Annotated in this window: 53 protein-coding genes and 1 tRNA gene (1 of these 54 cut by a window edge); 23 read left to right on the top strand and 31 right to left on the bottom strand. The window is 53.4% G+C overall.

What is annotated here, in order from left to right; translation table 11 throughout:
* Window positions 1-172, top strand: the 3' end of a protein-coding gene (locus J4G78_RS09340) for a hypothetical protein (protein WP_207986332.1). It extends 1046 nt beyond the left edge of the window; only the last 172 of its 1218 coding nucleotides appear in the window; its start codon lies beyond the left edge, outside the window; the stop codon is at window positions 170-172.
* A 64-nt stretch (window positions 173-236) separates the two neighbouring features.
* Here J4G78_RS09340 and J4G78_RS09335 read toward each other — a convergent pair whose 3' ends face one another.
* Together J4G78_RS09335 and J4G78_RS09330 are read right to left on the bottom strand one after the other, a co-directional pair.
* On the bottom strand, window positions 237-716 hold the full coding sequence (locus J4G78_RS09335) for a GNAT family N-acetyltransferase (RefSeq protein WP_207986331.1): 480 nt from the start codon (window positions 714-716) through the stop codon (window positions 237-239).
* Window positions 717-726: 10 nt separating this feature from the next.
* Window positions 727-984 (bottom strand): YjhX family toxin, encoded by a 258-nt coding sequence (locus J4G78_RS09330; protein ID WP_207986330.1) that lies wholly within the window; start codon window positions 982-984, stop codon window positions 727-729.
* Window positions 985-1317: 333 nt separating this feature from the next.
* Between J4G78_RS09330 and J4G78_RS09325 the strand changes: the two genes are divergently transcribed.
* The 5 genes from J4G78_RS09325 (at window position 1318) to J4G78_RS09305 (ending at window position 7065) form a co-directional block, all read left to right on the top strand.
* Window positions 1318-2880 (top strand): NAD(P)/FAD-dependent oxidoreductase, encoded by a 1563-nt coding sequence (locus J4G78_RS09325; RefSeq protein WP_207986329.1) that lies wholly within the window; start codon window positions 1318-1320, stop codon window positions 2878-2880.
* 131 nt (window positions 2881-3011) lie between these two features.
* Window positions 3012-3470 carry a GtrA family protein gene (locus tag J4G78_RS09320; protein WP_207986328.1) on the top strand — a complete coding sequence of 153 codons (459 nt, stop codon included), beginning with the start codon at window positions 3012-3014 and terminating at the stop codon, window positions 3468-3470.
* Complete coding sequence (locus J4G78_RS09315; RefSeq protein ID WP_207986327.1) at window positions 3467-4837, top strand: sulfatase-like hydrolase/transferase; 1371 nt, start codon at window positions 3467-3469, stop codon at window positions 4835-4837. Before J4G78_RS09320 ends, J4G78_RS09315 begins: the two co-directional genes overlap by 4 nt.
* Window positions 4834-6615, top strand: coding sequence for a hypothetical protein (locus J4G78_RS09310; protein ID WP_207986326.1), 1782 nt, complete (start codon window positions 4834-4836; stop codon window positions 6613-6615). Before J4G78_RS09315 ends, J4G78_RS09310 begins: the two co-directional genes overlap by 4 nt.
* A 66-nt stretch (window positions 6616-6681) precedes the next feature.
* Entirely contained in the window at window positions 6682-7065 is a 384-nt protein-coding gene (locus J4G78_RS09305) for a VOC family protein (RefSeq protein WP_207986325.1), read from the top strand.
* A gap of 23 nt (window positions 7066-7088) precedes the next feature.
* Here J4G78_RS09305 and msrB read toward each other — a convergent pair whose 3' ends face one another.
* The 4 genes from msrB to J4G78_RS09285 all read right to left on the bottom strand — a co-directional run bounded on the left by msrB (window position 7089) and on the right by J4G78_RS09285 (window position 11317).
* Window positions 7089-7595 carry a peptide-methionine (R)-S-oxide reductase MsrB gene (gene msrB / locus J4G78_RS09300; RefSeq protein ID WP_207986324.1) on the bottom strand — a complete coding sequence of 169 codons (507 nt, stop codon included), beginning with the start codon at window positions 7593-7595 and terminating at the stop codon, window positions 7089-7091.
* A gap of 110 nt (window positions 7596-7705) precedes the next feature.
* Window positions 7706-9019: a cytochrome P450 gene (locus J4G78_RS09295; protein ID WP_207986323.1), complete on the bottom strand. Its 1314-nt coding sequence runs from the start codon at window positions 9017-9019 to the stop codon at window positions 7706-7708.
* Window positions 9020-9152: 133 nt separating this feature from the next.
* The gene (locus J4G78_RS09290) at window positions 9153-10352 is read right to left on the bottom strand and encodes an ABC transporter permease (RefSeq protein WP_207986322.1); all 1200 of its coding nucleotides are present in this window, start codon (window positions 10350-10352) and stop codon (window positions 9153-9155) included.
* Window positions 10349-11317 (bottom strand): ABC transporter ATP-binding protein, encoded by a 969-nt coding sequence (locus J4G78_RS09285; protein ID WP_207986321.1) that lies wholly within the window; start codon window positions 11315-11317, stop codon window positions 10349-10351. The genes J4G78_RS09290 and J4G78_RS09285 overlap by 4 nt, the downstream gene beginning before the upstream one ends.
* Before the next feature lie 44 nt (window positions 11318-11361).
* Here J4G78_RS09285 and queG point away from each other — a divergent pair, with 44 nt between their 5' ends.
* Window positions 11362-12489: a tRNA epoxyqueuosine(34) reductase QueG gene (gene queG, locus J4G78_RS09280; RefSeq protein ID WP_207986320.1), complete on the top strand. Its 1128-nt coding sequence runs from the start codon at window positions 11362-11364 to the stop codon at window positions 12487-12489.
* Window positions 12490-12496: 7 nt separating this feature from the next.
* On the opposite strand, the gene J4G78_RS09275 is transcribed toward queG, so the two are convergent.
* Window positions 12497-12865, bottom strand: coding sequence for a hypothetical protein (locus J4G78_RS09275; protein WP_207986319.1), 369 nt, complete (start codon window positions 12863-12865; stop codon window positions 12497-12499).
* 1 nt (window position 12866) lies between these two features.
* Window positions 12867-13565: an EI24 domain-containing protein gene (locus J4G78_RS09270; protein ID WP_207986318.1), complete on the bottom strand. Its 699-nt coding sequence runs from the start codon at window positions 13563-13565 to the stop codon at window positions 12867-12869.
* A gap of 106 nt (window positions 13566-13671) precedes the next feature.
* Between J4G78_RS09270 and J4G78_RS09265 the strand changes: the two genes are divergently transcribed.
* On the top strand, window positions 13672-14670 hold the full coding sequence (locus J4G78_RS09265; RefSeq protein WP_207986317.1) for an adenosine kinase: 999 nt from the start codon (window positions 13672-13674) through the stop codon (window positions 14668-14670).
* A 27-nt stretch (window positions 14671-14697) separates the two neighbouring features.
* Here J4G78_RS09265 and J4G78_RS09260 read toward each other — a convergent pair whose 3' ends face one another.
* The 3 genes from J4G78_RS09260 to tsaD all read right to left on the bottom strand — a co-directional run bounded on the left by J4G78_RS09260 (window position 14698) and on the right by tsaD (window position 18381).
* Window positions 14698-16185: a lipopolysaccharide biosynthesis protein gene (locus J4G78_RS09260; protein WP_207990573.1), complete on the bottom strand. Its 1488-nt coding sequence runs from the start codon at window positions 16183-16185 to the stop codon at window positions 14698-14700.
* A 169-nt stretch (window positions 16186-16354) separates the two neighbouring features.
* A complete protein-coding gene (locus tag J4G78_RS09255; RefSeq protein WP_207986316.1) occupies window positions 16355-17350 on the bottom strand; it encodes an NAD(P)H-dependent glycerol-3-phosphate dehydrogenase in 996 nt (331 codons plus the stop codon).
* Entirely contained in the window at window positions 17347-18381 is a 1035-nt protein-coding gene (gene tsaD / locus J4G78_RS09250; RefSeq protein WP_207986315.1) for a tRNA (adenosine(37)-N6)-threonylcarbamoyltransferase complex transferase subunit TsaD, read from the bottom strand. Before tsaD ends, J4G78_RS09255 begins: the two co-directional genes overlap by 4 nt.
* Before the next feature lie 41 nt (window positions 18382-18422).
* Between tsaD and hemC the strand changes: the two genes are divergently transcribed.
* The 3 genes from hemC (at window position 18423) to J4G78_RS09235 (ending at window position 21095) form a co-directional block, all read left to right on the top strand.
* Window positions 18423-19382 carry a hydroxymethylbilane synthase gene (gene hemC / locus J4G78_RS09245; RefSeq protein WP_207986314.1) on the top strand — a complete coding sequence of 320 codons (960 nt, stop codon included), beginning with the start codon at window positions 18423-18425 and terminating at the stop codon, window positions 19380-19382.
* Window positions 19379-20062 (top strand): uroporphyrinogen-III synthase, encoded by a 684-nt coding sequence (locus J4G78_RS09240; protein WP_207986313.1) that lies wholly within the window; start codon window positions 19379-19381, stop codon window positions 20060-20062. Before hemC ends, J4G78_RS09240 begins: the two co-directional genes overlap by 4 nt.
* 61 nt (window positions 20063-20123) lie before the next feature.
* Complete coding sequence (locus J4G78_RS09235; protein ID WP_207986312.1) at window positions 20124-21095, top strand: mitofilin family membrane protein; 972 nt, start codon at window positions 20124-20126, stop codon at window positions 21093-21095.
* A 3-nt stretch (window positions 21096-21098) separates the two neighbouring features.
* Here the strand turns inward: J4G78_RS09235 and J4G78_RS09230 are convergent, their stop codons facing one another.
* Both J4G78_RS09230 and J4G78_RS09225 read right to left on the bottom strand, forming a co-directional pair.
* Entirely contained in the window at window positions 21099-21497 is a 399-nt protein-coding gene (locus J4G78_RS09230) for an acyl-CoA thioesterase (protein ID WP_207986311.1), read from the bottom strand.
* On the bottom strand, window positions 21494-23599 hold the full coding sequence (locus J4G78_RS09225; protein ID WP_207990571.1) for a S9 family peptidase: 2106 nt from the start codon (window positions 23597-23599) through the stop codon (window positions 21494-21496). The genes J4G78_RS09230 and J4G78_RS09225 overlap by 4 nt, the downstream gene beginning before the upstream one ends.
* Window positions 23600-23778: 179 nt before the next feature.
* Here J4G78_RS09225 and J4G78_RS09220 point away from each other — a divergent pair, with 179 nt between their 5' ends.
* Window positions 23779-25560 carry an aminopeptidase P family protein gene (locus tag J4G78_RS09220; protein ID WP_207990569.1) on the top strand — a complete coding sequence of 594 codons (1782 nt, stop codon included), beginning with the start codon at window positions 23779-23781 and terminating at the stop codon, window positions 25558-25560.
* A gap of 117 nt (window positions 25561-25677) precedes the next feature.
* Window positions 25678-26163, top strand: a complete 486-nt coding sequence (locus J4G78_RS09215) for an acyl-CoA thioesterase (RefSeq protein ID WP_207986310.1) — start codon at window positions 25678-25680, stop codon at window positions 26161-26163.
* Between the two features lie 18 nt (window positions 26164-26181).
* Here the strand turns inward: J4G78_RS09215 and J4G78_RS09210 are convergent, their stop codons facing one another.
* Entirely contained in the window at window positions 26182-26367 is a 186-nt protein-coding gene (locus tag J4G78_RS09210; RefSeq protein ID WP_207990867.1) for a hypothetical protein, read from the bottom strand.
* 64 nt (window positions 26368-26431) lie between these two features.
* On the opposite strand from J4G78_RS09210, the gene J4G78_RS09205 reads away from it, so the two are divergent.
* Window positions 26432-26506 (top strand) — tRNA-Thr (locus J4G78_RS09205).
* Between the two features lie 208 nt (window positions 26507-26714).
* Here the strand turns inward: J4G78_RS09205 and J4G78_RS09200 are convergent.
* The 7 genes from J4G78_RS09200 to J4G78_RS09175 form a co-directional block, all read right to left on the bottom strand.
* The gene (locus J4G78_RS09200) at window positions 26715-28037 is read right to left on the bottom strand and encodes a recombinase family protein (RefSeq protein WP_259371335.1); all 1323 of its coding nucleotides are present in this window, start codon (window positions 28035-28037) and stop codon (window positions 26715-26717) included.
* Window positions 28021-28338, bottom strand: a complete 318-nt coding sequence (locus J4G78_RS18140; RefSeq protein WP_259371334.1) for a recombinase family protein — start codon at window positions 28336-28338, stop codon at window positions 28021-28023. The genes J4G78_RS09200 and J4G78_RS18140 overlap by 17 nt, the downstream gene beginning before the upstream one ends.
* Complete coding sequence (locus J4G78_RS09195) at window positions 28331-28789, bottom strand: DUF2924 domain-containing protein (protein WP_207986309.1); 459 nt, start codon at window positions 28787-28789, stop codon at window positions 28331-28333. The genes J4G78_RS18140 and J4G78_RS09195 overlap by 8 nt, the downstream gene beginning before the upstream one ends.
* On the bottom strand, window positions 28786-29262 hold the full coding sequence (locus J4G78_RS09190; protein WP_207986308.1) for a DUF3489 domain-containing protein: 477 nt from the start codon (window positions 29260-29262) through the stop codon (window positions 28786-28788). Before J4G78_RS09190 ends, J4G78_RS09195 begins: the two co-directional genes overlap by 4 nt.
* Before the next feature lie 498 nt (window positions 29263-29760).
* Window positions 29761-31089: a PepSY-associated TM helix domain-containing protein gene (locus J4G78_RS09185; protein ID WP_207986307.1), complete on the bottom strand. Its 1329-nt coding sequence runs from the start codon at window positions 31087-31089 to the stop codon at window positions 29761-29763.
* Complete coding sequence (locus J4G78_RS09180; protein ID WP_207986306.1) at window positions 31086-31628, bottom strand: hypothetical protein; 543 nt, start codon at window positions 31626-31628, stop codon at window positions 31086-31088. Before J4G78_RS09180 ends, J4G78_RS09185 begins: the two co-directional genes overlap by 4 nt.
* A gap of 12 nt (window positions 31629-31640) precedes the next feature.
* Window positions 31641-33791: a TonB-dependent receptor gene (locus tag J4G78_RS09175; protein ID WP_207986305.1), complete on the bottom strand. Its 2151-nt coding sequence runs from the start codon at window positions 33789-33791 to the stop codon at window positions 31641-31643.
* Window positions 33792-34222: 431 nt separating this feature from the next.
* Between J4G78_RS09175 and J4G78_RS09170 the strand changes: the two genes are divergently transcribed.
* From J4G78_RS09170 to J4G78_RS09140, 7 genes are all read left to right on the top strand, one after another.
* Entirely contained in the window at window positions 34223-35905 is a 1683-nt protein-coding gene (locus tag J4G78_RS09170; protein ID WP_207986304.1) for a bifunctional helix-turn-helix transcriptional regulator/alpha/beta hydrolase, read from the top strand.
* A gap of 251 nt (window positions 35906-36156) precedes the next feature.
* Window positions 36157-37284 carry a hypothetical protein gene (locus tag J4G78_RS09165; protein ID WP_207986303.1) on the top strand — a complete coding sequence of 376 codons (1128 nt, stop codon included), beginning with the start codon at window positions 36157-36159 and terminating at the stop codon, window positions 37282-37284.
* 13 nt (window positions 37285-37297) lie between these two features.
* Window positions 37298-37831, top strand: coding sequence for a DUF1036 domain-containing protein (locus tag J4G78_RS09160; protein WP_207986302.1), 534 nt, complete (start codon window positions 37298-37300; stop codon window positions 37829-37831).
* Window positions 37832-37835: 4 nt separating this feature from the next.
* A complete protein-coding gene (locus tag J4G78_RS09155; protein ID WP_207986301.1) occupies window positions 37836-38666 on the top strand; it encodes a hypothetical protein in 831 nt (276 codons plus the stop codon).
* A gap of 54 nt (window positions 38667-38720) precedes the next feature.
* Window positions 38721-40211, top strand: coding sequence for a ricin-type beta-trefoil lectin domain protein (locus J4G78_RS09150; protein WP_207986300.1), 1491 nt, complete (start codon window positions 38721-38723; stop codon window positions 40209-40211).
* 494 nt (window positions 40212-40705) lie between these two features.
* Window positions 40706-42655 carry a putative bifunctional diguanylate cyclase/phosphodiesterase gene (locus tag J4G78_RS09145; protein WP_207986299.1) on the top strand — a complete coding sequence of 650 codons (1950 nt, stop codon included), beginning with the start codon at window positions 40706-40708 and terminating at the stop codon, window positions 42653-42655.
* Window positions 42652-43110: a BLUF domain-containing protein gene (locus J4G78_RS09140; RefSeq protein ID WP_207986298.1), complete on the top strand. Its 459-nt coding sequence runs from the start codon at window positions 42652-42654 to the stop codon at window positions 43108-43110. The genes J4G78_RS09145 and J4G78_RS09140 overlap by 4 nt, the downstream gene beginning before the upstream one ends.
* Before the next feature lie 231 nt (window positions 43111-43341).
* Here the strand turns inward: J4G78_RS09140 and J4G78_RS09135 are convergent, their stop codons facing one another.
* The 8 genes from J4G78_RS09135 to J4G78_RS09100 all read right to left on the bottom strand — a co-directional run bounded on the left by J4G78_RS09135 (window position 43342) and on the right by J4G78_RS09100 (window position 50707).
* A complete protein-coding gene (locus J4G78_RS09135; protein WP_207986297.1) occupies window positions 43342-44847 on the bottom strand; it encodes a PepSY-associated TM helix domain-containing protein in 1506 nt (501 codons plus the stop codon).
* Complete coding sequence (locus tag J4G78_RS09130; protein ID WP_207986296.1) at window positions 44844-45377, bottom strand: hypothetical protein; 534 nt, start codon at window positions 45375-45377, stop codon at window positions 44844-44846. Before J4G78_RS09130 ends, J4G78_RS09135 begins: the two co-directional genes overlap by 4 nt.
* Before the next feature lie 47 nt (window positions 45378-45424).
* On the bottom strand, window positions 45425-47671 hold the full coding sequence (locus J4G78_RS09125; protein WP_207986295.1) for a TonB-dependent receptor: 2247 nt from the start codon (window positions 47669-47671) through the stop codon (window positions 45425-45427).
* Window positions 47672-48013: 342 nt separating this feature from the next.
* Window positions 48014-48436, bottom strand: a complete 423-nt coding sequence (locus J4G78_RS09120; protein ID WP_207986294.1) for a Fur family transcriptional regulator — start codon at window positions 48434-48436, stop codon at window positions 48014-48016.
* Window positions 48437-48510: 74 nt separating this feature from the next.
* Window positions 48511-48933, bottom strand: coding sequence for a hypothetical protein (locus J4G78_RS09115; protein ID WP_207986293.1), 423 nt, complete (start codon window positions 48931-48933; stop codon window positions 48511-48513).
* A 26-nt stretch (window positions 48934-48959) separates the two neighbouring features.
* Window positions 48960-49769: a ferredoxin--NADP reductase gene (locus tag J4G78_RS09110; protein WP_243457310.1), complete on the bottom strand. Its 810-nt coding sequence runs from the start codon at window positions 49767-49769 to the stop codon at window positions 48960-48962.
* 2 nt (window positions 49770-49771) lie between these two features.
* Window positions 49772-50233, bottom strand: a complete 462-nt coding sequence (locus J4G78_RS09105; protein ID WP_207986291.1) for a hypothetical protein — start codon at window positions 50231-50233, stop codon at window positions 49772-49774.
* Window positions 50234-50281: 48 nt separating this feature from the next.
* A complete protein-coding gene (locus tag J4G78_RS09100) occupies window positions 50282-50707 on the bottom strand; it encodes a hypothetical protein (protein WP_207986290.1) in 426 nt (141 codons plus the stop codon).
* A gap of 383 nt (window positions 50708-51090) precedes the next feature.
* Here J4G78_RS09100 and J4G78_RS09095 point away from each other — a divergent pair, with 383 nt between their 5' ends.
* On the top strand, window positions 51091-53172 hold the full coding sequence (locus J4G78_RS09095; protein WP_207986289.1) for a TonB-dependent receptor domain-containing protein: 2082 nt from the start codon (window positions 51091-51093) through the stop codon (window positions 53170-53172).
* A complete protein-coding gene (locus tag J4G78_RS09090; protein ID WP_259371333.1) occupies window positions 53172-54302 on the top strand; it encodes a PepSY-associated TM helix domain-containing protein in 1131 nt (376 codons plus the stop codon). Before J4G78_RS09095 ends, J4G78_RS09090 begins: the two co-directional genes overlap by 1 nt.
* Before the next feature lie 92 nt (window positions 54303-54394).
* Here the strand turns inward: J4G78_RS09090 and J4G78_RS09085 are convergent, their stop codons facing one another.
* Both J4G78_RS09085 and J4G78_RS09080 read right to left on the bottom strand, forming a co-directional pair.
* Window positions 54395-56584 carry a TonB-dependent receptor gene (locus J4G78_RS09085; RefSeq protein WP_207986287.1) on the bottom strand — a complete coding sequence of 730 codons (2190 nt, stop codon included), beginning with the start codon at window positions 56582-56584 and terminating at the stop codon, window positions 54395-54397.
* 106 nt (window positions 56585-56690) lie between these two features.
* A complete protein-coding gene (locus J4G78_RS09080; protein ID WP_207986286.1) occupies window positions 56691-57542 on the bottom strand; it encodes a helix-turn-helix transcriptional regulator in 852 nt (283 codons plus the stop codon).
* Window positions 57543-57671 lie beyond the last annotated feature (129 nt).

Raw genomic sequence — 57671 nt, 5'->3', positions numbered from 1 at the left:
GAAAGATTTAATCGAAGAGCGAAAGGAGAAAATTATTGCGGTGATCGACCAGCTAGCGACATCGACAGTTAACGGGAAACTTAACAAATCTATGTTGGAATCGCTACTTCAGCGGTACGATTCAGCAACCAAAGAACTGACAGAAACTCTTTCTGAAACCAATCACCATTAAGAGCGCATGACAAGCAAACGCCCAACCTATCAAAAAACAGGCTGGGCGTTTGGATCAAGAAAACCTAGCGCTGCAGGGATTTCCGGAATGTGATCTTGTCGTCACCATCCGCGTAGAAATCGCGGATGCGTGATTCCTGATCATATTGACATAGTCGATAAAATTCACGGGTGCGGGCCAAAGCGTCCGTTCCCGATGTTTCCACGATCAGTACCCGCTGACCCTCAGCGGCCAGATGCTCTTCAATATGACTCATCAGGGCAGCGCCAATGCCTTCGCCCTGATGGTCCGGATGGACCGCGATGAGAAGCAGATTCCATGTCCTGTCGGTCATTTCCTCCGACCGGCAATAGGCAATGGCTTTAGCACCGTCCCTATCATGGGTCAGCCATATCTCGTCGCTGCCCTCTTCATTGAAAAAACCGGCAATCATGTCATCCAGCATTTCAGAGGGAAACATATCGGTCGCGTCAATCACCCGCTTCAAAGCGGGGATGTCATCAGGGACAACCGGTCTGATCGGGCTTGGTTTATGTTGGTTCATTGGTATTCCTTTATCTGTTGTCGAGTTGCGGGCGTACGGACACCCGGCCGAGATGAGAGATTTGATAGGGACTGCCCTTTCGGGACATGATCAGGCGCCTGCGTTTCAGGCGCGCAAAAATGTCGAGCGTGCAGTCGGACAGCACATAACCATCCCGGGTTACGCACATCACTTCGTCTATCTTGCTGTTCTTGTTGCGTTTGTGGCGGATATGTCCGCCTTGAGCGAGCACGTGAAGCACGCGCTGTTCAGCTTTCGAAATATTCATTATTTTTACTCGGAGATTAAACCATAGGGAACGACAGAACGCCCGTGCGGCACGCGCACCGGTTTCGTCGTTGCTGTGATTTGAAACGCTAAATGGTTTTCAAATCAGTTGGTTGTTACATTCTCTAACAAAAAGGCTCCGAGTGTTGGCAACGACATTTTGCCATTGCGAGTCGCGAAATATGCCAGTTTCCGCCAAAATTCAACATTTTTCCGGGCATCATAGCCGATTTTACGCTCCTATTAACTTATCGCTAACCAATTTCGTTCACTCCGGTTTTTGAAACATGAACTGGCACTATCGCGTGCCGTGTTTTGAACAGGGATCGGATTTATGACTGACGCGACTAACCCCGTAGATGTAGCCATTATCGGCGCAGGACCAGCGGGCCTCACCGCCGCTTATCTCCTCAGCAAAAAAGGCTATTCGGTCAAAGTGATCGAAAAAGACCCGACCTATGTTGGCGGGATCAGTCGGACAGTCGAATATGAAGGCTTTCGTTTCGACATTGGCGGGCATCGGTTTTTCTCGAAATCCAAGGAAGTGGTCGATCTGTGGAACGAAATTCTGCCGGATGATTTTATCCAGCGCCCGCGGATGAGCCGGATCTATTATGAAGGCAAATTCTACAGCTATCCCCTGCGTGCTTTTGAAGCCTTGTGGAATCTGGGCATCTGGCGCTCAACCTTGTGCATGGTGAGCTATGCCAAAGCAAAGGTCTTCCCGAACAAAAATGTCAAAAGCTTTGAAGACTGGACGGTCAACCAGTTTGGCTGGAAGCTTTATTCGATCTTCTTCAAAACCTATACCGAGAAAGTCTGGGGCATGCCCTGCGACGAAATGTCGGCCGATTGGGCAGCCCAGCGGATCAAGGGTCTCAGTCTTTGGAGCGCGGTTGTCGATGGTCTGAAACGCTCTTTGGGTCTCAACAAGAAACCCAATGACGGCATGGAAACCAAGACTTTGCTTGAGACGTTCCGTTATCCTCGCCTCGGCCCTGGCATGATGTGGGATGCCGCGCGTGATTTCGTGCGGTCCAAAGGCAATGAAGTGCTGATGGGTCACAGCCTGAAACAGCTCGCGCAGGATGCCGATGGCAACTGGCGTGTGTCGGCTTCGACCGAAGATGGCGAAACCGTTATCAATGCTAAACATGTGATCAGCTCTGCGCCGATGCGCGAACTGGCCACCCGGATCCACCCGTTGCCGGAATCTCTACCTGAAGCGCAGGAACTCAACTATCGTGACTTCCTGACCGTGGCGATCATGGTGAAATCCGAAGACCTGTTCCCCGACAACTGGATCTATATCCATGATGATCGTGTGCAGGTTGGACGCGTTCAGAATTTCCGTAGCTGGTCGCCGGAAATGGTGCCGGATGAATCCATCGCCTGTGTTGGTCTGGAATATTTCTGTTTCGAAAATGATGGCCTTTGGTCGTCCACCGATGAAGACCTGGTCGAATTGGCCAAGAAGGAAATGGCGATCCTCGGCCTCTGCAAGCCCGAAGATGTCGTCGGCGGTGCGGTCGTGCGTCAGGAAAAAGCCTATCCGGTTTACGATGACAGCTATGAAGACAATGTCGAAACCATGCGCGACGATCTCGAAGCACGCTTCCCGACGCTCCACATGGTCGGTCGCAACGGTATGCACCGCTACAACAACCAGGATCACGCGATGATGACCGCGATGCTGACGGTGGAGAATATCGAAGCCGGTTCGCGCAAATGGAATGTGTGGAACGTCAACGAAGATGCCGAATATCACGAGGCCGGTGACGAGGGCGCAGAAACCGTGATCTCCGAAGATCGGGCAGCCGCGCTGGAAAGCATGCGCGATGTCCCAACGCGGATCGAAGACGATAAGCCCGAAAGCAAGCCCAGCAAGGCGGCGTAACGGTGTACTTTGAACCTTTTCCATATCTGTGCTCCTGCGAAGGCAGGAGCCTATCTCCTGAGGCCGCGTTTTTTTGCAACGGCTGGAGATGGATCCCCGCCTCCGCGGGGATACTGGCGGCGCGAGGTTGAATGGTTATGGAGCGCAGCGGTCAGGATAGACGGTCTACCGTCGGAATCTGGGTAGGAAATCTGCCCGGGCCGCTGGCTTTGTTCAATCGCTTTTCGATCACCCGCTATTTGCTGGCCAGCATTGTCAGCCTCGCCTTTGATGTTGCTTTGTTCATGGTGCTGGTTGCCTTTGCAACCGACCCCGGTTGGTCGTCAGCAGCAGGCTATAGCGCCGGCATAATCGTGCATTGGCTGATTTCATCGAGCTTCGTTTTTCCCGGTAAAACACGGCAAGGCGCTGCTCTGCAGCTGCAACGGATCGGGTTCATTGGAACGGCTGTGTTGGGCTTGGGCATTACCGTCAGCATCGTGAGCTGGCTGACCGAAATGGGCGTTGTCCCGGTCCTCGCCAAAGGAGCGGCGGTTTTTGTCAGCTTCTTTGTGGTATATCTGACACGCAAATTTGGAGTATTCCGGTGACAGCAATCACGATGGAAGCACCGCGATCAGGTCTGTCGACGGATCTCAAAAAGCTCCTCAACTGGTCCTTCATCTGGATTGGTCTGATCAATATTCCCTTTATGGCGATGTGGTTCGTAGGCGCTCCGCCGCGCCATTTTGAAATTGCGGTGGCCGGTTTTATCGGCCTGATTGTCAAGCGCATGCCGCGGGTCGTCCAATGGATCGCTTTTGCCGGTGTCACCGCTTATTCGATCTTGTCGTTCGTGGCAGGTCTGTTCAATCTCGGGATGTCTTCGCTTCTATATTCCATGCAATTTTTTGCCGAGATCAAACCCTCCAATTCCATCGAATATCTCGCTGCTGCCGCCGTTATCTTCGGCATGCTGATCACCAGTTGGTTTATGCTCAAGCGGGATACGAATTTCGTAAAGCCGCTGCATATTCTAATGAGCGGCGTGTTGATCTTCGGACTGGCTGGCGCTGATTTCGCCATGGGACAGGGGATGCGCGGCCATTATTTCCGTGAAGCTCCAGCAGGCGCGACGTTCGAATCCGCCGTGGAAAAAACCGGACTGGCGGCGCGCGCAGACGGAAAACGTCATTTGATCCTGATCATGGTGGAATCGCTGGGCGTGCCCAATGATAATAAGGTCATGTCTGACAAGCTGTTCGCTTATTATGAGAATAGTGCCATTCAAGCGCGCTATGATGTCAGCCAGGGGACCAGCCTCTATTATAACAGCACAACATCGGGCGAATTTCGGGAAATGTGCGGACAGTGGGGCGATTATTATGAATTGCTCGATCCGGCAGACGCCGCGAAGCTTAACTGCCTGCCTGCCATGCTGGCTAAACAGGGCTATGCGACCCATGCTATGCACAGCTTCAAAGGCGAATTTTTCAAACGGGCCGAATGGTATCCGAATATTGGCTTCCAAAGCCAAGAATTCTGGCCCGATCTCCAGGAAAAGGGCGCGGAGTGGTGCGGCGGTGTTTTTGCTGGTGCTTGCGATCGGCAGATACCCCGGTTGATGGCGGAAAGCCTGAAACAGGCCGAACAGCCGACCTTTCTCTACTGGCTGACGCTCAACGCGCATTTGCCTGTTCCGACGGGGCTGAATTTGAACGCCGATGATTGCCAACGAGTATCACCGGAACTGGCCAAGGATTTCCCGATGATTTGCCGGCAGTTTGCAATATTTGATGATATTGACAAGGCGCTGGTCAAGGAAATCACCGCGAGCGATTTTCCCGATGCCGACATATTGATAGTCGGTGATCACATGCCGCCCTATTTTGACCGGCACAACCGCTCCCAATTTGACCCTGAGCGGGTTCCCTGGCTTTACCTGAAAGCCAAAGGACAGCCCGAAGTCGCGCAATGACCTTGACTGACCGCTTGCGCGGCAAGCTTCCCCTCATCCTGATTTGGCTCGCCGTTAGCGCCGTGCTGATCGTCGTGTCGCTCGATCAGATCGTCTCGGGCATCGGCTGGGGACCGGATGATCAGTTGCGTCAGGTGCAGCTGCGTGATTGGTTGGCCGGACAAAGCTGGTTCGATACCACCCAATATAGGATTGCCTCGCCAGATAGCCAGCCCATGCACTGGCCGCGTCTGGTTGAGTTGCCTTTGGCTTTGGTTATATTAATTTTGAGCCCAGTTATCGGTCCAGCATCCGCCGAACTCGCGGCCATGGTCATCGTGCCATTGGTTGCGTTGGGCCTTGCCATGTGGTTGGTCGCAAAAATTGCGGAGCAGCTGTTCGATCGCAAAATTGCTCTGTTATCCGCTGCCCTCACAGCAACTGCTGTTGCGGTGGTCGCACAATTGAGACCGATGCGGATTGATCATCACGGGTGGCAGATCGTGCTCGCACTGGCGGTATTATGGACCATGTTCTGGCCAGATAAGCGCAAGGCGGGGCAAGTCATGGGCCTGTCGCTGGCGCTATGGCTGTCGATATCGCTCGAAGGTTTGCCTTTAGCTGTGGCGTTTATTGCTTTGCTGTCATTTCGCTGGGTCGTTTCGCTGGACGAAGGGGTAAGGCTATTTTGGACGCTGGCCGGATTTCTGGTCGGTACGCTTGTCCTCTATCTGGTCAATCATGGACAGATTGAAATTCTCGTCAACTATTGTGATGCGATTGCCCCGGCCCATCTTATGGCTTGCGCTGCCGGTGCGCTTGTCATTTTGCCGGCGATCAAATTTGCTCCCGCTTCGTGGCCGGTACGCCTGATGGCCCTCGGTGTCGCCGGAGGTTCAGCCTTGGGCACATTTTATGCGAGTGCACCGCAATGTGTCGGCAGCGCCTTCGGACAATTGGATCCGATGGTTCGGGACTATTGGCTGGTGAATGTCCGTGAAGGCATGCCGATCTGGACCCAGCCATGGAAAGAGATTGTCACGCTATTTGGTGGTTCGATTGTCGTTGGTCTTGGGAGCCTGGCTTATATCCAATGGCGAGGGTCGGATGGGGTTGATCGCGAAAAGCTGTTTCTTTTGACCTACGCCCTGTTGTGGGCCTTTATCGTATCCCTATTGGTCCAACGCGCCGCAGCTGTGGCGGCAGTATATGCGCTGCCGCTGGTCGGCTGGGCGGTCCAAAATGCATTTGTCCGCGCGCGCGCGATCACGCGGCCGCTCACCCGAATTTTGGCGACTGTGGCGGTGGTTTTCCTGATCCTGCCGGGACCGCTCATGCTGGGCATGATGAACGCGGTCGATGGAAAGAAGGCGGGGGCAGATGTGAAGAAGACGAAATCATCAGATGCCAGTTTGGCTTGTGATTCATCAGAATCACTGGCGGCACTTAACGCCTTGCCGCGCAGTCATATGATCGCTCCGTTTGATTTTGGCCCTGAGATATTAGTGCAAACGCCTCACAGCGTGCTGGCGACTAGCCATCACCGCAATGATGGTGCCATGGCGGACCAGATCCGGATTTTTACCGCACCGCCAGAAACAGCGCGCCACATAGTTGAGGCGCGCGGTATCGGGTATATCTTGGCCTGTCCGGATGAAGCGGAGCTTAACCTATATGCCAAAAAACATCCTGAGGGTCTTTGGGCTATGCTTGGCGAAAATGAACAGCCGGACTGGTTGGAACCTGTCAAGCTCTCGGGCAGCGCCCCATCGCTATGGAGAGTCGTGCCAAAACAATAGCTTGATGCAAGATAAAATGTGATACATTGTGTTACGTGCTGATTTACGCAGACCAGGGAGGGCGAGATGGCAAAGATCACCGGGCTAGGTGGGGTTTTTCATATTGTGAAGGATCCAGCGGCGACGCGGCGATGGTATAAGGAAAATTTGGAGTTGGACGGTGAATATGGTCCGATGCTCAACTGGTCTGACGAAAAGGGGGACAAACCTTATAGTTTGATCAGCCATTTCCCCCCGGACAGCGACTATCTTGAGCCGAGTGCGGCGAAATTCATGATCAATCTGCGCGTCGATGACCTTGATGCATATGTCGAACAACTCAAAGCGAAAGGCCTCGAAATTCTGGGCCATGTCGATGAAGGCTATGGTAAATTTGCCTGGATACTCGACTGTGACGGCGTCAAACTGGAATTCTGGCAGCAAATGGCTGCACCCGAACCCAATGGCTAGGCCTAATAGCTAGGCGCGCCTGATCAGGCCGGAATAAATTTTAGCGCTAATCCGTTGATACAATGGCGTTTTCCGGTGGGTTTCGGACCATCATTGAATATATGTCCAAGATGTCCGCCGCAGCGGCTGCAATGTACCTCGGTGCGTGCATAGCCAATTTTATAGTCGGTTGATGTGCCGACACGCCCTTTTATCGGTGCCCAGAAACTGGGCCAACCGGTGCGGCTGTCGAATTTCGTTTTCGATGAATACAGACCGAGATTACAGCCCGCGCAGGCAAACACTCCCTGGCGTTTTTCCTTGTCTAGCGGGCTCGAATAGGCGCGCTCGGTTCCTTCTTGGCGCAATATGCGATAGCGCGCTGGCCCAAGTCGCTTTTTCCATTCTTCCGGCGTGCGAGTGATCTTGAACTTCTTGCCGGATTTGGCATTGGCGCTATTGTCGAAAATACCCGTAAAGCTTGCGACACCATAGGCACCTGCGCCGATAACTCCGGCGGCGATGAGTTTGCGTCTGCTAAGGCCTGTCATGTTCCGTCTTTCTTTGCTGTTCGCCTGCTATTCGGTTCTTATGCAAAGATGGTTACAATATAGTGCCTGAACAAGGGCTTATCGGTATCTGACCGGTTGCTTTTGGCTTATCAATATTTGGACAGTTTGACCTGCATCTTGCGGAACCCGTGCACGAAACAGGCATGAACGCGTTTGATATCGCCGGTGACATTGACCTGCATGCGTCGTTTCGCCATTTCTTCGAGCAAGATGCGGATCTGCAGCTCAGCAAGCCGCGCACCGACACAGCGGTGGATGCCGTAACCAAAGGCCAAGTGACGCCGCGCATTCTCACGATCAACGATCAGCTTGTCCGCATCAGGAAATACATTCTCGTCACGGTTGGCCGAGATGTACCACATGATCAGCTTGTCGCCCTTTTTGATCTGATGTCCGAACAGATCAGCATCATCGGTTGCGGTCCGCCGCATATGGGCCAGCGGCGTCTGCCAGCGGATGATTTCCTGCACTGCATTGGGGATCAGGTCCGGATTTTGTTGCAATTTTTCGCGCTGATCGGGAAACTGGTCGAGTCCATAAGCAAGGCCCGACATGGTGTTCCGGGTGGTGTCGTTGCCGCCGACAATCAGCAGCACCAGATTGCCCATAAACTCCATCTGATCCATGTCTTTCATGGCTTCACTATGGATCATCATTGAAATCAGGTCGGGCGTCGGTTCCGCATTGACGCGCTCGTTCCAAAGATTTTGGAAATACGCACCCATTTCATAAAGAATCACGCGCCGCTGCTCGTCCAGTTCCGGTGCCAGTGAAAGCTCCACATCACCGGCCCAATCCGACCAGTAGGTGAGCAACCGTCGGTCTTCCCAGGGGAAGCCAAAAAGGATGGCCAGCATGCCGGTTGTCAGTTCGATTGAAACCTTGTCGACCCAATCAAATTCCTTATCCCAAGGCAGGCTATCCAACACTTCGGCCGTCCGCTGCCGGATTTCCTCTTCCATTCGTTTCATTTCGGTCGGTGTGAAGGCCGGGGCTACGGTACGGCGCTGCCCGGTATGTTTGGGGCGGTCCATGGCAATGAACATCGGTAATTGGAAATCTGAATCATCGCGCTCTTCGGCGATGGTTATGCCGCCATTATTGACATCGGACGAATAAAGCTCAGGCAGTGCTTCGACATGCTGGATCGTCTTATGATCACAGATATTCCAATAGGGACCGTAATCCGAATCCTCGACTTTGTTAATCGGCGCGTTGGCGCGCATCTCGGCAAAGGGCGCGCGCCACAAATCTTTGCTATAGAGATCGGCCTTGCTGACATCACGCGGATTGGGGTTAGCATCCGCAACCGGTGGATTTTCTTTGTACCACGCTTCCAGAGCCTCTGCGGCAGTAGGGGAAGTGGTAAGGGTTGATGCATTTAGGACGGGACTAGTGGCCATGATTCTCTCCTGCCGTTGCCCATTTTGGCAATCGGTTGCGTTTCAAAACCCGTTTAGTCTGCCTTTATTGACAGCAATGTCAACAGAATTTCGTCAAATTGCTTGAATCGCGAGAGATTCTTTGCATCGAAACTCAGCCGCGCATCCGCGCAAACAGATTTTTCTTCCGCGCGCTATTGCCTGATTTCATGACATTGCGGCGGAACAACATGACGCTGAAACGAATGATGATTAAAGTGAACATCGCTTGCCAGATGAGCGCCAGGCCATGTTGCCAGACATTTTCCATTTGCGCTGCGCGTGCAATCATCGCGAAGGGAGAGCTGAACGGAAACAGTACCGCAAACCACTCTATCGGCTCGCCTAATTTCGTGACCGTGAACGCAGCAAGGAAGAACACCAAAAGCTGACCCATGGTTACCGGCATGGATAGCGTCTGCACTTCGCGGACAGTTGTCGCCATGGCGCCAATGCCCAAGAATAATGATCCCAAGAGCAAATAAGCCATGGAAAAATAAAGCACCATTAGAATGCAGAATAAAGGCCAGCCAACTGCCGGTGCTGCGAGATCCGGGATGCCAGCGCTGATCACGGAAACGCCGATAAGGCCCAATGTCGACCAGACTGTGATGCCGACCAATGCCATACCTAACATCGCAAAGAGCTTGCCCAGAAAAATAGCATCCATCGGAATGGCGGCGGCGAGTATTTCGATTATCTTGTTGGTTTTCTCTTCGACCAGATTGGACAAGACCATGCCTGCCAAGATCATGGTGAGCAGGATCAAGATAATCTGCCCCCCCTGCGCTGTTGCAATCTGTGTCCGTTTTTTGGAACTACCGGTTGTCGCAACAAAATCGGTTTTTACCGCGACGGGATTTGATCCCGCCAAGGCGGTCTCCGAAAGCTGCGCCACGCGGCCGCTCCACCGTTTGACATCGCGCTCTGATCCAGTGAGTAACGGCGCTTCCAGCGAGCCAGATATAATGGCGGTAAGCGGTTTGGACGCGGTGTCGAGCTTTGCCTTGATATCCGAATCTGTCGGACTGACATCGGTTAGCACCAGTAATTCCGGAAAGCTGCCATTGCCGAGATTCTTGGCTAGAGCATCCCGTGCACTCATCAGCTTGATGACCTGATTTTCCTCCAACGCTACACCGATAACCGGTCGATCAATATCTTGCCGGACCTGTTGACCCAATCCGCCGGCGGCAATGCCAATAATCAGCGGAAACAAGGGGCCCAAGAGAAAGAAGAAGAATGACTTGGAAAAGATGATCGCGGAAAAATCCCGGCGGGCGATGACAAAAGCGGCGCGGATGGTCTCGATCATGCGGCCTCTCCTTCCATAGCAGTGTCTTCGTCCATTTTTTTGGCGACTGCTTCTCCCGCTATATGTACGAAGGCGTCGTGCAAGCCGGGTCGTTCAATCGACAGTGACTGGATACCCGCGTCGCCCTCGATCAAAGCGCGAAGCAACGGTTCAACACCGCTTTCGGGAAGTGTAAAGTGCCAGTTATGCCCTAACGGCTGACAATCGGTGGGAATCGCAGATCGCCAGGGACCATCCAGGTCGCGGGTTTCCAGATGCACTTGCGGGCGAAGCCGGTCGCGTGCGGTAGATACTTTGCCGGTAAAGGGAATTTTACCGTTGGCGACAATCGCTATTTCTTCGCATAGCCGTTCGGCGTGGGCGATGACATGGGTGGAGAAAATCACCGTTACGCCTTTATCTGCCTGTCCGCGGATCAAGCGTTCCAGCTTCCCTTGGTTTAAAGCGTCGAGACCGGAAAAGGGCTCATCGAGAATGATCAGATCGGGTTCGTGAACAATTGTTCCAAGCAGTTGAACCGTTTGCGCCATGCCCTTGGACAATTGCCGGATCTGCTTGTCTATCGCATCGCCAAGACCGTGATTTTCCATCATCTGGCGTCCGCGTTTTCGTCCTTCCGCCAATGGTAATCCGCGTAGCGCGCCCATGAAGGCAATCGCATCATAGGCCTTCATGGACTGATAAAGGCCGCGTTCTTCCGGAAGATAACCAACTTGATGGGCTTTGCTGATCGGGTCATCGGAGCCGAGCAGGAACCGTTCGCCCTCATCCGGGTCAATAATCCCGAGCAACATTCTTAAAGTGGTGGTTTTACCCGCACCGTTCGGACCCAATATGCCGAATATACTGCCTTTTTTGATTTTCAAATCAATACCATCAACCGCCAGCTCACCATCAAATCTTTTGACTATATTATGGGCTTCAATTGCGTTTTCGGGGATATTTACTTGTACGCTGGAAGTCATTTACGGCTTTCCTAATGGGACGCGTTGATTGATAGTAGTCCTTTATGGCTGATGACAAGTTAAGATTGACCAAATCGCTTGAAAGCAGAGCGCGTGCAGAGGGTTTTGCAGCCTTTGGCATCGCGCCTGCGGCTCTGGCACCGGTCACGGCCAAGCGTTTGCAGGACTGGCTCGCAGATGGACAGCATGGCGACATGATCTGGATGGAGAGCCGAGCGGACCAGCGTTCCAGCCCTACAATATTGTGGCCCGAGGTGAAATCAGTCGTGATGCTGGGGATGAGCTATGCACCGGCGCGCGATCCATTTGCTTTGGAAGGCATACCCGATCGCGGACGGATATCGGTTTATGCGCAGGGTAAAGATTATCATGATGTTGTAAAAGGCGCGCTAAAACGAACCGCGCGTTGGCTGGTGGAGCAAGCCGACTGCGCGGTGAAGGTTTTTGTCGACACCGCGCCAGTGATGGAAAAACCTTTGGCGGAAGCAGCGGGTCTGGGTTGGCAGGGGAAGCATACCAATCTGGTCAGCCGTGACCATGGCAGCTGGCTGTTCCTCGGTGCGATTTATACGACGTTGGAACTGGCGCCGTCGTCCGGTGGTAAAGATCGCTGCGGCAGTTGTTCTGCCTGTCAGGATATTTGTCCGACAAACGCCTTTCCGGAACCTTACCGGCTCGATGCTAAAGCCTGTATTTCCTATCTGACGATTGAGTCCAAAGGCTCGATCCCGAAAGAATATCGCAAGGCGATGGGTAATCACATTTATGGGTGCGATGATTGTCTGGCCGCGTGCCCATGGAACAAATTTGCTGAGGCGGCAGCAGCGAACAAAGCCTTTCTGCCGCGCGCCGAATTGGCGGCGCCAGCATTGGCTGATTTACTGGCAATGGATGATGCCAGCTTCCGTCAGATTTTCTCGGGATCGCCGATCAAAAGGTCGGGTCGTAACCGGATGGTTCGCAACAGCCTGATCGCGGCGGGAAATAGCGGGGATACTGCTTTGGTTCCTGCGGTTACGGCCTTGCTGGACGACGCGGACAGTGTCGTGCGCGGATCTGCGATCTGGGCCCTTTCACAGCTTGATGCCGATCGATTTGAGCGGGAAAAAGGCGAACGGCTGCCAAAGGAACGGGATTCAGATGTGTTGTACGAATGGCAATCTGTTCAATAACTGCGGGCTAACGCACCCGTAACGCGTTGACACAGGATACCCGGTCCACTTCCGCGCCATCGCTGCGGCGCGTGTCGATATGCGTCACGCGTCCTTCGCCGCCGCTTTGCTCCGGATAGAGATAAGCATCCAGCACACAAGCGCCGCTGGAAAATTGTAATTTGCGTGCTGGTGGTTCCGCAACATCTGCCTGGGGATTGCCGAACAAGCGCTTTAACTGATTGGCGGTTTTGCCCATGACCTGTTCCAATCCCTGAACATTGCTGAGCGGGGATTCCGCAGCAGTAGGCAAGTTGACCGGTGTTTGAACCGCACCGCTCGATACACAGGCGGAGAGGGCAGGGAGGGTGGATAGGATGATAAGCTTGCGGATCATGTCAGTTGCTCTTTTCGATGCCGTTTTCACGTTTTTGATGAACCAGATGCGTAGCCATAGCGGCTCCCAAAACCGGTGCAAGAAAATTGACAAACGGGATCGCAAGCAACAGTGCAGTGGTCAGCCCGAGCGCAAAACGGGTCAGCTTGGTTAGCCGCCAGTCATCATGAATTCGCGCGACATCATCGACATGGCGAGCGGCAATCATGTCTTGTAAATCACGTCCGATCAGGATCGCGTTAACTGCGAAGAAGGCAATGGGTGCACCAACGCCGGTGACGAGCAGCATGATATAAATGGGTGACGCGAGAATATTATAGCCAATCGCCCGGCCAACCGATGCCAGACCCATTTTGAGTCCAAGCGCATAGCCTGGCGGCTTGGCCTGTGCTGCACGATCGGGATAATGCTGGGCTTCGACGGCATCGACAATATCGTCGGAAAAAATGTTGAGCACGAAAATCGCGATGACCCGAAACAGGAAGATGGCGGTCAACACCGTGATGATGGCCGCGGCTGCCGCGGCCGCAAATCCTCCGCCATCAAAGGCGGCGAAAGACAATAGCCATGACAATAGGAAATAGGCGCCGACCCCAAAGACCGCCAAAAGCAGAAGAGAAATCAGGAACACTTTCAAAAGCAGGGATAATATCCGGCGGTCTGATAGCTGGCCGAGCGAGAGAAGCAGCGCATTGATCATATTGGGTCCATGTCACGAAATTGCGCCTCTGGTCAATTCTGCTTGAACCCGCCGCGCCGAACCCGTAACGGACAGCGCTTATTCGCCAGCATATAAGGACATGTTTATGACCACCGAAGCCCGTTACGATATTGTTGCCGTGGGCAATGCCATTGTTGATGTTATTGCGCAGGCCGATGACGCGTTTCTGGAAGAAGAGCAGCTCAGCAAAGGATCCATGACCCTGATCGACGCGGAGCGGGCCAGGCAGCTATACCGTGATATGGGTGTTGCGCGCGAAATTAGTGGCGGCTCGGGGTCCAACACCTTGGCTGGCGCATCGACACTCGGCCGTCAATGTGCACTGATCGCACAGGTTGCCGACGACCAGTTGGGCGAAGTATTCACTCATGATATCCGCGCAACCGGGATTGATTTTGATGTCCCGCCGCTCGGCAAAGAACCACCAACGGCGCGTTGCCTGATATTGGTGACGCCGGATGCACAGCGCACGATGAACACATTTCTCGGTGCTTCCCAATTCCTGCCGCCCGCAGCAGTTGACGCCGATCTGATCGCAAGCGGAGCGATCCTTTATCTCGAAGGCTATTTGTGGGACGCTGAAGAGCCCAAAGCGGCTATGGCTCTGGCGATCGATATTGCGCGCAAAAATGATCGAAAGGTTGCTTTCACTCTGTCTGATGGCTTTTGCATTGAGCGCCATCGCGATGATTTTACCAGACTGATCAAAGACGGCATGATCGATATTCTTTTCGCCAATGAAGCGGAAATTAAATCATTGTGCGAAACCGAAGATTTCGATGCGGCAGTGGCGCAAACCGCGGCGCAGGTTGAAACATTGGTCGTGACGCGCAGCGAAAAGGGCGCGATCGCGGTCCAGAATACCGAAACTTATGCTGTCGGTGCTGAACCGGTCGCAAAAATAGTCGATACCACCGGTGCCGGCGACCTATTCGCCGCCGGTTTCCTCAGCGGCTATATCGAAGAAAGATCCATGGAAGATTGCTTGACGATCGGTGCGATTGCAGCGGCAGAAGTGATTTCACATTATGGCGCGCGGCCCGAAACGGATTTGCGGGAGTTGGTGAAACAGCGCCTGGGCTAACAGGCTCCGCTTGGGGCGGGGAGCACCTCAATTTTTCATCTTGAACAATTTGCGGTCTTCTGGCCCAAAACCCCATTTCCAGATGACCCAGGCGTAACTGCCCAAGATCATCGGGATGCCGATAATCAACTCCGCCCATTCTGGCAGATAGGTTGCGAGATAACCGACAGCAGTTGCAACCATGACAGCAATGATCAGCGACCAGCGCCAGCCGTTGACAGGTGCCTGGAGCAGCTTTGACAGAAACACTGCCTTCACAACGGAAGCATAAGCCAGCGCGACCATGAGTGCGGCGGCTACGGCAGCGGCCTGGAACAGCGGCGGCCAGCCCAGACGCATACAAATCTGGATGAAGGCAACACTCAACGCCGCCTGCAACAAAAGCATCGATAGCGAAATCAACAGATTCCGATGCCGCGCGATATAGACGAGGGCTGATTCACTGACGACAGCGGTAGCTGCGACGGCCTCGGCCGCCAAAAGAAAAGCCAAAGCGCCGGTCCCGCCGACGAAATTTGGTCCGACCAGACCCATGACAGCCTCACCGGGTATCGCCAGTGCCAGCGCGATGCCGGCTTGTGCCGCGATGATCCAGAAACCCACCTGGCTGACCTGATTAGCAATTGCCTTCATATTGCCGGCTTCTAGATTACGGGTAATGACCGGGCCCAAAATGGGGTCAAAGCTGGTCTTGAGCTTCTGAGGCAGGCTCGCGACCTGCTGTGCGATATAATAAATGCCGACGATGGCCGGGGAAGCGAAAAGGCCGAGGATGGCGAGGTCGAGCCGCCGCGATCCCCATTCCGCTGCATCAGCCGCAGCCAATGGCATATTATGGCGGGCCAGTTTAGCGATGGCGAGTGGTCGCGGCCGCCAACCCCATGGCAGGCCATAGCTTTTGAACAATGGCCATAGCGATGCAATCAATGCCGCAATCATCGATACGACATAAGAGAGGATCAAGCCGTCTCTGAGCGAATAATAAGAAAACAGAAAGGCTGCGATACTGATCGTCCACGGTTCGATAATAGAGCGCGCGCGCACAGTGGATGCGATATCATAGCGATAAGCCAGCGCTGCGAGTGCTATATCCGCACCTGCAATGGTGAAAATCACCAGTGGTAAAAACCGGTCGAGGCCATTGATTTCGCTGTTCGGAAACATGATCTGCGGGACCAAAATGAGCAATACTGCCGCCAGCATGGAAGCAAATAGGCTAACCAAAAGGCCGTCCCATACGACATGAACGTGAGGGCGCTTAGTACGGCTCAGCTGTTCCGCAAGTCCCCGCTTCAAGCCGAGTGTGGCAAGCTGCGCGGCAAATTCCACAATCAATATTGCGTAAGCGAAACGCCCTAGTGCTTCTGCCCCGTAAATACGCCCAGCAATGAACAAAAAAGGAAGCCGTGCCGCAAGACGAAGCAGGAATCCGAAGATATTGGTACGGCCGCCTTTGGCGAGCGCCGCGATATCCTCTTTATCGTCCCGCTGATCGACCGCGCTTGCGGCCGCAATGCCAGAAGCCTTGCCCGTCTGCGGTTCTGCCGGTGTACCGGAAGATGCGCCTGAGGATTCCGGGCTGGTCAAAAATATCTCTCCGGCTGGTAAAGTTACGCGCAAAACAACGCGCCAAAAAGGCAGTGATGGGCTTTACCCCACTCCACCCAGCTTGTCATCTTTTGTACTAGCGCTGCTCTGATACCAATGGGCGACCCATAAGCTGCGCGACAACCGATCCGGCATCTGTTTGGCCCGCAAGCAAAGAACAAACTGCATCGACAATCGGCATATCAACGCCGCGCGCCTTGGCGTCTTTTTGTAAAACAGGTGCTGTCGACGCGCCCTCCGCGACAGTAGCGCGATTGGCCAGGAGGTTTTTTGCTGACTGACCTTCGCCCAAGCCTTTACCCAGAGAGAAGTTGCGGGAACTGGTCGAAGAGCATGTCAGCACCAGATCACCCAGACCGCAAAGACCGGAGAGCGTTTCAGTCTGGGCCCCGCGTGCTGCGCCATAGCGCAACATTTCGGCAAATCCGCGCCCGATAATCGACGCACGGGCATTTTGTCCCAAACCCGCGCCTTCAACAACGCCGCAACCGATGGCGAGGACATTTTTCACCGCACCACCAATTTCGGCGCCGACAATATCGTCTGAGAAATAGGGACGAAATGTGGGTTTGGCGATAAGCGGGTATAGATTCTGCCAGGTATCCTCACTGTTGCAGGCCAAGGTCAAAGCCGTCGGAAGGCCTTGCGCGACTTCATGGGCAAATGTCGGACCGGAAAGAACCGCCAAATCATTATCGGGACGAACCTCCTGAACGACATCACTCATCAATTGCTGTGTCGCTTCTTCAATGCCCTTGCTGCACAGAATCAATGTGGCACCCGTGTCGGGCAAGGCTTTCAAACTGGCTCGCAAATGCTGAGCTGGCGTCACGATCAGCAAGGCTTCGCAATTTGCCAGCTCACCTAAATCCTGCGTTGCCCGTATATTGGACCTCATTGGATAGCCGGGTAAGAAGGCTTGGTTCTCATGTTCAGCGTTAATCTGTGCCACCACCTCGGTCTCTCGGGCCCAGAGCAGTAATTCGTCCTGACCCTCGGATAATGTCTGCGCCAAAGCCGTGCCCCACGCACCGGCACCGACCACGCCAATTTTTGCTGTCTTATCGCTCATGCTTTCACTCCGGCCCCGCGGGCTTTTTCAGCAGTTGGGTCGAGCGGCCACCGCGGGCGCGCGACGAAATCAAGGGGATCGGTCAAGTCAGCGGCAAAACGCTCTGCACCAGCCCAAGCGATCATCGCGGCATTGTCGGTACACAGCCATAGGGGCGGCGCGGTAAATTGCATGCCGTGATCGCTCGCCAACTGCTCCAGCATAGCGCGAATGGGGCCATTGGCCGCAACACCGCCAGCGACCACCAGATGGGGCACCGCTCCGTGATCGCGCAGCGCTTTTTCCAAGCGGTCTTTCAGGCAATCGACAGTCGCTTGTTGAAAGGATGCAGCAATATCTTCGGGCCTATGGTCGCCGCTTTGATGGGCGCGCACCACCGCGCTTTTTAGGCCTGCAAAGGAAAAATGCGGCTCCTTCGATCCTTTGAGGGGACGGGGCAGGGGCACGGCAGCGGCGTCACCGCTTTTGGCCAGTGCTTCGACTTTAGGCCCGCCAGGATAGCCGAGGCCCAATATTTTTGCTGTCTTATCAAAGGCTTCACCGGCTGCATCGTCAATGGTTGTGGCAAGGCGGCGATATTGCCCGACACCTTCAACCAGCAAGATCTGGCAATGTCCGCCAGAAGCCAGCAACAGCAAATAGGGAAAGTCCAGTTCCGGATTGGCAAGGCGCGGGGACAGCGCATGCCCTTCGAGATGGTTGACCGCGACCAGAGGTTTTTCCGCTGCCATGGCCAGCGCTTTTCCGGTCACCAGCCCGACCATCACGCCGCCGATAAGCCCAGGTCCAGCCGTTGCCGCTACCGCGTCCACATCGTCCAGAGTCAGATCAGCTTCTGAAAGAGCCGCTTCAATCAACGGTGTTATGATCTCGGCGTGCGCACGCGCGGCAATTTCAGGAACGACGCCGCCAAACGGCGCGTGTGCCGCTTCCTGTCCAGCCAATTTATGCGCTAAAATCTCCCGGTCAGACGTGACCAGTGCCGCTGCTGTTTCGTCGCAACTTGATTCTATTCCCAAAATTATACTCATATTCCTTTAACTTAAGCCATGGTGCGATTAGGACAAGGGTCATGACAGGCAATAGCGACCCCAAAAAGGAAATATTGGCGGGCATCGACCGGCCTTTGCGAATCGGCACACGCGAATCGCCACTCGCCATGGTGCAAGCAGAGATGGCGGCCTCAGCAATATTATCGGCTCATGGCTGGCGGCCCGATCAAGTCGAATTGGTTCCAATGGTTGCAACGGGCGACAAAATACAGGACCGCGCTTTAGCGGATGTCGGCGGCAAAGCCTTGTGGACGAAAGAATTAGACCGGGCTCTTCGCGACGGAGATATTGATTGCGCCGTCCACAGCATGAAAGATGTTGAAACCGAGCGACCGGATATTTTCACCATTACCGCGATCATGAAGCGCGCGGATATCCATGACCGGCTGATCGGCGCTGATTCGATTGATGATTTACCGCAAGAGGCAATAGTCGGCACGGCGTCACCGCGGCGTAAGGCGCAATTGCTGCGTCGGCGCAATGATCTCGATATCCGACTGATCCGCGGTAACGTTCAAACACGGCTGAAGAAAATTGAAGATGGCGAATTTGCCGCCACTCTTTTGGCTGCGGCCGGTCTTGACCGGTTGGACATGACAGATATCGGTGCCGAGATTTCCACAGATATAATGCTGCCGGCGCCGTCACAAGGCGCGATAGGTATTGAAACATTGGCGGATTCCAATCATCTGCGCCGCGTGGTGAGAGAGATATCCTGCCCCAATACGTCTCGTGCGGTAACGGCGGAGCGTTTGTTTCTGCAAGAACTGACCGCCGATTGCCATAGTCCAGTGGCCGCCAGTGCAACGATTGAAGGACTGAGAATCCATTTGCGCGCAGAGATATTGCTGCCAGATGGCAGCGAATGCGTCAGCGACGCTTTTGATTTCGATATGGGCGATGTGGCAGGGCCAAAACGATTGGCTCGCAAATTACTGGGCCAGGCCAGCGCGGAATTGAAAGCCATATTTGGACGATGAAGCGATCGCTGGTTATTTTGCGGCCGATTGATAGTGCTCGTGAAACGGAGAATCGGGCCGAAAAACTGGGATTGTCGGTCATAGCCGATCCTCTGTTCATCATTGAACCGATGGAGTGGACGGCTCCGCCTGCGGGACAATTTGATGCGTTGATGCTAACCAGCGCGAATGCCGTCAAATATGGCGGCGACATGTTATCCCAATATGTACAATTACCGGTACTAGCCGTTGGCGACGCCACTGCCATGGCCGCGCGGCAGGCGGGCTTTACCGTAACCGATATTGGCAATGGCGGCGCGGAAGATTTATTGCAATCGCTTGGCCCTGATCGCTATCCGCGCATCTTGCGTTTGACCGGTAAGGATCACGTCAAGACAGCGGCTTCCCCACAAAAGCTGACTCTGCGCCGCGTTTATCAGGCCGCTGCCTTGCCGCTGGGCGAGAGCGCGCAAACCGCTTTGCAGCAAGGACATGTAGTTTTGCTTTATTCTGTGAGAGCCGCGAAAATTCTGAATGATGAGATGGATCGCCTGCAGCTCGAACGGTCGAATAACGATATCGTAGCGCTGTCGCCCGCTATCGCAGAAGCGGCGGGAAGCAGGTGGAAAAGCGTGCAAGCAGCAGAGCAGCCAACCGACGATGCTTTACTGTCTCTGGCGGGGCGACTATGTCTCCCATAGAAATATTTATCGACTTCAGGGGACGGGCGCAGAGCCCGCCAGCAGGATGTAGGGAATTTGAATGAGCCGGGACTATGAAAAAATCGCGTCTTCGGGCGGAAAAAGCAATTTAACCCGCAATGTTCTGGTCCTGATGGTCGTTGCCTTTGTTGGCGGTGCCATTCTTACCGGCTGGATATTTTCGCGCTATAACCCATTTGAGAGCACCGAAGAAACGGCAGTGGCAGCAAATGCTGCGCCGGGACAATCATCTGTCGCAGCTGACCCAGCAGCAGCTTTGGCGCAGCGCATCGATGCGGATGGAACGGTGCTTCCGCCGCCGCCAGTAGAGCCTGTGCCGACAGAAATTCCTGCGCTCACACCGGATAAAGAGCGTGCACTGGCAGTGCGGGTTGCTGATCTGGAGGACCGGTTGTCGCGGATCAATGTCCAAGCCCAAGCGGCATCCGGCAATGCCGCCCGAGCAGAAGGCTTGCTAATCGCTTTTGCCGCGCGTCGGGCACTCGATCGCGGGTCACCGCTCGGCTATATAGAATCGCAGTTGCGGCTGCGTTTTGGCGATGCACAGCCAAAGGCGGTAACGACCATTGTGAACGCCTCTCGGGAACCGGTGACGCTGGAAGAATTGTCGGCGGGATTGGATGATATCGGTCCGTCTTTAACCAGCGGATCGACAGGCGCAGGGTTTTGGGCTGATATCAAGCGCGAAATGTCGGAACTATTCGTGGTCCGCCGGGACGGAACCCCGTCCCCCGTGCCGCAGCAACGGCTGATCCGCGCTAAACGCTACGTCGAAAATGGCAATGTCGATGCAGCAATTGCTGAGATTGAAAAGTTGCCGGGCAGTGATAATGGCGATGATGTGACAAACCAATGGATGGAAAAAGCACGGCGCTATAATGAAGCACGCCGGGCATTGGATGTCATTGAAACAGCAGCGATATTGGAGCCGCAGCAATTGCGCACGGCGGAAGGGGAGAGGGTCGATCAACCATCACCACTGGCCCCGGTGACGCCGATACCAGCGCCCTAGAGGCTATTCTGAAGGCAGGAACAGGTCCGCAAGGGCCTGAGGAACGCGCACTGGTCTACCGCTGGTCTGATCAATAATGGCCCAGTTGGTTTTAGCTGAAACCTTCAACTTGCCATCTGCTCCGGCGAAACTGACATTGCGCCAGAAACGCGCACCTTTCGGCGGTTCGGATATCCAGGTGCGGCCGGTCACTGTATCACCTGCGCTGACATTGCCGCGATAGTCAATTTCATGCCGGGTTACGACCCAGATATAGCGCTCGACATATTCCGGCGGCGCGATCGCTTGCCAATGGGCTGTGGCCATATCCTGAATCCAGCGCACCCAGACGGCATTGTTGACATGACCGAGTTCGTCAATATCCTCAGGCTGTGCCACTATCTCAAGGAAATACTCGCTCATTCCCCTGAATCTGTCACACCCATTTGCCACAAGATAAACGCAAATTCCTCCGCCGTTTCTTCAATCCGGTTCCAGCGACCCGACTTGCCGCCATGGCCTGCTCCCATATTGGTTTTCAGCAGCAGAATATTGTCATCCGTTTTGGTCGCGCGCAATCTGGCGGCCCATTTGGCCGGCTCCCAATAGGTCACGCGCGGATCGTTCAAACCGCCAGTGATCAGCATGGGCGGATAATCTTGCGTGCTGACCTGATCATAGGGCGAGTAGCTGCGGATATATTCAAACGCTGCTTTATCCGTGATCGGATTGCCCCATTCCGGCCATTCGCCGGGGGTAAGCGGCAGGCTTTCATCCTGCATCGTGTTGAGTATGTCGACAAAGGGTACATGCGCGACAATTGCGCCCCAGAGATCGGGATCGCTGTTGACAATCGCGCCCATCAGGCTGCCGCCAGCGGAGCCTCCCGACGCGCTGATCCGGCCCTTCGCTGTGTAGCCTTTGTCGACCAGGCCTTTGGCGACATCGACAAAATCATTAAACGTATTGGTGCGCTCCATCAGCTTGCCCTGCAGATACCAGTTGCGGCCAAGGTCATCGCCGCCGCGAATATGGGCGATGGCATAGATGAAGCCGCGATCAACCAGCGATAGCCGCGTGGTCGAAAAGCTTGGCGGGACCGCATAGCCATAAGCACCATAAGCATAGAGATGCAGCGGCGCCGAGCCGTCCAATTTGGTGCCTTTTTTATAGACCAGCGATACGGGAACCATCGCGCCGTCGCGTGCTTTTATGGTCAGACGCTCGGTGGTATATTCGTCTGCATCATAGCCCGACGGGATTTCCTGAACCTTCAATGTTTCCAAAATGCCATCGGCAACCGTAAAATCATAAACGGTATCTGGCGTAACCATGGACTCATAGCTTAGCCGCAATTTGGTGACGTCATATTCCGGATTGTCGTCAAGGCCCGCATTATAGCTGGCTTCAGGAAATTTGATGCGGTCCTTGATGGAACTATCATAGGACCAGATATCGATCTGATCGAGACCATTCTCACGGCCCTCCGTTACATAGAAATCTTTGAACGCCGTCATATCGGTCAGGTAGAATTCATCCGATCCGGCAAGCAAAGTTGTCCACTCGCCCGGATTGTCGAGCGGTGCTGTTGCCAGACGAAAATTCACATGATCGTCATTGGTCAAAATATAGAGTGTACCATCATGTTCCTCGACCGAATATTCGCGGCCCTTTTTGCGCGGTGAAACCAACAATTGGTCAGCTGTCGGATTGTCGGTTGGGACCAACCGCACTTCGCTTGTTTCATTGTCGCCGGTGGCGATGGCAATGAACTTTTCCGATTGGGTCAGACCAATTCCAGCAGAGAAGCCAATTTCAGGCTCTTTGTAAATTAAGACATCATCGGTTTGTTTCGTTCCCAGACGATGCATGAAAATCTGGTCAACCCGCCAGTTGTCATTGACCAAACCATAAAGAAGATTTTTTCCGTTAGCTGAAAATACAATATTGCCGATGGTTCCCTCTATGGAAACGTCCCCCCACTTACCGCTTGCACCACAAACCTCATCCGGCAGATTGATGGACTCGTCCAGACAGCGGAAGCGGACAGTATATCGTTCAGAGCCATTCGTATCGGTGCTGTAAGCCATCAGGCTTCCATCCTTGCTGATCGTCAGTGCACCCAGACGGAAATATTCTTCGTCCTTGGCCAGTTCGTTTTCGTCGAGAATCAATATGTCTTCGCCGCCGCTTGCGGACTTGCGATACCATTTTTTATATTGCGCACCTTCATCAAAGGCGGTCCAGTAAATCCAGTCACCATCTTTCTGCGGAACCGAGCTTTCATCCTCCTTGATCCGGGCTTTCATTTCCTTGAACAGCGTTTCCGTCAGCGCATTTTGCCCTGCCATATTCTGTTCGAACCACTTATTCTCTTCTTTCAGATAATCGAGCACATCTTTGTCATCGACCTTCGGATAGCTTTGATCTTTCAACCAGTGATAGGGATCGCTGATCGTGTAGCCATGGCGTTCATAACTATGAGGCCGCTGTTCAGCGGCGGGTGGATTTTCCATTTTTTTCATCGTCTCTTCTGTTTCAGATTGCGCGAAAGCCGGAGCGGCAGCCAGATTAGCGGCCAGTATCAGGGGTAATAATATCTGTTTCATAACGCCTCTTTTCGGGGAAATTGGTGGCGGAAATCGTCTGAAACATCTATGAGTTTGCTCAGCAGCTAATTCAAGGAGTTTCGCAGCCGATGTTAATGTCCACTTATGAAGCAAGGCTAGCAGCCCTGCGCGAGCAAATGGCAAAAGATGGCCTGGATGGCTTTGTCGTTCCGATTTGTGACGAGCATATGAGCGAATATGTCGGCGATTATGCGCAGCGTCTCGCTTGGCTAACTGGCTTTGGCGGTTCGGCGGGATCAGCGGTTGTGCTCAAGGACAAGGCCGCGATATTCATTGATGGGCGCTATACTATTCAGGTGCGCGATCAGGTCGACGGAAAATTGTACGAATATGTCGGCACGGCGGATCAAAGCGTCATTGACTGGCTTGGTGTCAATGCGCCCGAAGGTTCTTCTATCGGCTATGACGCATGGCTGCACACACAGGATTGGGCGCAATCAGCCGAAGCGAAATTGGCGAAGCAAAAGGCCAAGCTGATAGCTGTTAAAACCAACCCCCTTGATGCCGTCTGGGAAGATCAGCCAGAGCCATCATTGGCAAAGCTCGATGTGCAGCCGGATGAATTTGCCGGAAAAAGTGCGGCGGACAAGCGTGCAGATATTGCTGCATGGCTGAAAGAGGAGGGGCTCGATGCGACCGTCATTGCTGCACTCGATTCGGTCGCATGGGCATTCAACATTCGCGGCAAGGATATCTCCAACACGCCGGTGCCGCGCGGCTATGCGATTGTCAAAGCCGATGGCAGTGCGGAGCTATTTGTGGCGCCGGAGAAACTGACGGACGAGGTGCGCGTGCATCTGGGTAATGCGGTTGCAATGCGGGACTATAGCGAATTTCCGGATGCACTGGCTGAATATGATGGCCAGAAAATCGGCGTCGATCCAGAACGGTCGGTGGCCGCGATATTTGGACAACTCGAAGGCGCTGGCGCGCAGATCGTGAAGAAACGTGATCCGACGATCCTCGCCAAAGCCATCAAAAATGAAACCGAGGTCAATGGCCACAAAGCGGCACAGGCACGCGATGGCGCGGCGCTTAGCCAATTTCTCCACTGGTTCTCGCAGGAGGCCCCCAAAGGCGGCCATGACGAGCTGTCGGTCGCGGCCAAGCTCGCTGAATTTCGCGGGCAATCCGACAAGTTGATGGACCTCTCCTTCCGCACCATCTCTGGCGCTGGCCCTAATGGCGCGCTGTGCCACTATAGCGTGAACGAGGAAACCAATCGCAAGATTGAAACCGGTACGCTCTATCTGGTCGATAGCGGCGGTCAGTATCGCGATGGCACCACTGATGTAACGCGGACCATCGCAGTGGGAGAGCCCACAGCGGAGATGATCAAGCGCTATACGCAGGTATTGCAAGGTCATATCGCGTTGGCAAAAGCGGTGTTTCCCAAGGGCACGACCGGCGGGCAACTCGACATATTGGCGCGGCAATATCTATGGGCCGATGGTGTTGATTACGCTCATGGCACCGGTCACGGCGTTGGCGCTTATCTGTCGGTTCATGAAGGACCACAGCGCATTGCCGCTTTCGGAGGCTTTGCCGAGCCGCTGGTTACGGGCATGATCTGTTCCAACGAGCCGGGCTATTATAAGGATGACGCTTTCGGTATTCGCATTGAAAATTTGATCCTCGTCGAGGAACGCGAAGTCACCGGGGCTGAGCAGGATATGCTTGGTTTTGAAACACTGACCTTCGCGCCGCTGGATCGGCGCTTGATTGATGTCTCCATCTTGTCCAATAACCAGCGCCAATGGGTTGATGATTATCATGCACAGGTGCTTGATATTGTCGGACCTCAGGTCGAAGGCGACACGCTGAATTGGCTCAAGGAGCAATGTCAGCCGCTTTGATATGATTGTTTTGTGCTCCGCGCTTGATGTGGGGCACAAGACAACAACACGCGATGGTCAACCCTGGACTCCCCAGCAAGCGCCGAGCGCAATAGGCATCAACGGACGATTTCTTTCATGACAAAAAAAGACCAAAATCCTCGCGAAGGCTTTCGCCTGATCACTCCGATCCGTGTGCGCTATGCCGAAGCGGATATGCAGGGCATTGTATTCAACGCGAACTATCTCGCCTTTGCTGATATTGGCGTGACCGAATATTTTCGCACGCTGGTCGGCGCCAAGGGTAACGAAGATTCGCTAGGCAAGTTTGTGGAGCTATTTGGCGGTGATAATTGGGTGCGTCATGCTGAGGTCGACTTCCGTGCACCAGCTAAAGCAGACGACCTGATCGACGTATGTCTCCGCATCACCCGATTCGGCCGAACCAGCTATTCCGCGGTCTCCCATATTATTCGCGATGATACACTGCTGAACGTGGTGAAACTGACCTATGTCTGGTTTGATCCGGCGACAGAGGAAGTAACGCCCGTGGCGCAAAGTTTTATCGATGCAGTTACGGATTTTGAAATTATCAAACCAGAAAGAGCCGTTGTCGCCGTTTAGCGAGCCGCTAACAATCCTCTAATTCAGGCTATCGTCCCGCAAACCTTTGGCCTGCGCCTTGCGCCGCCGCAAGTTTAACCGCAACTGTTCAGCAAGGCGCTCAGCCTTTTCGGCTTCTTTGCGTTCTTTCTCGGACTTTGGCTGCGGTTTGGGCATGGGGAATATTTGCCAGCCCGCAATCAAAATTGCAACTGCGCTTGACAAGTCCTTAACCCTTTCGCCATAGGCGCGGGGCTCGGAGCAGATGGCTCTCAGCGATGAAACTAGTGCTGCTGTAGCTCAGTGGTAGAGCGCGTCATTGGTAATGACGAGGTCGGGAGTTCAATTCTCCCTAGCAGCACCATTGCTTTCCCCGATTTCGAGTGTCTCCGGCGGCAGAAATGGATCGTCCATTTAATCGCTAAATTTCGGTAACTTAGGTCGTTCCGATTCGGTTAACTTCGTCCCAGAGACTATTTGTCGCCGGCCATATGTCTGCAGATAGCCGGATTATCTCGATGCCCCGAAACGCTGGCACCGGATGCACTTTTGAATTTTGTGTAATTTCGGCTCTATTCGAACCCCAGAAGGGTTCGCTGACCGGCCCAATCAAGTGGGAGGTCTCCAGCGCGCAGAAGGCGTCTTCCTGTCAAATTGACCGGTTGCGATCCGCGAACAATGGCGGTGATGATATCGGGTGCCAGAAAGCTGAGCCGGGCTAGATTTCTCAAATGCCTTTGCGAATAGTCGGATATGTTCGGTGAAGCTATTCCATCGATCAGATAATCACGAGCGGCAAAAGCTTGTGCGATGAGGCGGAGCAATACCGGATCAGGCTCATGCTTTGCCGAGCTGTTGTCCGGCGTGACTGCCAGCCGCAATTCGGACCCTTTGCTAACCAGTTTTGCATCAACGGAGATATTGATGGGATCGGGATGCTTTTCGATGCTCAGGCTGATTTTCACGGCCTTGGCCTCAACTTGAACTTTGGTTTGGCACTTGAGAAGGAACTTTCGTTGCTCGACAATGCTCGAGCATGTCAGATTTTTGGCAGTTTCCCGATACTGATCGATCCTGTCCTTGTCCAAGGTCCCGTCTTCTGATTTCCAGATCAGCCCGTGTGACAGGTGGTTGGCAACAGCCTTAATGACCAACTCTTCTAGCTCTCCTGCGGGAAGATGCCAGGCAGAGGTCTTGTTCTGCAGCGGTTTGAAGCGCGTGGAATAGTATCGATAAGTTCGCGATTGTTTCTTCGACTGAGTCGGAGACATGGGCCTGCCATCCGGGTCGGTGATCATTCCCGTCAACAGACTGGGATTGCGACTTTTCTTGCCCAGGGTTTTGTCTCGGCGATTGTCTGAAAAGATGGATTGCACTCGGTCAAACAGCTCTTGTGGAATTATGGGCTCATGTTCGCCATCATATAGCTCTCCGCGATGACGGATCTTGCCAAAATAGATCGGGTTTTGCAGCATTAGCGTCAAAGCGCCGGTTCCGATATGAACCCCGCCAAGAACACGACCACTAGACAATACCCGTTTACGGGTTCGAAAATCTTTCGCTGCCAGATCATCCACCATTTTGGGAACAGATTTTAGTTCAATGTAGCGATCAAATATGTAACGGACCGATTCTACCTCTGATGGCTCAAACAGTAATTTACGTTCTTCTATCCTGTAACCGAGCGGCACCGGTCCACCCATCCACATACCCTTCTTCTTCGACGCTGCAACTTTGTCACGGATGCGCTCTCCAGTGACTTCACGTTCGAATTGGGCGAAGGAAAGCAGGACGTTGAGCGTGAGACGTCCCATGCTGTTTGTTGTGTTGAACGATTGTGTAACACTGACGAACGAGGCCTCGTTCTCATCCAGAATCTCAACGATCTTTGGCAAAGTCGGCGAGGCTGCGGGTTAGGCGATCGACTTTGTAGACAACGATGATATCGACCTTGTCGGCTTTCACATCATCCAGCAGTTGGATTAGGGCAGGGCGTTTCATACTTCCGCCTGACCAGCCACCATCATCGTAAAGTTCGGAAACAGTTTCCCAGCCTTCGCTAGCCTGGCTCAATATATAGGCGGCACAAGCCTCTCGCTGCGCATCCAGGCTGTTAAAATCCTGTTCCAGGCCATCCTCGGTAGATTTGCGGGTATAGATGGCACACCGCTTTCGAGCTTTCCTAGCTTCAGGCATTGGCCGGTACTCGCGGCTTGTATTCGCTCCGCTTCTTCAATCCGAAGAAGCGAGGACCGGACCAATGGGCACCGGTTATCTCGCGGGCGATATGGCTGAGACTTGCATAATGACGGCCTTCAAACTCGAAACCATTGTCACAGACCAGTACATGGTAGCTTTTGCCATTCCATGATCTGACCAGTCTTGTTCCAGTCTTCAACGAGATCGCATGCGCATATCCGGCTTTACCTGTCCGTTCGACACGTTTGCGAAGCCGCTCGATTTCTCTTTTGGTGGCACCAGTCAGGCTCCCATGTACACGTTCCTGCAGCCGGTTAGCGATACCGCGCCGAAGCAGATCGGGTCCGATATCGGGCGCAGGTGACTTGAACGTATCGCGCCATGCCGAACGCAATTGGGTAGGGGGCATGGCCGCAAGGTCTGCCAATCGAGTGTTGAGCGAAGTCATGCCGCACCTTTGGCCTCGTTACTGCTCGGGTTTTGTGTGATCCGATAAGCTGTCCCATCATCCCCTCGCTGTTCGCGCGTAAGCACGAAACCTCTCTTGCGCAGGCCTGCCAGGAAGGCGCGGACACTGTGTGATTTCCAATTGGTGACTTTGCAAATCTCCGAGAGTGCTGTCCCTTTGGTTCGCGATAGCAGCCCGATGATTTTTGCGGACTTGGTTTGTGATTTTGTTGATGGCATCAATGGTCTCCAGCTTGGCGCTAGACCTTCCAGCGCTTCCACTGACCGGAGCCGCGGATCGCTAAAAGTAGCTGGCGGCTTGTCACACTCGATATAGGCGACATCAACAGTAATGCTCGAACAAATACCGAAGTCCAGTCGATTGAGCGAGAATTTTGAAAAGATATGGTGGACTTCCTGTTTCAGATGAGCGTTGTCTAGCGAGTGATAGATTTGGATGAAATCGACCGCCACAACGTGCGATCAGAGTTGCTCGCCCTGATCACAGCGCGATTGGAAGATGCACATGAACTAGCAGTACGTGGTCAAAACGCTCAGCTTGAACACAATGAGCTGATGACGGTGCATGAGGCCTTGACGGATTAAGTCAATCAGATCGAAATTTTGTTGATGGCAATTGGAGCTAATCGGGAATGGCTGCTTTGCGCCCCAACCCCGGTCATCGCGGATCACCGAAAGGTCACCCGAAAGCAGTCATAGCTACTAGATTACAGCATCTTCATTTCTGAGGCTTAACGACCGCCGAAATTTTGGATAGAGAGCGCGTGTTCTGCTTTCAGGTTCGCGCTTTGGATACTGATGATTAAATCTGAGCCTGTGCTAGCTGGCGCAGAATTCCTATGGGACTAGGGCGTTTGTCCATTGAAATCCTTTCGCTGCCTGCCACTTGCGGCATCACACTCTTCGCAGACGCCTGCAGGTTAAGTCTGCGTGGCCGGGTATATTGACCGCTCATAGAACCGGGAAGAAGCCGCCGCCAATTGTTGCAAATACGATTACAGTTCCTGCCGCCTTCCGCAGAGCTTGAAGTCTGATCGGCAAGCTGAAGATGCCCAATGCAAAACCCGTTGCAGTCAGGTAGGTTATCGGGGGATCGAACCCGATCGCAGTGGCGGCGAATGTCAGTGCCAATGCCGCGGGCTGTCCCCAGGCTACGCCGGCCCATAAGCGTTCGAGCAAGGGATTGGCTCTTCCTGCCTGCCGCCGCCGAACAAGATAGATGCGCATGCCGGTAGCGCAGAGCCAGCATAGCGCTACACCCGAAATACCGTAGACTAGGCGCACAGGAAGACCGCCGAAAGTGCCGAAATGCAGCGGAAACATCGCTGCCTGAACCTGCTTCTCCGGTGCCCCGTCGGCGAAACCAGCTGGTCCGAGCGCGCGCCCGGTTCCGTCAAAGCGATAACTCTCTCCGCTGACGAGCTGCCGAGGAACATCGGTATCTATGTGTATGATCTGCCTGTCGCTCGCAGGGTTCTCGATCATCACGAAACTTACTTTCGCCGGGGCGTTTTCACGCTCCACCGTCCGGATGAGATCCGCGATATCCGGGGCGGGCTGCCGTGTTCCAGTGCCTTCGACCTGCGGGCCCATCTGTTCGGTCATCGCGCGGTCGATGTCGCCATCATAGGCCAGAAATGCGAGCGGTGCGCCGAGAAGTGGGAGCAAGGCTAGGTAGATGCCCGAAACGGTCACGATGACGTGGAACGGTAAACCCCACACCCCCGTTCGATTATGGAAGTCGGCCTGCTCGAGCCGCTCGTTTCCTCCCAATCGCAATCGAAACGCATCGCGGAATATACGGGTGTGGGCCGCGATACCGGATATCAGCAGAGCGAGCAGCGCGATCCCAGCGAGCGCCACTATGGCAGTTCCCCATGGCGAGGGGAGATGGAGCGCCTCGTGCAGTTCTGTGACGAAGTCGGTGAAGGGCGTACCTGTTTCGATTGTCGGTACACCTTGCGCGTCGGCATAGACCGATTGCTTGCCAGGCACGCGTATCTCGAGCCTTGGCAGCGGCTCGGTGGGACCGAGGATAATGATCGGCCCCTCGCCGCCAGCGAGAATGACTAGGCCCTCCTCGACTGCCCTAGCATATCCTTCCGGTGTCACCGCCTCCACCGTTGGAGCCGTGGATCGTTCGATCTGACGCAGTTCGCCCGCAAAGACGCTCAGCGTTCCCGTCAGGCAGATCTGATAGATCAGCGCGGCCAGCACCAGGCCGACCAGCCCATGTGCTGACAGGGACTTGCGAACGATATCGGATTGTAGCGCCTTCACAGCAGGAAATGCGCCGCTGAGCCGCCGGATCCAACCAAGATCGTGGCAGTGAGGATCCCGGTCGTTCTCAGACGTCTCGAAGTGCCCGCGACCCAAACCGCAGCTACGGCCCAGACGATCAGAACGACGAACAATCCCGCCATGACGTTGGTGCCTGAAGCAAAAGGCGACAAAGCCGCGGCTGCCGCGCCCATCGCGACCGCGGCAAGTCCGGCCAGCGGTCCAGCCATAAGCCAGCGCACCGGCCAGTCAGGCCACTCCGTCGCCGGTTCGGCATGACGCTCCATGTGAAATTTGCGCGGCTTTCGAGTGCGTCCGAGCCATAGCGCGATCGCTGCGGCGATACTGACCGCGATTAGTATCCAGTTGATACCCCGTCCCGCACCCAATGACTGGGAAGCGGCGACCATCGCCGACACTATCAGCACACCTGATGCACCTAGACCCACGCCGCGCGACAGGCGGCCATTCCAGGTCGCATGCAACGCCGTTACGGCAATTCCGAGCGGGATCAATGCGAGCCAGGCGGAAACAGGCATCAATCCGCAGTCCTAGAAGTCGACGCGTCCGGTCACCCCGACTACGCGGCTGCGGCCGAAGGTTGCGCAGCAGTCGAAATCGCCGATGCGGTCGCGATAGACGAAATACTGCTCGTTAAAGAGATTGTCGGCGAACAGCATGACCGAGCCGAAATCGAACTGGTAACCGACCCGCGCATTGGCGACGAAGTAATTTCCGACCTCGTCGATCGGCGCGTTCTGGAGATCGCGGGCGAAATATTCGCTCACGAACTTGGCGTCGGCACCGGCGAAAAAACCGGTGCGCGGCCGATAGTCTGCGCCGAAAGCGAGCGTCACACTCGGTGCCTCAGGAAATTCCAGCCCGGTGAAGTCTCCGAGGCCTGCCACCACGAAGTCCTCGAACTCGGTATCGAGAACGCCGACCGAGGCGAAGGCGGACACGTCGCGGGTGGGCTGCACGCTGAGCTCGACTTCGCCTCCGAAGAGACGCGATTTGCCGGCATTGACAGTGATGCGGCTGAAGAAATCGTTCGGATCGAGGTCGAACTCGACCTGTTGATCGGTCCAGTCGGTGTAGAAGGCATTGACTGCCAAATTGCCGCGTGAACCGAGATCCTTACGAAGAGAGAGCTCATAAGTGTCTGTGAACTCGGCATCGAACTCGACGATATTGCCACTGCTGACATTGCGCGACGCACCTCCGGGACGATACCCCTGCTGGAACACGAAACCGAGGCGAAGATCGCTTGCGAGCTCGATATCGAGACCGAGCTTTGGAAGGAACACGGTTTCCGCGCTCTCGACGAAATCGGCAGTCTGAGTGTCGGATGCTGACGGATCGAAGACTTCACGACTGAAAGACGAGTCTATCTCGCGCTCGTTTCGGTCGATGCGACCACCGGCGATCAGATCGACGCTTTCCAGAACCGGGATGGTAGCCTCGCCGAAGATCGCGTAGTTGCGGTTGTTCGACAATGATCGCGTCGTATCGGTTCGTCCGCCGCCGAAGAAGACGCTACGGGTGAAGCCGCTGTCGCTGCGGTCATAGGCATAGTAGAGGCCGAGCACGGCGTGCAATCCGTTCGCGCCGTCGTAGTTGGCGCGCAATTCCTGTGTGAAAAGGCGCTCGTCGATAGCGCCGACCGTAGTGAAATCCTCGCCCGGCGTGTTCGCATTGACGGAGGAACGATCGGCATCCATGTCCACCAGGGTCGATAGCGAGGTCAGCGTGATTTCTGGCGACACCTCGTAGGTGGCCTGCGCGATCGCGGAGTGATTGTCCGCCTCGCGCGCTTCCTGGAAGAACGGCAGATTGAAGTCGCCGCGCTGATCCTCGAATTCGAACCCGAAACCGGGCCCGGCCACATCGTCGTAGGCGGGAGAATCATAGCTGTAGGCGTAGGTCAGGTCGATCCGCAGTCCGGGTGTCGGATCGGCCCGCAGCTTGCCGCGGATCTGGTAGTATTCGTCTTCGATCAGGCGGTCGAAATTGGCGAATTCGCTGTATGTCGGATACTCAACCTCGCTGTCACGCCGCTGGTATTCGGCAGCGACGCGGAAGGCCAGGACATCATCGATGATTGAACCGCCACCCGCGATGGCGGCATCGAATGTGTCCAGCTCACCATAGCTGAGCCGCGCCGATGCGTCGTAGTCGTATTCAGGGTCGCGCGTATTGACATAAATGGCACCTGCCAGTGCCGCCCGCCCGGAAAGGGTGGATTGCGGTCCGCGATAGACCTCGACCTGCTCTACGTCCCAAAGGCCGCGCGCTCCGCGCCGCGCACCCTGACCGGTCTGTTCGGCACCATCGATGTAGACTGCGGCGAGCGGCGCGCCGCCAGGCGTAAGACCCTCGGAATTGACTCCACGAATGACGAAGCCCGCATCGACGAAGTCGGCATCGATAACATTCGCCATGGTGCGAAAGGCTTCACGGAAGGAGGTCAGGTCCTTTTCGATGATGTCATCTTCGGTCACGACGGCCACGCTGGCCTGCGTGTCGAGCAAGGTCCGCTCATCCTTCTGGCCTGTCACGACAATGGTGTTTTCAGCGTCCATCTCGTCACTCGTGTTAGCGTCCATCTCGTCACTCGTGTTAGCGTCCTGCGAAAAGGCGGGTGTGCTGAGAAGTGCGAGAGAACTCACGCCGGCAAGAATGGATCGTTTTAGAAAGCGCATATCGAAGGACCCCTGATTCGTTCTCTATTGCAAATGATTGTCATTCGTGAAAAGGTCAAGGACATTTGTTTGAAAGAGCCTCGCAGGGTCGGATTATATCATGTTGGGGCCAGACCCACGCGGCGATCGTCACCCACTCGGACGTTGCTTGCAGGCATGCGTATCTCACGCCGCGAAAGGGTGCGATCGGAGATGACCTTGCAGGCGCGCTTGAATCCTCGTGACGCAGTTATGATTGACGTCGGAAGCCGACGGCAGCTTCCGGGAACTTATTGTTGCAGAGCAGACTGTCCGTTACCGGCCCAAAGTGACAATAAACGAGCGTCATCCTCAGTCTTCGTCATAGCCAAAGTGCCGGCTTAGACCTATCTTGGAGGCTCTTGATTCGTAAATATGGTGTTATATGATTCTCAAAACACAGGCCTGCCAAATTGTCTGATAGCGCGTTTGACCTAGATATCGACCCGATCGTGCAGACGTTCCGGTCGGTGGCGGATGTCGATGCATTCGACAGGATGCTGGCAGCCTGGGACGCGCGTCTGTCGGCAGGGGCCATATCGGACAAGGGCCGCTTGGTTCCTCATCTCCACGATGCGATTGCCTTGCTGCAAGCGCAGGACACAATACAGGTCGAAGATCCGCTCGAGGTTGAGGTCAATCAAGTGGCACGCGCAGCTATGGCGCTTTCTCCGGAACTTGGTGTTGCGCTGTCAAATGCGGCAGCCAAACGCTTGTTCGGAGCCACCCAGGGTCGGACGCTTGGGCTTGACTGGATCGCCGATGAGTCGCGCCCGGATCTCCAGTCTCTCCAGCGCAGCGCGAGGGGTTCGGGCAATCGCAAGCATGCTCTGATCCGGGTATTCGATAGCGAAGGAACGACAACGCTTGCCGAAGCGTTCGTGCTATCAGTGAGTAAAACGCAGCAGAGTTTCTTGATAGTCCGCAGCGTGGATTCCGCGTGGAGTGATTCCGTCGATAGCGTTCTTGCCGACGCGTTCGGCTTCACTCGCGCAGAATTGCAGATCGCCAAAATGCTCGTGGAAGGTGGGTCGCCAGCACTTATCGCCGCTCGACGCGGCACCGGCGTTCAGACCGTGCGTACCCAGATAAAAGCGATGGTTGCGAAGGCTGGTGCGCAGTCCTTGATCGATCTGGTTCGGCTGCTGTCGCTCACTTGCGCGCGCCTAACCGAGCGGGATACCTCGAAGGGTGTCCGCTGGGCCGACCCATGGGGCAACTTGTGCCAGATCGAACGGTCCGACGGGTTCAAGGTTGCCTATAGCTGGACAGGCGCGCCCGACGGTCAGCCGGTTTTCCTGCTCCACGGCTTATCGCTCGGCTACCTGCTCGGCGACAGGGTGGAAAGGCGGCTGCGCGATGCAGGGATAAAGCTCATCGCGCCCTGCTGGCCGGGCATGGGGGGCAGCGAGCAAAACCCGGACCTGTCGCTCAAACAGGATGATCTCGCCGCCTACCGCGCGGTCGTCGATGCGCTAGGGCTGAAGAATTGTCTCGGCGTGGGGCTTGCAACTGGGACCATCCACCTGCTTGCACTTGAGCGCGCGCGGCCCGGGACGTTCGGCGCGCTTCTTGGAATCTCCGATTGCTTTCCGCTGACGAGCGATCGCCTTTCGCTTGCCCCACTGAGTTTTCGCACAATGCTGCGCCTGCCGATAACTTTGCCCAAGGCGCTCGAACTGGTTGTCAACGCAGGATTTAGGAACGTCCGGCGCAAGGGCATCGACTGGTATGTCGAGCGCCGATATCACCAGTCGCCAGTCGATCGTGCGAGCTGCGACGATGTCGAATTTGTGCCGTTGATGCGCAATTGGTGCGAACTGTCCTTCACGATGGGGCCGACTGTCTTTTGCAACCGGGCAGCTCAACGTTGGAGTTTCCGCGAAGAACATCTGCGCGACCTTTCGGTCCCGCTTCATGTCATGCTCGGAGAAAGCGAACCCATGTTCGATGCCCCGTTTTTCGAACGGTTGGAACAGGCTTGCTCCAACCTAACGATCGAGAGAGTGGCAGCTGCTGGGGAGCTGCTTTTGCATCAGCGCCCCAAATTGATCGCACAGCGCATTATCGAAATGGCGGCGGCCGTGCGTCGCTAAGCTCATTTTCATCGCAAAATTGCCTTTGATGCCCTGACTATACCAACTTGTGGGTATGACACAATGCGCTAGCGGGTCTAGCAATTCCCCATAAGATACAAATCTTTGGTAGGTGCCAGCTAGCGGATGCGCAGAAATTTCATCTGCTTGCGACACCGTTCAGATGATCGGATCCATAAAACGATCCGAACGAAGCTTTTGTCTCGTGACGTGAAATGGCGCGAGGTAATATTGGGTAACAGGGGGCTAGGATGCGAATGAAGACGGGATCGCTAGGACTGGGTTTTGTCTTTTTGGTCCAGTCGGTTATCGCTCAAGCGGCATGGCCAGCGGGTCGCTACGATACGTCCATGGGCCGGTCTGGCTCTAATGAGCCGCCGCATGCAATGATCACCTTCCTGTGCGCCGCCCCGGAAACCGGAAATGCGGCAGTGATCGCCAGTTTAGGCGATCCGGGAGACGGAGGGGGCGCGGCCAACCTCGAGCTGATCGAATATGATTTCAGCCCGCCTTATCTACCCGACATACGCCGAACGCAGATAGAGCTTGGAGAAAATGACGGGGGAGCTGGCACCAGAAGGTACCCAATTCTCCGCACCTTTCCTCACGCTCCGGCTGAGCCAGACACCATCGGTTTGGTCACGATCATCGACAAGGGAAATGTCGATGATCCGGGCCTGGAAGATTTCGAGCTGGTCACACGGGTCGTAGGCGCCGGCAAGACTGTGCATGTTTGCGATATCGGGCTGCAACAACGCGCTCTATCGATCAGCGGTTACGGCATAACGACTGTTTCGCAGTCCACACTTCTTGGCGGAGTGGCGACTGACGACACTCATCTGTACCTTCGCAGGTGGGAAGATCTGAGTGACCCAAAAGCCGTTCGAGCGCTACGGGTTCAGGCCATTGCGGAGGTCGCATCCGCAGGACCAAGTGGTCGCATCACATTCCTTGCGGTCGACGACGACGGTGGTGTGGTTTCGATGGTGGTCTCCCGCAGTGTTCAGGACACCGTAGGCTGGACCTATTTCAGTCGGACCCTGAAAGGCGGCGCGCCTGAACTGCACAGACATCTGTCCGACCACGTTTCCGTGCGCCCGGCCAGCGATTATCGGAACATCGTGGTAGTCGGCAACGATCTGCCGGAGATGCTCTGGCGTCTCGAACGATGCAGCGACTGGCGCGTCGAGGTTGCGGGAGAAAGCGCGAGGCTATTGGCCAAAGACGCGTTCTCCCCGCTAAACATATCCTGTGACAATCTTTCGACCGATCTCGACGAGGTGCGCGCGCGCTATGCGAACCATGACTTTGCAACAAGAGCGCTCGGCGTGTGGTCATTCCAGGGCGAGCGCCCCATAAGTAGCCTGTGGGTACAATGAAAAGGGTCATAATATGAAAATCCTATTGCTTTTTTTGGCAATCTCCATCGCTAACATCGCTTCTCCTCCCGCGCATGCACAAAGCAGCGGCGACCGTCAGGAAGTGAAGCTTTGCAACCGCCATAGTGAGACCGTGTACGTAGCGGTTGGATTGGGTCTGGTCATTGATCGAACTGCTGAAATCCGAAACATGCCGCAATTCGCTGTGCAATATAGCGGATGGTATGAATTGGCCCCTGGCGAATGCCAGACAAAACGTATTCCTAAATACGCCGATAGGAACCGAAAAACGCTACGCTCTTTCTACATCTATGGAGAAACCAAAGGTCTTTTTGGCGGAGCGATCAAGAAGGTCTGGGAAGGCAAAGATCACCGCGGCTGCATGAACCGTAAGCGCGGCTCCGAATGGGTGTCTGCGAGTTTAAAAGTCGTCAACGGCGCGGCCATCTCAAACCGCTGCAATGACGACGGCGAGTTCTCCGCCGGGATGGAAGCATTAAACCACAAAAATGCGGACGGACAACTCTACTATAATTTCGGGGGATGATAAGATGGAAAAAGCATTTCTTGTCGGCCGCCGTTTGGCACATATACTGACCGTATTTTTCTTTGCTGCATCCACTCCCGCTGTTGCTTCTATTGTCGACCAGTATAATTGTGTCGGTGATGAGCACAGAGCCCTCACGGTCCTAATCGCAGGCCAGGGTGCGCCGCCAGCGGTAGTTCGCCTTGACGATATGAGCTTCGCTAAGCTCGAACGGGTCAATCGAGACCTCAAATCAACACTTGGCGGTGGTGTGACCGTTTACGCAAGTGATAAGGGCACCTTTGTCGTCATCAGCGATAAGGCTGTTCTCAAGATTGGTGGCAAAACTCACTTCTGTGAAATCATTGGCGAAGAGCCTGACTTGTCAGCGCTTCTGCCGGCTATCGAGTTAGACGGAAACGGCTTCGAATTGCAGCGGCCGGGCATTCCATCCTCGCGCTACGATTTCGGGACAGATGCCAAGGTTTTGGTCGCGGTTCTCGGTCGCTACCTTGGCACTCCGCAGGATCGGGTAACCTATGGCGAAGCAGCAGCATGTCCCAGTGAGGTCGTCAAATTTGCAAGGGTGACCGTCTATTTTGCTGACGACCGATGGGCCGGATGGGCGCTCAACAATGGCACAACCCAAGTATCGCACAGCATCACGGTATCAGGACCGAACAAGATGAAGATCGGCACACCAGCATCTGTACTTCAATACAGCACAAAGCGGTATGAGGACAGCACGCTGGGTGATGAACGGGTCGGCGGCGGCGTCCACTATCTCGTAAAAGAACAAGATCGCAGCAGCGAGATCGGCGCCATGTGGGCGGGCGCAGCCTGTGTCTTTCGCTAGGCAATCCAAACGTAAAACTCAGTCTTTTTAGAGAATTTGACAGAAGGGAAAAGAATGATGGGAACCGCAAGGACGGAGCCAGTCAAAGTGATCAGCCTTTCGATCGGACTGTCCGCAGCTGCATTGGCGTTGAACGTGCCGATCGCTGCAGCATCGGCGTCTCCAAGCGCGGCGAGAGATACTATTGCTGGTACGTTGGGGGCGTGCGGTGCAGAAGGGCAGCGTTCGTGCACCATCCTTGAAAGGTCCGATCCCTGCGATCCCGGGCTTAAGCTTACTAAGCTTATTTTCGGGAGATGCGTGGTTCAGGAAGAGGCTAGGCAGGAAGCTGAGCGCCAGTACAGGCCGATCAGAGCGGACGCGATCGCCGATAAGACGCTGCTTAAATTCGCGATCGCATCCTATTCCTTACCCCATCACGACGAACGCGAGTTGGGCGGTCAGCAGGACTTTCCCTCGAAGTTCGGCTGCAATCGCGGTGATAGAGAGAATATTTGTACCTCGTCGGGGATCTGGGAAGATGACAAAATCGGGGACGAGCATGGCAGGCTAGAATATTTCCTCACTGCCGACAACGGAATGCAGGCAGGACTGTATCACTATGCAGAAACCGATCAGTTCGTGCTGGCATTTGCCGGAACGGACGCAAGCAAGCATGCCGATCTTACCGAGGATGTGAAGCTCGCAACGTCGCAACCTGTTGATCGGAATCTATATACCACACTGGTGAAACAGGTCTCAGCCCGCATGAAGGTACTCAACCGCGATGCGAGGATGGACAGGCAGCTGACCGTGACCGGGCATTCGCTCGGCGGGTTCCAGGCCCAGGTCTTCGCCGCGTTTTGCAAAGTAGCACGCTTTACGACCTTCAGTTCGCCGAGCGCCATTGGGTCAATCGGCGCGACGATGAAAATTCCCGCCACCAGTCATACGCGCGGCAGACACCTCTACCGGGAGGGTGATTCCGTCGCTGATCTCGTGTTGGGACAATACGGGACTCGCATTAAGTACACGGCAACACCGTACAAGCTCTCCACAATAGGTAATCGGGTCAGTTGGTTCAAAGAGCAGCACAACAAGGAAAATTTCCTTAAACATTTGGAAAAAGGCGGGCGGCCATACGGACATGTAAATTTCAATGGCGAAAAACTGCGGTCCAAAAAGGTCGGCGGGTGGCCGCTGCGCGCCCGCTACTGTGTTATCGGGAATTTGAACCCGTTGAACGGTCGGTTCAAGGTCGGATTGTGCACATCGGGTGTAACCTTCGATTTTGATCGCAACGGCATGTTTCGCAACAAGCGTGTGAATGATGCCTATCAGACATGCATGCAAGCGGGCGGAAATGGGGCTCGGGTGTTCATGGCGCAGTGCAACGGTGGGCCGAGCCAGATTTGGCGCCATCGCGGAGATCAATTTATCAATGCGAAGACCGGGAAATGTCTAGATTGGTCGCAGAGAAACAAATCCCATTTAATCACTTGGAACTGCACCGGATCGCTGAATCAAAAATGGGAATTCTATAAGCCGACACTCACTCAGCCCTAGGAGGGTTTACTGAATGTTGTAAAGGTGTCTTTGGCAACTGTGCCAAAGTGCGCAGGATAGAACCAGCGCCACTTTAGTTCTCATACTATGTCAAACAGCTGCTACACCGACCGTCACGTTACAATGTCCGCTTTCTTGGCGGTTCCGCCCGGCAGCAGACGGTCCACTTTCGGCCCAGTTGCCACCTGTCTGAAATGCGCTCCAGCTTCGGTCGGTAAAAGAGATATCCACTGTACCAAAAGCGGCTATTCCTCGCCATGTGTGTAGAATAACCGATGTTAGATGGAAAGTGGAATAGCGGATTCCAATTTAACAGCGTGCCGCCGCGCAAATTGGGCCGTTAACTAAAACCTCCTGCGACCGTTAATCGCTTCGTAGTTTTCATGGCGACACGAGGAGTTTCAATGCGCGTATTAACTTGCCTGTATTACGAGCATAATCCTTGGATAGTAGCTTTGGCCGCTTTGATGTGCCTGGTGGGCTGTCTTGCATCGATGAAACTTTTTCAGCGCACCTTAACTGAAACTGGTGCAGCACGGTTCCAGTGGTGTTTTCTGTCTGCCTTTACCGCTGGTTCAGCGATTTGGGCAACGCACTTCATTGCCATGCTCGGTTACCGTCCGGACGTCCCTGTAACACTTGACGGTACTTTGACTGTGTTATCGGCACTGATCCCGGTCGGTGGTATCGCCTTGGGGCTGATGGTCGCCTGGACACGCAACCGTTTTATTTCCGTTTTTACCGGCGGCGGGATTATCGGTCTGTCGATCGCTACAATGCATTATGTCGGAATGTTCGCCTATCGCGCCGATGGTATCGTTAGATGGTTGCCGGACTATGTCATTGCTTCGCTATTTCTGAGTGTTATTTTTTCTGCACTCGCTATCGACCAATTGAGAAAAACAGGCGCGGCTAACAATATTTTTCTCCCTGCCGGGTTGTTCGCTGCAGCAATTATCATCCTGCATTTTACCGGCATGGCGGCGTTCACAGTAACCCCGCTGCCGGGCGTGCAAGCAGGTGCCGATAGCGAGGCCTTCGTGGCGTTGGCAGCAGCGGTCGCTATGGTCGCGTTGTTCATCATCTGCGCCGGTATTTCGACCCATCTGCTCGAACGGCGCACAAAATCGAAATCGGACCAGCGACTTCAGCATATAGCGCTCCATGATGCGTTGACTGAAGTAGCCAATCGCCGAGCCTTTACAGAAGCCTTGCGAATCGAATGCGACAAGTTTGATAAATTTGGCCGTCCCTTTGCCTTGCTCATGATTGATCTGGATAGTTTTAAGCCCATCAACGATACACTTGGCCACCCAGTTGGCGATATTGTTCTCCAGAAAGTCGCTTGGCGCTTGCGCCATGCTGTTCGCCGCGGAGATATGGTAGCAAGAATTGGCGGAGACGAATTTGCTGTAATCGCTTATGATCTCAATTCGGAAGATGAAGCAAATGTTTTGGCAGCCCGGGTTGTCGAAATTCTAGGAAGACCATATATCGTACAAGGACAAGTGGCGGAAATTGGAGCGAGTGTTGGAATCAGCCTCTCGCCCGATCACGGAAGTGACCCCGAAACACTAGTCCAAAATACTGACATTGCGCTATATACGGCAAAGCGGGCCGATGAACGGGGATATCGCCTATTTGAGCTAGCGATGCAGGAGGCCACACAACGCCGCCGTTTACTCGAGGTTGATCTTCGTCGTGCTTGTATGCGCGAAGACTTTCATATCGCCTATCAGCCCGTTATCGACTCGGCCACAGGCGCATTTACCGGGGCCGAAGCGTTGCTGCGATGGACCTGCCCGGAACGGGGTAATGTTGAGCCATCCGAATTTATTCCTATAGCCGAAGAGCTTGGTCTGATTTCGCGAATTGGCGCCAGTGTTCTTAAGCAAGCTTGTCATGATGCCGCTTCGTGGCCCGAACATCTCGACTTGGCAGTCAATATCTCTCCGGTTCAATTGCTCGATCCACGGTTGCCGCAGACCGTCATTCAGGCACTGGATGATGCCGGTTTTCCAGCATCACGGCTGGAACTGGAAATTACCGAGACCGCTCTTCTTGGCAATGATGAGATTGTCATGCGCACGCTAACCAAATTGAGAGAATTCGGTATTCGAATCTCGCTGGATGATTTCGGAACAGGCTATTCATCGCTGAGCTATCTGCACCGCTTTCCAATAAACCGGATCAAAATTGACAAGTCTTTTGTGCGGCAACTGCCCGCGGATGCTGGCAGCGCGTCTATTGTTCGAGCTATCGCTCAACTCGGCCAGAGCCTCCAGATGAAAATAACTGCGGAAGGTATTGAAACCGACGAGCAGATGGAATTTATTGCCGAGCACGGATGCAACGACATACAGGGCTTTCTAATCAGCCGGCCGATTGATGCGACTAAGATTGTTGGCCTGTTCCAACGGGAGAAAAGAAAGGCCGTAGCATGAACGCATACACATCCGACAAGCAGTTATCGCGGTTGCTGTATACCAGCGCGCTCGACATGGAAGGTTGCAGCGAGAAACAGGCGCAAGCCGTTCGTAAAATAGCAGAAAGCTCCGCCGAGCAGAACCGATTGTCTCAGTTAACTGGCAGCCTTCTGTTCGTGAAGGGGGTTTTTATCCAGATTTTGGAAGGACCGCATGACGAGGTGGAAAAGGTCTTCGATAGGATTTGCTGTGATTTTCGACATGTCGATGTGCGGCTGATTGATCTGACACATGTTTCAGAGCGGTTGTTTGAGGACTGGGATATGGCTTTTCTTAATGATGATGAAATTTCATCATTGGCGCTTCGTGACGAATTACAGGAGATTCAATTTCTGGTCGGAGTGAATGCAAGTCAGGCCACGCTTCAAATGCGGAGCCTTCTCGACAATCAACCCGCGCACAGTAAAGTTTGAAATTCTGCGGCTAACTGGCTGGCACAGGTTCGACATTGCTCACCCAATTGTCACCGTCTACTACAGATAAATTTGACGTTCGCTTTTTGCCTCGTTTAGCTGAAACCAGACTGTCAGCAACCGGCCCAATTGCCGCTTGTCTGAAATGCGCCCAAAACACCGACTTAACATAGATAGGATTATCGACTCTCAAACGTCTACTTCGTTTCCGACGGTCAAAAATTGACGCTTTCAAGAATGTGTCGTTGCTGCCGTTGACAAACGCGATGCGCAAACCGCCATTGCTATTGCAGTTGCTACGAGCAAGCCGTTCACCAAATTGGAAGTCGCGCCTTCTATCGATGAGCCAATATTTATCGCAACAGCAATCAACAAAAGAGCGGCACTGAGCATCCAGGAAAGCTGTACCGCTCGCAATAGATTCGGAGCGAAGTAAATAGCAGCAAATCCGACTGCCCAAATAGCTAGACAAATTTGAGCAAGAGGCAGGCTCAAGCCCAAGGTAGCAAGCACTGCTCCAACCGATAGACCTACTGTCAGGCCCGAAGTCATTCCACGCCATGCGCCTTCATGTCTGGGACGGGGATCACCCTGTTGCATCTTCCGCTTGAACCAAATCATCATCCCGCTGCTCGTGATGTAAGTCAAAGCCAGAGCTAGAACAAAATAGAGCATCTTGATCGGATATCCACCAAAAGTGCCATAGTGCAGAGGCTGAACTGCGCCAAAGATACGCGCTCCCACTTCGGACCCTTTGCCGCCAAACTTCTCCAGAAATTCGCCATCATTGCGATAAATATCTGATGACCGCATAGAAAGAATGCCATTTTCAGAATAGATAATTGAAGTTGTTTGGCCGCTGTCCTTAGGGTTCCCTGTTACGAAAAGAGCAAATTTCCGATCTGGTGCCTGAGAGCGTTTAATCATCGATGCATAATCTGGTGGGGAAGGCATCGCAGGCGCACCGAGAATTGGCTGCGGACCATTGATCACCGCAATAGCTTCTTCCTGATCTCCATCGAAGGCAATGAAAGCCAGCGCGGCCACCGTGACACCGGCAATCCCCAGAAACGCTCCGGTGAAGGTCAATATCAGGTGGAAGGGCAACCCCCATACACTCAACCGGTTGTGAATATCTGTCCACGCCAACCGGGCGTTACGTTCAAGCCGCAACTTAAACGCGTCTTTGACGATAGTGGGGTGCGCGAATATGCCAGATAAGATGAGCGTGAACATAACGACCCCCAACAGTCCGACCAGATAGCGACCCCAAGGGTTTGGGAGGTGAAGAACAGTGTGCAGATCCTCGATAAAATGGGCATATGGTGCATCCGCACTACCCATTAGGTCGCCAGTGTTAGGATTGACCAGCCATTCATCCGATTGCAATTTGCTGTTTCTATCAGGGCGCTGATTCAAGCGAACGCTGCTATATGGTTTGAATTCGTCTGGTGCGTAAAAAATGACATTGAGTATTTCATTGCCGGGCTTCAGCTGCGCCTCAGCATTGCGTGCGGAAGTAGCAGCAATGTTTGGATCAATATTGTTTTGAGTTACAACGCCGCGATTTTCCCAAAGCGAGATTTCCGGCACAAATAAAGTGAAAGCACCTGTTACGCTAACGATATAGATCAGAGCTGCAAAGCCGAGGCCCAAAACCGAGTGGGAATCGATCATCCGGCGGACAAAGGAGCTTTGATTGGTTTGCTCTTCAGTAACTGGCTGTTCAATATTCATGATAGATAAAATATCCCGAAGGAGGCAAGCGATAGGAATATGGGCATCCAGAATATCCGCCATAAATTAGGATCGACCGTTGCGTGCAATGCGCCGACTGACCAGAAGAAAGGCGAAGACAGTCCGCCGACAAACAATCGCGTCAGCTCAGTTGTCCAAGGCTTTGTTGCAATCAACAGGCTTAGACCTAGAGCGGCAATTAAATAGAGCGGGCCAGCTGAGAGCAATCTCAAAGTAAGCCGCCTCTTCGAACCACTTGGCGCTGCGGGCATGCGCCTTCCGTTTCTGGGAACCCGGTTATGACCAATGATTTTTGCTGTAAAGAACGGGTTTAGAATGAGAATATAGGCCGCAACGGAAATCGTGGTCAGTGACCAGACTACTCCAAGTTCTGCTCCCAATGCTACACCCATCACCCAAGTGGACGCCAATAGTAGGCCCCAACCTCCGACAGCGACCGCATTTTTCCTATGGGTCTGAGCATATCGCAGCACCCATATGCCGATGAGTTGAACGATTAACCCGGTCATAATTAGCATTGGACGGTACAGACGTAAAAAACCATAATGTCTGCCTCTCAATATCGTGCAGTGAGCACCAAGCCATATTCGCGCGGAGCGCCGAGCCGAACAAAGCGAGCGTCGGTCAAGCCATTGCGCCCATCATTGGTGAGATAGTCTTTGTCGAATAGGTTGGAGACGTACAGCTTGATTCCAAAGCGATCCGCGTCATATCCAGCGGATAAATCAACTAAGGTGCGATCATCGAGGGATACATCATTCTGTACCGACGAAAAGCTATCGCTTTGATGGCTGACATTGCCAGCAAGGTAGAAATTATCTGTGAAGAAATGTCTGCCGCCAAAAGAAATGTTGAAATCAGGAGAAAACGCAAAAATGTTTCCGGTCAAATCTCCCTCAGTGCCGCTTATAAAATTGGTAAATTTGGTTTTCGAAACACCAAGGTTTGCAAATAATGTTGTCCGCTTGCTTGGCCGGTAGCTGAGTTCCAGCTCTCCGCCGTAAATTTCAGACTCGCCAGCGTTTTCGACAGTGCAATTGGTTACGCTGCCATTTTGGCAGATCGTGACTTGCTGGCTGCTCCAATCGCCATAATATATATTGGCATTGAGAAAGAGCTGGTTTGGAATCAATTCCGAGCGCAGCGATAGTTCAAAATTGTCGAGAAATTCTGGATCGAAATCACTTTGCACGCCTGCAAGGTTCACTTCACTGCCGCCTGCACGATAACCGCGCTTGTAAAAAGCGCTAACTGAGACCGCATCACTTACCCTATGGGTCAGACCGAATTGCGGCAAGAGCGCGTCATAGGTTGTGACTGTCGCTGGAAAATTGGTCGGCGCGAGCTGAGCTGCCAGCCTCGCGTTTATCTGCGTCACACCTGCCTGAACAAAGGGCCCAGAGCCCGGTTGCAACATATCAGCCAATGCTCCCGCTGCTGCAGGGTCGGGCAGTTCGCTGCCAGGCGCAAGGCTATTATTGGTGTTAGATAGATTATTCTGGCGTTCATTTTCATAGCGCAAGCCGCCAGATACAATCCAATTATCGGTAAATTCAAAATCCCATTCCGTAAAGAAGGCATAGTTGCGCGTGTCCCCTTCAAACGGGACATCGGCCTGCACCTCGATCAGGGCGGGATAGAAAGGCAGCAGAGCGGCTGGAACACCGACTTGCGAGGGCAAAATATTGACCAAGCCCTGTGTCAAATTATCGATTTTTACTTCAGTATAATAGCCGCCAAAAACCCCATTGAGCCGGTCTGATTGGTAAGTGAAGCGGACTTCCTGTGACCAGTTTTGGTCGCTTGCGATACGACCGCGATTGGCATTGCCGCCCTCCGGCCCTTCGTCATCATCATCGAACCGTTCATAATCGCCTTCAAGATAAGCAGTTACGGACCTTATCGCCCAATTCTCACTGAGATCATAGTTGATGTCGAGCGAAGCCGTATAACCTTCATATTCTTCAAAAGCCCTCAAGTTGGCAGTGCTGACGCGGCTGTTGTCAGGCTGTAAATCACCCCGAAAAATGTCTTGGCCGCGCTCCGTCCGCGCATATTGGCCGGTGACATCAATGGTCAGACCATCGGCGGGTTCAAAAAACAACTTCCCGCGCAGATTTACATTTTCACGGGCATCGAAATTTTCAACTGGAATAGTGATATTTGTTATGAAACCATCCGTTTCTTCATATTCACCAGACAAGCGAAAAGCGGCATTATCACCAAGCGGCACGTTGATAAGGGCCGATGTCGATAATTTGTTATAATTGCCATATTCTAGGCGTGCAGCCGCTTCAAATTGATCAGGGTTGGCGCGAGATGTCGTCACCACAAGCGCGCCCACCAATGCATTACGCCCTACATTAGTGGATTGTGGTCCACGTAGAACCTCTACGCTGGAAACATCCCAGAGGTCTTTTGGCAGGAACCGGGTGGCAAATCCGGTCAATGCCACACCATCCACATAAAGACTGGCTAGTTCACCACTACCACCACCTGTCGAAGCGGAATTCTGGGTTACGCCGCGGATGCCGAAATTCTCTCCGCCAGCAAATTCAAACGCGTTTGCTGTCAGGTTCAAGACATCCTCAATATCAAGCAGATTTTGAGCCTCGATGGTATCGCTAGTGACAACAGCGATACTTTCCTTGGTATCCTGAAGTGACCTCTCGATTTTTTGGGCCGTAACAACAATTTCCCTATTTTGCCCATCTGCCTCATCAAGCGGCAAGGATTCTTGCGCTAAACAAGGCGTACAGATCAACATGGCTGCTGAAGATCCAAACAAGAAAGATTTTTTCATGAAACTCTACCCCTAACCTGAGAATCGTACGATAATGATTCTGATAATCATTCTCATTAATGACTGCTGAGTCAGCGGTCAATCTCGTTATCACCAATCATTTAGTTTGGGAAAATTGTCTCACATTCCAATTGAGTATCAGCTTGTGGCCAATAGTAGAACTTGTCGAAATTGCCTTGATAGAAGTTAAGCGCACAGAACGGACTGCTCGCTAACCGGAAAAACCGTTGTCCCACAATGTTCGCTTTTGCGGCCAAAGCAGACATTAGAAGCGTGGAGAGAGTTTTGCTGATATTCAGAGAAGGATCGAACTGTTAAAGCGGAGTAGAATTGAAATCCGTTTCAATCGCTTTTATCGAGCGCAACCCCATATAATTCCATCCGATGGTCGACCAGCTTAAAGCCTAGCTTCTCGGCAATTCTCTTTTGAAGCTGTTCTAGCTCTGGATCTAAAAACTCAACCACTTTTCCGGTTTGGACATCGATGAGATGGTCATGATGCGTATCCTGATTAATCTCAAACCGTGCGCTGCCATCGCCAAAGTCATGGCGCTGCAAAAGTCCTGCTTCTTCAAGAAGGCGGACCGTTCTATAAACTGTTGCGACAGCGATTTTGGAATCGGCTACCGTTGCTCTTTGGTGGATGGTTTCCACGCTGGGATGATCGTCGCTGCTTGAAATGACCTCAACAACGGCTTGGCGCTGTGCCGTAAGGCGCAGGCCGCGTTTCGCGCATAAAGCTGCAATATCTATCTTCGTTTCCATAATCTCTCCCCTCTGATGTTCAGACTATCTGACCCGCTTGCGCGGGGCATTCGCCCCAAGTGCCGTGTCGGTTATCAGTGCGATGTTATCCGGGCGACAATATAGGGGCCGATAAATGCCTGAATGGCGTTGTAGATATGATCGCGGACATCTTCATCGACCATCTCGCAAAGCATGTTGTCATAGCCTGGACGGTTATCTTGAACCGCAGCAGTGATCAGGCCGATCACAAGTCTCTCATCCATGCTGACCATTTGGCAGCAGGGCGGTTGAACCATAACCGGCTCCGGCCAATATTCACCGATCATCCGGAGAACATGGACCAGTGCGCTAGCCGCCCTGGCCGATCCAAGAATACTGGCCATGGATGCCACCGCGTCTTGCCTATTGTGGGTTTGCATGACCGCCGTTCGCAAGGCGAGAATAATGCGTTGATTGGCCGGATGATAGTCGGCCGTCCTTTGATCGTCGTTCAATAATGCGTTCACATTGTACATGCATTTTCTCCGATCTGATGGTTGCTTTAGCCCACAAACGCGCGCTCAATAACGAACTGACCCGGTGCGGCATTGGATCCTTCTGTGAACTCCAGCGATTCAAAATAGTCAGAAAATTGTTTGATCATCTCCATGCTACCGCACAGCATGATGCGGTCCTGTTCGGGGTCGAAACAGTTTGGACCGATAACAGGGTGGCTGAATATTTCCTCTGACCCGATCAGCTGCTGGATCCGGCCGGTTGTCCGAAACGCTTCACGCGTTACCGTCGGAACATAGTGGAACTGGATAAGGGCCTGATCTTGAACAAGTGGGTCGCCCGCTAGTTTCGCTTCGAGCTCATTTCGAAACGCTAATTCTTCGACATGCCGAACGCTGTGAACCAAGATGATCTGGCTGTAGGCTTCATATATCTCCGGGTCCCGAATAATGCTAAGAAATGGAGCCAGTCCAGTACCAGTGGCCAAAAGAAACAATCGTCGTCCCGGTAGCAAGGCGTCGGCGACCAGCGTACCAGTAGGCTTACGCCCGAGATACAACTGATCGCCGGTCCTGATCCGCTGGAGTTGGGAGGTTGGCGGACCATCAGGGACTTTTACGGACAGGAATTCGATCTCGTCGGCATAGGCCGGACTGGCAATGGAATAGGCGCGCATTAGCGGTTTGTCTTCGATTTGCATTCCCAGCATTGTGAACTCGCCAGACCGAAACCGGAAACTCTCCGGACGCGTCACGCTAAAGCTGAAAAGATGTTCGTGCCGATGCTTGACGCGGATGACTTCAACCGTGCGGAACGCCTTTGCATCCGGTATCCGGGAAGGCGGCCGAACTTCCATGTTCATGATTTTTTACTGACGTGATGCGGTTCGGTATTGATTGGAAGATGTGCCAGACTGAGAGGTGATCCAGCAACATGATCGCAATAGCGCTGGAGGGCGATAGTGAAACTCGCCACTGCCTCGCCGATAACCAGTTTCTCCGCAATGCCTCGTGCATTCGAGATATTGCCTGCAAATATTTCACGACGAACGGCAAGTAAGATGGCTTCAATCTCATGGACGGTGCCGCAATTTGGCTGACCGAACACCAATTGTTGTTGAGCAGACTCATTCAAATGCGCCATTGCTATTGAAAAGTCGGGTAGGGCCTCAATCATTGTCCACTTCGTAAATGCAGGCTCCAGCGTCGAGCATGGGCACCTTTTGTGTATATTGACAAAGACCCATTGACGCATGCTCCAGACCAGAAAGTGGCTGGGATAATCCAGTTTCTGGATTGGACGATCGACATATTCATACATCAGCAATGGGTTCTCTATTGTTGCAAGACAGTTTGAGTTGTGTGGAGATCATGCAGTCTGTTCACGAAACAGTTTTAGGAATCGGGAGATGGCAATATGCAGTCGCTCGCAGTCTTTTTCCGGGATCATATCACAGAGCAGCCCATGAAAATGAGCAGGCTCTTTCTGAATAACGGACGTCACCAGGTCGAGCAGCAGCATTTCGTCGTAGGTTGTTTGCGGACATTTTGGCGCATGGATCATCACTGGTTCGGGCCAGATGTCACCCATTGTCTCTAGGATATGGGCGAACCGGCGTGCTGCTTTTCGGGTGCCGAAATGGGCAACTAGGCAACCTTCGATATCCTTGTTCTGGCGATGCGCCAAAATGGTGTATCGCATGGCGCTTACAATACGAACTTGCGCTTCGGGAACGTGGGGAAGACAGGGCGTGCTGCTCAGCAGTTTGGTAAACTCGGAAGCACTTTGTTTCATAACAGATTCTCCATATTTCCTAGAAAAACAATAATGCTAATGAGAATGAATCTCATATAGACAGCTAGGAATGGAGATATATTCTGTCAAACTAAATGTATCCGAGCAATGTTAGCAGTTGAAATATTTGCAAATAAAATAGGACCTGAAACGATTCCAAATTTGCTGCAGCCCCATTGCTGAAATATAGAAACGGCCAGCGATCGCGCTGCTCTGGTGCCGTTTTTTATTCAACAGCGGACATTGATGACATGACGGCTATATCCCGAAACAGGAACTAGAGCCGGAGAAGTTGGACTTGATCGGCCATATGCAAACTATGCTATTGACAATCGTTATCAATTAACTCTACCCGATCCTCGCAACTAAAATAGGACACAATCATGCGCTGGCATAAGCTCGCTATCCTTTGCGCTGTTTCAACAGCAGCGCTTTCTATTTCCCCTGTTCATGCTCAGGAGAATGGGACTGACAAAGCTGACGCCAGTCAAGAGCAAAGCGAACGGGGCGGCATTGAGCATGAGATTGTTGTTGTCGGAAAACTGACTGGCGTTGCAATTGATCGCGAGGAGCTCGACTTTCTTCAGGCAAATGACTTGAGAGATATATTCCGCAAGGTTCCATCCGTTTCGGTTGGCGGCTCGCTTGGCATTGCGCAAAAGATATATGTGCGCGGCCTTGAAGACTCGCAAATCAATGTAACCATTGATGGTGCGCCGCAAAGTGGAACCTTGTTCCACCATATTGGCCGCGTGAATATTGAACCTGAATTGCTCGAAACCGTTGAACTGCAAGCCGGTGCCGGCGAGGCAACGGCCGGTTTCGGTGCGATAGGCGGCGCGCTTCGGTTTCGCACGCGTGACGCATCGGATTTGCTGGAGCCTGGTCGTAATTTCGGAGGAATAGTCAAGGCAGGTTGGTTCTCCAATGACGGTTACAAGCTTTCAGCCACTCTCTATACAAAGCTCATTGGTGATGTCGGTATTGTCGGTTCCTATGTCTATTCGGACCGTGATGAATTTAAAGATGGTGACGGGAATAATCTGCGCGGCACCGCAGCGGAGCAGCAGCTTGGTTTTGTCAAAATCGGCGGCGACATAGGCTCTGGCCATAGTTTCTCAGTAAGCTATGAACACCGCGATGAGGAAGGCGAATTTGGCGCGCGACCCAATTGGCCCGTACTCGCTGGTGATACATTATTCCCAGCGGAAGCGACGCGGCAAACGATTATCGGTAATTACGGATATGATTCCAGCGATGTGATAAGCTTGGAAGCAATAGGATATTGGACCCGTGCAAAATTCACACTGGATCGCTCTGACCGTTGGGGGCTCTATGGTGCGGACATTGAAAGCTATGGTTTTGATGCCCGTTTTCGGGCGCAATTTTCCGGCCACGACATTATATTCGGCGCAGAACATCGTTCTGACAGTGTAGCCAGCGAATATCTGGCCGATGCCGCCATGTGGCAGCCATGGGCTTGGGACCCCAATATTGGTCGGTTCGAGGAAACAGGCGACCTGTTCGGCGTCTATTTGCAGGATCATTGGCAGATCGCTGATCCCCTATTGCTGAGCTTTGGCGTTCGCTATGATGCCTATGATCTTGATGTGGTCACCTATGATACCGGTACGAAAAGCGATGGTCTCTCTTTCAATATTGGTGCCGATTTAGAAGTTCTACCGGGCCTGACCCTGAACGCTGGCTATGCAGAAGCGTTTCGCGGCAAAGAAATTGGCGATGCTTTCACGCTGGAACACAGGCCGGGACGTGATATTCTTCAACCCGGTTTAAAGCCCGAAACCGTTGGCAATTTCGAAGTGGGAGCGGCCTTCGAGCGCGATGGTTTTACCGCCTCTGCCGCCTATTTTGACATGAAGATCAAGGACGTCATTCTGGATCAACTCTATCGCGGACCATTTCCGCAAGACGGCGTTTATTATGAGAATATTGGCGACTTTACCTCAGAGGGCATCGAATTGCGGGCAGCCTATCGTACCGGCCCGTTCGGGATTAGCGGTTTCTACAATCACTATGATTCAAGGATCAATGGCAATCGAATCAATGGCTACGAACAAATTGCGCTGGGCAACACAATGGGCGACAATTGGAACCTAACGGCAAGCTTTGATCCGTCCCCGTCGCTGGGATTTGAAGCCAGCCTGACACGATTTGAAGCGGTGCGTGATCTTGAAGTATTGTTTCGTGATGCCGAACTCGGTTTCGTTCCAGCGACCGATCTGATTGATAAACCGGGCTATACCGTAGTTGATCTCTTCGCTCGTTGGCAGCCTTTTGATGATGGCCGGCTGTCGCTTAATGCTGCGGTATATAATCTGTTCGACAAGCAATATATTGCGCATGCGAGTGTTGGTGATTACTCGGGCATCCCGGGTTATGAAATTGTCTCGGGTCTGGCTGAACCGGGACGAAACTTCCGTCTGACGGCTTCTTATCGTTTTTGATGCAACGGCGCGCTGGCTTAAAATTCTGGCATCGCTGGTTTGGTATATTAATTGGCGGGTGGTTGATGCTACTTGCCATTACCGGCATGGCGATTGCCTGGTATGATGAGCTTGATACGGCTTTAAATCCGGATCTCAGGCAGGCTCAAATTGGCAGCGGTGATTTGGTGTCGCTTGATAAGGTGGTTGCTAATGCAGAGGCCGCTCTGCCGGGGTTTTCAGTGAACAACGCCATACTTGCGCCGGAATCCGGCTACACACACTGGCTGATAGGCAGACAAGTTTTAGCGGACGGCGATGTGCGGGCCATGCAGCTTTTTGTCGATCCTGCGAGCGGAACGGTAGCGGGCTGGCGAGAAAGTGGGGCATTGCAATTTGATCGCCATCATTTTCCCGATCTGCTTTACGGCCTGCACACGGAGTTGTTGGCCGATGAAATAGGCGCGACAATAGTCGGTATCATCGGCCTTCTTTGGATGCTTGATCATTTTCTTTCCCTACCTTTAGCTTTTCCGAAGCGCCAAAAATGGCAGGACGCATTCCGATTGGCCGGGCGAAAGGGCAGTTTACGCCGCCTGTTCGATTGGCACCGGGCCAAGGGCATGTGGTTATGGTTGTTGACTTTCACGATCACGCTGACCGGTGTTACGCTGGCATTTCCCAACGTGAGCCGCGATCTGGTGCAGCCACTTTCGCCGATCAGCGAACGACTGCATGAAGCCATGCCAGAAACCAGTAATGACATAAGTATCGGACTGGACGAGGCTATTTCGCGTGTCACTGCGGATATTTCACAAGTCCATAGTGTTCGAATTTTTCCGACCATCAGTCAATATGCCGTGCGGACATATGATGATCGTGACCCAGATAATCAGGGCCGCCTATGGACCTATGTCAACATGGTCGATGGCACGATTACCGGAAAACGCCATGATATAGGCGAAAGCGGCGGCGATCTATTCTTTGCATGGCAATATCCGCTTCATTCCGGACATGCGGCTGGTTTTGCAGGACGACTGATCGTCACTTTGGTTGGATTGGTGACAGTCCTGCTTTGCTACAGCGGGTTGCGATTGGTATGGCGGCGTCGAAACAATGGGAGGCAGAACAGGAATTCGACCAACTTTTAATGTCTGCTACGTTGCAAAAGAATTCATTTCTGTGAGTGAGTTTTCAGAACCTGTGATTTGCATATCTGTGGTGACCAAGAATATTGGTGCGGCTAAAACCGCACCTCCGTCTCAACGCCAAATATTCTCGGTGCATCCAGCGGAGCATAGAAGTTTCCGTCTGAGCCAAAACCGAAATTTTCAAATGCCAGCCCCGTCTCAATCCTGCGATTGGTTGCGTTCTCGATAAACCCCCTTACCGAAAATTGCGCGCCTTCATAGCCAGCCTGGAGATTGACTAGTCCAACCGCTCCGCGAACCGCCCGCTCGCGTTCATCTAATGACGTACGGCCGATTGCATTCAATTCGATGCGACCGAAAAATCCTGTTGCTGTTTCGTATCGAAGGGCGAGGTTGGCATCAAATTCAGGGACTAGCTTGACCCTATTGCCACTCAGGTTTTCGGTCGCTGTGATCTGAAAATCCCGGTAAGTCGCATCGGTGTATCCGAAACTCCCTGTTAACTTAAGCCCATCAAAGGGTTCATATCCAGCTTCGAGTTCGAAGCCGGAGCTTTCTATTGACGCCGTCGATGCGATGAACGCCGATGAAATAACCTGTCCCTGATCATTGAACAGGACTTGGACTTCCTGCCAGTTGTTGGAGCGAATGTAGAATGCAGCCGCATTGAAGTAGGTTCGCCGGTCTGGGCTTGACGCCTTGAAGCCGATTTCATAGCTCCAAACACTTTCCTTATCGAACCGAATGACGTCATCGGCTACGTCGGCTTGCGCCGCCGTCAGATTGAAACCTCCAGGAATATAACCCCGCGCTGCGCTGGCATAGAAATGCAGTTGATCGCTCGGCTTGTAGCTTAACGCGAAGCGGGGCAGCAAGGCTTCAAAACTGTCGTCCAGTTCAACATCCTGAAACAGCAATTGTGTGAAACCAAGGTCCAATACTCCAGCAGACTGGCGTGTGCTGCGCTGGGCATAGTCATACCGCAGGCCGGCGGTGGCGCTAAGTCCATTGATACCCAATCCAAGCGTCGCTGAACCAAAGACGGCAAAATCTTCGCCATCGGAAAACTGTGTCGGGGAAAACTGAAAGTCATCCAAGTCCCCCGGTCCCAAAAGCGTTCCAAGCGCGCCCGCCGATTCCTCCCGATACCATGATGCGCCGACCAGATATTCGAAAGTCTCGCTGTCAGGCGATGTGAAACGCATCTCGCCGCTCCAGATATTCTCTTTCTCTACGTCGGCTCCGGCACCAGTGGAAAGCGCGGTCAGGTCGAGATCAAGTCCTCGCGAATCCTGATTCTCGTCAGCATAGGAAAATGACGCATCGATTTTGCCATATCCCAATCTATACGTTGCGCTCAGCCCCGCAACATAGCTGCGTTCTTCAGTGCGTTTGGGGGTGTCGTTCAAAAATTCGAAGCGTCCCACCGAAAGGCCATTATTGAAACCGGCATATGTTGCGTCATAAAGCTCTCGATCAATGGGAGCATATTCCTGCTCGAACAAACCCGGAGCATTGGTGTCAAGGATGTAAGCCGTAGCGTTGACCGATAGATCGGGTGTTGGTTCCCAAACAACACGCCCTTGCAGGAAAACATCGCGCACTTCGCCAAACTGTCCCGTCGCAGACGCCGGGTTGCTCACATAGGCATCTTCGTCTGATATCTTGAATGCCAAGGATGCTTTCAGGTTATCGGTCAAACCGCCGCCAACAAAACCATCGAAACCGTAACCAAAGTCACCGTTGAAGGTCGAAGCTGTTGCGCGTATTTCACCCTCGAATGCGTCCGAGGGGCGGCGGGTCGTGATCAGGATCAGGCCTGCTTCGCTGTTCGCGCCATATAGCGTGGATTGCGGGCCGCGTAATACTTCGATCGATTGGATTTGATTGAGAACCGCATTGCTCAGTTCCCGAAAGGGCATCCCATCTATGTAGATCGCGGCGCGGTTGACGATGAACGGATTGGATTCGACACCGCGGATAGATACGAAGACCGAGCTTAATTGTCCGCTTTCATTGAACTGCACATTAGGAACAAGATCATCAATCCGGCGCACGTCGCGTAGGCGCGTTTCACGAATAGTCTCTGCATCCAAAACGGTGACAGCGATATCGCTCTCTTGAACGGTAGTCTCGCGCTTTTGCCCGGTTACGACAATTGTTTGATCCTGGGCCTGGAGTGTCTGATCGGCATTTTGTGCATATGCTGGACTGGAAACACCAACGACAACGCCCGCCAATGAAATACCTGTAATAAAACTGCTTTTTCTGTATTTGCCCATGACCACCTCTTATTGCGAATTGATCGCAAAATGACAGCCCGTTGGTTGTGGTACAATCTTGAATAGCTACGCCATCCGGCAAATTTCATCGTACTCCGGAGATATTTTAGCGATTATAGTGACTTGGCGACATACCAAAGTGTTTCTTGAAGGCGGCAGAGAAAGCATTGGGTGTATAGCCCACGCTATATGCCGCCGCGGCTATGTTTGCACCTTCCTGCAGATTCTGAGCGCCTTGTTCCATCCGCCGCCGTGCAACATAATGCATCACGCTTTCATCAAATGTTGCCCGAAATGCATGCGTTAACGTCCTTTCGCTTACTTGGCAGTGCCGCGCAAGCACAAGCAATTCGAGCTGCGAGTCCAAATGCGCTTCAATATAGTCGCGGGCCTTGCGCGCTCGTCTCTGCGACAGCGGGCAAATGCTCTTATCCATCCCTGGCTCGATCGTTGAGCCAATCAGTGCAATCAGTTCCAGAACCCGCGCTTGTAACAGCATTGTTCGCACGTCACCCTGAAACTCGTCCCCCAGTGGACAGAGCAATCGCGTAGCGGCAATCATGGCTCCACCTTTCAGCAAAACCATAGGCTTGTTCTGTGCAGTCTCATTGATCAGCTGCAGGACCGAACCGGCACTCTCAAAAGCTTGTGGAGGCAAGAAATAACCGAGTGATCTGATAGCTCCTCCATCAAGTTGCGAGTTAAAAAATGCGCCATCTTCTTCGATCTTGACGAAGCTCAAACATGGCTCGGTTGACTCGAATCCTCCATATTTCTCGGAATGGGTGCGAATTCCGGCCTTACCTATGCTGATATGCAGCCCAGCCGGCAATGTGGCTTCGAACTGGCCAGATGGGCCTGACTGACGATCAGAACTCCAGACAGCTCCGCCACCCATTGGCGCCTCTTCGCTATCAATATGGGCCCGTTCAGAAAAATCGTCGAATTCGTCGATCATCCATCCACCGCTGTTATTGTTATAACATATCGTAAACTTCGTGCTTGTTGATTGCAAACACAGAACTGTTAGTTTTTGTGATATTACCGACTTGTCCGCTTTAGCGCCCATTAGACCTTTCATGTTACA

Origin of the sequence: Parasphingorhabdus cellanae (assembly GCF_017498565.1) — a bacterium.
Taxonomy (GTDB): domain Bacteria; phylum Pseudomonadota; class Alphaproteobacteria; order Sphingomonadales; family Sphingomonadaceae; genus Parasphingorhabdus; species Parasphingorhabdus cellanae.
Note: the sequence above shows the minus strand (reverse complement) of the source record. Positions and strands in the feature narration are given on the sequence as shown.

What these genes read in the sequence shown, in the direction of transcription:
- queG (WP_207986320.1), top strand. Translation starts at nt 11,362, where the DNA reads ATGGCTGATGACAAGTTAAGATTGACCAAATCGCTTGAAAGCAGAGCG.
- J4G78_RS09255 (WP_207986316.1), bottom strand. Translation starts at nt 17,350, where the DNA reads ATGAGCGATAAGACAGCAAAAATTGGCGTGGTCGGTGCCGGTGCGTGG.
- J4G78_RS09330 (WP_207986330.1), bottom strand. Translation starts at nt 984, where the DNA reads ATGAATATTTCGAAAGCTGAACAGCGCGTGCTTCACGTGCTCGCTCAA.
- J4G78_RS09100 (WP_207986290.1), bottom strand. Translation starts at nt 50,707, where the DNA reads ATGAAACAAAGTGCTTCCGAGTTTACCAAACTGCTGAGCAGCACGCCC.
- J4G78_RS09310 (WP_207986326.1), top strand. Translation starts at nt 4,834, where the DNA reads ATGACCTTGACTGACCGCTTGCGCGGCAAGCTTCCCCTCATCCTGATT.
- J4G78_RS09325 (WP_207986329.1), top strand. Translation starts at nt 1,318, where the DNA reads ATGACTGACGCGACTAACCCCGTAGATGTAGCCATTATCGGCGCAGGA.
- msrB (WP_207986324.1), bottom strand. Translation starts at nt 7,595, where the DNA reads ATGACAGGCCTTAGCAGACGCAAACTCATCGCCGCCGGAGTTATCGGC.
- J4G78_RS09240 (WP_207986313.1), top strand. Translation starts at nt 19,379, where the DNA reads ATGAAGCGATCGCTGGTTATTTTGCGGCCGATTGATAGTGCTCGTGAA.
- J4G78_RS09275 (WP_207986319.1), bottom strand. Translation starts at nt 12,865, where the DNA reads ATGATCCGCAAGCTTATCATCCTATCCACCCTCCCTGCCCTCTCCGCC.
- J4G78_RS09155 (WP_207986301.1), top strand. Translation starts at nt 37,836, where the DNA reads ATGGAAAAAGCATTTCTTGTCGGCCGCCGTTTGGCACATATACTGACC.
- J4G78_RS09270 (WP_207986318.1), bottom strand. Translation starts at nt 13,565, where the DNA reads ATGATCAATGCGCTGCTTCTCTCGCTCGGCCAGCTATCAGACCGCCGG.
- J4G78_RS09175 (WP_207986305.1), bottom strand. Translation starts at nt 33,791, where the DNA reads ATGCGCTTTCTAAAACGATCCATTCTTGCCGGCGTGAGTTCTCTCGCA.
- J4G78_RS09140 (WP_207986298.1), top strand. Translation starts at nt 42,652, where the DNA reads ATGAACGCATACACATCCGACAAGCAGTTATCGCGGTTGCTGTATACC.
- J4G78_RS09085 (WP_207986287.1), bottom strand. Translation starts at nt 56,584, where the DNA reads ATGGGCAAATACAGAAAAAGCAGTTTTATTACAGGTATTTCATTGGCG.
- J4G78_RS18140 (WP_259371334.1), bottom strand. Translation starts at nt 28,338, where the DNA reads ATGCCTGAAGCTAGGAAAGCTCGAAAGCGGTGTGCCATCTATACCCGC.
- J4G78_RS09095 (WP_207986289.1), top strand. Translation starts at nt 51,091, where the DNA reads ATGCGCTGGCATAAGCTCGCTATCCTTTGCGCTGTTTCAACAGCAGCG.
- J4G78_RS09115 (WP_207986293.1), bottom strand. Translation starts at nt 48,933, where the DNA reads ATGTACAATGTGAACGCATTATTGAACGACGATCAAAGGACGGCCGAC.
- J4G78_RS09125 (WP_207986295.1), bottom strand. Translation starts at nt 47,671, where the DNA reads ATGAAAAAATCTTTCTTGTTTGGATCTTCAGCAGCCATGTTGATCTGT.
- J4G78_RS09165 (WP_207986303.1), top strand. Translation starts at nt 36,157, where the DNA reads ATGCGAATGAAGACGGGATCGCTAGGACTGGGTTTTGTCTTTTTGGTC.
- J4G78_RS09335 (WP_207986331.1), bottom strand. Translation starts at nt 716, where the DNA reads ATGAACCAACATAAACCAAGCCCGATCAGACCGGTTGTCCCTGATGAC.
- J4G78_RS09265 (WP_207986317.1), top strand. Translation starts at nt 13,672, where the DNA reads ATGACCACCGAAGCCCGTTACGATATTGTTGCCGTGGGCAATGCCATT.
- J4G78_RS09130 (WP_207986296.1), bottom strand. Translation starts at nt 45,377, where the DNA reads ATGACCGGGTTAATCGTTCAACTCATCGGCATATGGGTGCTGCGATAT.
- J4G78_RS09235 (WP_207986312.1), top strand. Translation starts at nt 20,124, where the DNA reads ATGAGCCGGGACTATGAAAAAATCGCGTCTTCGGGCGGAAAAAGCAAT.
- J4G78_RS09285 (WP_207986321.1), bottom strand. Translation starts at nt 11,317, where the DNA reads ATGACTTCCAGCGTACAAGTAAATATCCCCGAAAACGCAATTGAAGCC.
- hemC (WP_207986314.1), top strand. Translation starts at nt 18,423, where the DNA reads ATGACAGGCAATAGCGACCCCAAAAAGGAAATATTGGCGGGCATCGAC.
- J4G78_RS09215 (WP_207986310.1), top strand. Translation starts at nt 25,678, where the DNA reads ATGACAAAAAAAGACCAAAATCCTCGCGAAGGCTTTCGCCTGATCACT.
- J4G78_RS09230 (WP_207986311.1), bottom strand. Translation starts at nt 21,497, where the DNA reads ATGAGCGAGTATTTCCTTGAGATAGTGGCACAGCCTGAGGATATTGAC.
- tsaD (WP_207986315.1), bottom strand. Translation starts at nt 18,381, where the DNA reads ATGAGTATAATTTTGGGAATAGAATCAAGTTGCGACGAAACAGCAGCG.
- J4G78_RS09320 (WP_207986328.1), top strand. Translation starts at nt 3,012, where the DNA reads ATGGTTATGGAGCGCAGCGGTCAGGATAGACGGTCTACCGTCGGAATC.
- J4G78_RS09295 (WP_207986323.1), bottom strand. Translation starts at nt 9,019, where the DNA reads ATGGCCACTAGTCCCGTCCTAAATGCATCAACCCTTACCACTTCCCCT.
- J4G78_RS09110 (WP_243457310.1), bottom strand. Translation starts at nt 49,769, where the DNA reads ATGGAAGTTCGGCCGCCTTCCCGGATACCGGATGCAAAGGCGTTCCGC.
- J4G78_RS09080 (WP_207986286.1), bottom strand. Translation starts at nt 57,542, where the DNA reads ATGATCGACGAATTCGACGATTTTTCTGAACGGGCCCATATTGATAGC.
- J4G78_RS09220 (WP_207990569.1), top strand. Translation starts at nt 23,779, where the DNA reads ATGTCCACTTATGAAGCAAGGCTAGCAGCCCTGCGCGAGCAAATGGCA.
- J4G78_RS09145 (WP_207986299.1), top strand. Translation starts at nt 40,706, where the DNA reads ATGAAACTTTTTCAGCGCACCTTAACTGAAACTGGTGCAGCACGGTTC.
- J4G78_RS09150 (WP_207986300.1), top strand. Translation starts at nt 38,721, where the DNA reads ATGATGGGAACCGCAAGGACGGAGCCAGTCAAAGTGATCAGCCTTTCG.
- J4G78_RS09225 (WP_207990571.1), bottom strand. Translation starts at nt 23,599, where the DNA reads ATGAAAAAAATGGAAAATCCACCCGCCGCTGAACAGCGGCCTCATAGT.
- J4G78_RS09290 (WP_207986322.1), bottom strand. Translation starts at nt 10,352, where the DNA reads ATGATCGAGACCATCCGCGCCGCTTTTGTCATCGCCCGCCGGGATTTT.
- J4G78_RS09195 (WP_207986309.1), bottom strand. Translation starts at nt 28,789, where the DNA reads ATGACTTCGCTCAACACTCGATTGGCAGACCTTGCGGCCATGCCCCCT.
- J4G78_RS09135 (WP_207986297.1), bottom strand. Translation starts at nt 44,847, where the DNA reads ATGAATATTGAACAGCCAGTTACTGAAGAGCAAACCAATCAAAGCTCC.
- J4G78_RS09180 (WP_207986306.1), bottom strand. Translation starts at nt 31,628, where the DNA reads ATGCCTGTTTCCGCCTGGCTCGCATTGATCCCGCTCGGAATTGCCGTA.
- J4G78_RS09090 (WP_259371333.1), top strand. Translation starts at nt 53,172, where the DNA reads ATGCAACGGCGCGCTGGCTTAAAATTCTGGCATCGCTGGTTTGGTATA.
- J4G78_RS09305 (WP_207986325.1), top strand. Translation starts at nt 6,682, where the DNA reads ATGGCAAAGATCACCGGGCTAGGTGGGGTTTTTCATATTGTGAAGGAT.
- J4G78_RS09105 (WP_207986291.1), bottom strand. Translation starts at nt 50,233, where the DNA reads ATGTATGAATATGTCGATCGTCCAATCCAGAAACTGGATTATCCCAGC.
- J4G78_RS09120 (WP_207986294.1), bottom strand. Translation starts at nt 48,436, where the DNA reads ATGGAAACGAAGATAGATATTGCAGCTTTATGCGCGAAACGCGGCCTG.
- J4G78_RS09160 (WP_207986302.1), top strand. Translation starts at nt 37,298, where the DNA reads ATGAAAATCCTATTGCTTTTTTTGGCAATCTCCATCGCTAACATCGCT.